This window comes from Desulfocicer niacini (genome assembly GCF_054657595.1).
The window spans coordinates 115344-165885 of record NZ_BAAHYK010000007.1 but is presented as its reverse complement, the minus strand read 5'-3'; the positions used below and the strand labels follow the sequence as shown (position 1 = coordinate 165885).

The 50542-nt window shown below is 48.5% G+C and carries 36 protein-coding genes and 1 pseudogene (1 of these 37 running past the window's edge); 22 read left to right on the top strand and 15 right to left on the bottom strand.

Going from position 1 to position 50542, the window contains the following annotated elements; translation table 11 throughout:
* The first annotated feature begins 1158 nt into the window (after nt 1-1158).
* Entirely contained in the window at nt 1159-3432 is a 2274-nt protein-coding gene (locus ACYQ2M_RS05560; protein ID WP_459915331.1) for a PAS domain-containing hybrid sensor histidine kinase/response regulator, read from the top strand.
* 779 nt (nt 3433-4211) lie between these two features.
* Complete coding sequence (locus ACYQ2M_RS05555) at nt 4212-5027, top strand: hypothetical protein (protein WP_459915330.1); 816 nt, start codon at nt 4212-4214, stop codon at nt 5025-5027.
* Nucleotides 5028-5077: 50 nt separating this feature from the next.
* Here the strand turns inward: ACYQ2M_RS05555 and ACYQ2M_RS05550 are convergent, their stop codons facing one another.
* The 10 genes from ACYQ2M_RS05550 to tpx all read right to left on the bottom strand — a co-directional run bounded on the left by ACYQ2M_RS05550 (nt 5078) and on the right by tpx (nt 15671).
* The gene (locus ACYQ2M_RS05550) at nt 5078-6289 is read right to left on the bottom strand and encodes an RtcB family protein (protein ID WP_459915329.1); all 1212 of its coding nucleotides are present in this window, start codon (nt 6287-6289) and stop codon (nt 5078-5080) included.
* Nucleotides 6290-6545: 256 nt separating this feature from the next.
* Nucleotides 6546-7889 (bottom strand): TRAP transporter large permease, encoded by a 1344-nt coding sequence (locus ACYQ2M_RS05545; RefSeq protein ID WP_459915328.1) that lies wholly within the window; start codon nt 7887-7889, stop codon nt 6546-6548.
* The gene (locus ACYQ2M_RS05540; RefSeq protein WP_459915327.1) at nt 7879-8430 is read right to left on the bottom strand and encodes a TRAP transporter small permease subunit; all 552 of its coding nucleotides are present in this window, start codon (nt 8428-8430) and stop codon (nt 7879-7881) included. The genes ACYQ2M_RS05545 and ACYQ2M_RS05540 overlap by 11 nt, the downstream gene beginning before the upstream one ends.
* A complete protein-coding gene (locus ACYQ2M_RS05535) occupies nt 8431-9516 on the bottom strand; it encodes a TRAP transporter substrate-binding protein (RefSeq protein WP_459915326.1) in 1086 nt (361 codons plus the stop codon). It abuts the gene before it with no gap.
* Between the two features lie 275 nt (nt 9517-9791).
* Nucleotides 9792-10178, bottom strand: coding sequence for an Hsp20/alpha crystallin family protein (locus ACYQ2M_RS05530; RefSeq protein ID WP_459915325.1), 387 nt, complete (start codon nt 10176-10178; stop codon nt 9792-9794).
* 15 nt (nt 10179-10193) lie between these two features.
* Entirely contained in the window at nt 10194-10634 is a 441-nt protein-coding gene (locus tag ACYQ2M_RS05525; RefSeq protein ID WP_459915324.1) for an Hsp20/alpha crystallin family protein, read from the bottom strand.
* A 502-nt stretch (nt 10635-11136) separates the two neighbouring features.
* Nucleotides 11137-11739, bottom strand: coding sequence for a 2-oxoacid:acceptor oxidoreductase family protein (locus ACYQ2M_RS05520; protein WP_459915323.1), 603 nt, complete (start codon nt 11737-11739; stop codon nt 11137-11139).
* Entirely contained in the window at nt 11736-13604 is a 1869-nt protein-coding gene (locus tag ACYQ2M_RS05515) for a thiamine pyrophosphate-dependent enzyme (RefSeq protein WP_459915322.1), read from the bottom strand. Before ACYQ2M_RS05515 ends, ACYQ2M_RS05520 begins: the two co-directional genes overlap by 4 nt.
* Nucleotides 13605-13639: 35 nt before the next feature.
* Nucleotides 13640-14812 carry a peptide-methionine (S)-S-oxide reductase MsrA gene (msrA, locus tag ACYQ2M_RS05510; RefSeq protein WP_459915321.1) on the bottom strand — a complete coding sequence of 391 codons (1173 nt, stop codon included), beginning with the start codon at nt 14810-14812 and terminating at the stop codon, nt 13640-13642.
* 352 nt (nt 14813-15164) lie between these two features.
* A complete protein-coding gene (tpx, locus tag ACYQ2M_RS05505; protein WP_459915320.1) occupies nt 15165-15671 on the bottom strand; it encodes a thiol peroxidase in 507 nt (168 codons plus the stop codon).
* Nucleotides 15672-16063: 392 nt separating this feature from the next.
* On the opposite strand from tpx, the gene ACYQ2M_RS05500 reads away from it, so the two are divergent.
* The 3 genes from ACYQ2M_RS05500 (at nt 16064) to ACYQ2M_RS05490 (ending at nt 18906) form a co-directional block, all read left to right on the top strand.
* Nucleotides 16064-17437, top strand: a complete 1374-nt coding sequence (locus ACYQ2M_RS05500) for a sigma-54 interaction domain-containing protein (RefSeq protein ID WP_459915319.1) — start codon at nt 16064-16066, stop codon at nt 17435-17437.
* An 88-nt stretch (nt 17438-17525) separates the two neighbouring features.
* Complete coding sequence (locus tag ACYQ2M_RS05495) at nt 17526-17948, top strand: helix-turn-helix domain-containing protein (RefSeq protein ID WP_459915318.1); 423 nt, start codon at nt 17526-17528, stop codon at nt 17946-17948.
* Complete coding sequence (locus tag ACYQ2M_RS05490; protein ID WP_459915317.1) at nt 17941-18906, top strand: serine O-acetyltransferase; 966 nt, start codon at nt 17941-17943, stop codon at nt 18904-18906. The genes ACYQ2M_RS05495 and ACYQ2M_RS05490 overlap by 8 nt, the downstream gene beginning before the upstream one ends.
* Nucleotides 18907-19060: 154 nt before the next feature.
* Here the strand turns inward: ACYQ2M_RS05490 and nifS are convergent, their stop codons facing one another.
* Together nifS and nifU are read right to left on the bottom strand one after the other, a co-directional pair.
* Complete coding sequence (gene nifS, locus ACYQ2M_RS05485; protein ID WP_459915316.1) at nt 19061-20227, bottom strand: cysteine desulfurase NifS; 1167 nt, start codon at nt 20225-20227, stop codon at nt 19061-19063.
* A 14-nt stretch (nt 20228-20241) separates the two neighbouring features.
* Nucleotides 20242-20805: a Fe-S cluster assembly protein NifU gene (gene nifU / locus ACYQ2M_RS05480; protein WP_459915315.1), complete on the bottom strand. Its 564-nt coding sequence runs from the start codon at nt 20803-20805 to the stop codon at nt 20242-20244.
* A 420-nt stretch (nt 20806-21225) separates the two neighbouring features.
* Here nifU and ACYQ2M_RS05475 point away from each other — a divergent pair, with 420 nt between their 5' ends.
* From ACYQ2M_RS05475 to ACYQ2M_RS05395, 17 genes and pseudogenes are all read left to right on the top strand, one after another.
* Nucleotides 21226-22767, top strand: a complete 1542-nt coding sequence (locus tag ACYQ2M_RS05475; protein ID WP_459915314.1) for an ABC transporter substrate-binding protein — start codon at nt 21226-21228, stop codon at nt 22765-22767.
* An 86-nt stretch (nt 22768-22853) separates the two neighbouring features.
* A complete protein-coding gene (locus ACYQ2M_RS05470; protein WP_459915313.1) occupies nt 22854-23792 on the top strand; it encodes an ABC transporter permease in 939 nt (312 codons plus the stop codon).
* An 8-nt stretch (nt 23793-23800) separates the two neighbouring features.
* Entirely contained in the window at nt 23801-24820 is a 1020-nt protein-coding gene (locus tag ACYQ2M_RS05465; RefSeq protein WP_459915312.1) for an ABC transporter permease, read from the top strand.
* Nucleotides 24821-24889: 69 nt separating this feature from the next.
* On the top strand, nt 24890-25882 hold the full coding sequence (locus ACYQ2M_RS05460; RefSeq protein WP_459915311.1) for an ABC transporter ATP-binding protein: 993 nt from the start codon (nt 24890-24892) through the stop codon (nt 25880-25882).
* Entirely contained in the window at nt 25866-26936 is a 1071-nt protein-coding gene (locus ACYQ2M_RS05455; protein ID WP_459915310.1) for an ABC transporter ATP-binding protein, read from the top strand. Before ACYQ2M_RS05460 ends, ACYQ2M_RS05455 begins: the two co-directional genes overlap by 17 nt.
* Nucleotides 26933-27655, top strand: a complete 723-nt coding sequence (locus ACYQ2M_RS05450) for a gamma-glutamyl-gamma-aminobutyrate hydrolase family protein (RefSeq protein WP_459915309.1) — start codon at nt 26933-26935, stop codon at nt 27653-27655. Before ACYQ2M_RS05455 ends, ACYQ2M_RS05450 begins: the two co-directional genes overlap by 4 nt.
* Nucleotides 27656-28239: 584 nt before the next feature.
* Nucleotides 28240-29718 carry a [trimethylamine--corrinoid protein] Co-methyltransferase gene (mttB, locus tag ACYQ2M_RS05445; RefSeq protein ID WP_459915308.1) on the top strand — a complete coding sequence of 493 codons (1479 nt, stop codon included), beginning with the start codon at nt 28240-28242 and terminating at the stop codon, nt 29716-29718.
* A gap of 167 nt (nt 29719-29885) precedes the next feature.
* Nucleotides 29886-31811, top strand: coding sequence for a sigma 54-interacting transcriptional regulator (locus ACYQ2M_RS05440; RefSeq protein ID WP_459915307.1), 1926 nt, complete (start codon nt 29886-29888; stop codon nt 31809-31811).
* 412 nt (nt 31812-32223) lie between these two features.
* Nucleotides 32224-33729, top strand: a pseudogene (mttB, locus tag ACYQ2M_RS05435) ([trimethylamine--corrinoid protein] Co-methyltransferase).
* Nucleotides 33730-33845: 116 nt separating this feature from the next.
* Complete coding sequence (locus tag ACYQ2M_RS05430) at nt 33846-35393, top strand: BCCT family transporter (RefSeq protein WP_459915306.1); 1548 nt, start codon at nt 33846-33848, stop codon at nt 35391-35393.
* A gap of 101 nt (nt 35394-35494) precedes the next feature.
* On the top strand, nt 35495-38020 hold the full coding sequence (locus ACYQ2M_RS05425; RefSeq protein ID WP_459915305.1) for a CoA transferase: 2526 nt from the start codon (nt 35495-35497) through the stop codon (nt 38018-38020).
* Nucleotides 38021-38229: 209 nt separating this feature from the next.
* Nucleotides 38230-40218, top strand: coding sequence for an oxidoreductase (locus ACYQ2M_RS05420; protein ID WP_459915304.1), 1989 nt, complete (start codon nt 38230-38232; stop codon nt 40216-40218).
* A 357-nt stretch (nt 40219-40575) separates the two neighbouring features.
* Nucleotides 40576-42732: an HAD family hydrolase gene (locus ACYQ2M_RS05415; protein WP_459915303.1), complete on the top strand. Its 2157-nt coding sequence runs from the start codon at nt 40576-40578 to the stop codon at nt 42730-42732.
* An 8-nt stretch (nt 42733-42740) separates the two neighbouring features.
* On the top strand, nt 42741-43586 hold the full coding sequence (locus ACYQ2M_RS05410; RefSeq protein ID WP_459915302.1) for an HAD-IIB family hydrolase: 846 nt from the start codon (nt 42741-42743) through the stop codon (nt 43584-43586).
* Entirely contained in the window at nt 43583-44479 is an 897-nt protein-coding gene (locus tag ACYQ2M_RS05405) for a carbohydrate kinase family protein (RefSeq protein WP_459915301.1), read from the top strand. The genes ACYQ2M_RS05410 and ACYQ2M_RS05405 overlap by 4 nt, the downstream gene beginning before the upstream one ends.
* Nucleotides 44480-44496: 17 nt before the next feature.
* The gene (locus tag ACYQ2M_RS05400) at nt 44497-46449 is read left to right on the top strand and encodes an alpha-amylase family glycosyl hydrolase (RefSeq protein ID WP_459915300.1); all 1953 of its coding nucleotides are present in this window, start codon (nt 44497-44499) and stop codon (nt 46447-46449) included.
* A 180-nt stretch (nt 46450-46629) separates the two neighbouring features.
* Entirely contained in the window at nt 46630-47988 is a 1359-nt protein-coding gene (locus ACYQ2M_RS05395) for an MATE family efflux transporter (RefSeq protein WP_459915299.1), read from the top strand.
* Between the two features lie 320 nt (nt 47989-48308).
* Here the strand turns inward: ACYQ2M_RS05395 and ACYQ2M_RS05390 are convergent, their stop codons facing one another.
* The 3 genes from ACYQ2M_RS05390 to ACYQ2M_RS05380 all read right to left on the bottom strand — a co-directional run.
* Nucleotides 48309-49571: an acetyl-CoA carboxylase biotin carboxylase subunit gene (locus ACYQ2M_RS05390; protein WP_459915298.1), complete on the bottom strand. Its 1263-nt coding sequence runs from the start codon at nt 49569-49571 to the stop codon at nt 48309-48311.
* Nucleotides 49568-50179, bottom strand: a complete 612-nt coding sequence (locus tag ACYQ2M_RS05385) for a hypothetical protein (protein ID WP_459915297.1) — start codon at nt 50177-50179, stop codon at nt 49568-49570. The genes ACYQ2M_RS05390 and ACYQ2M_RS05385 overlap by 4 nt, the downstream gene beginning before the upstream one ends.
* Before the next feature lie 348 nt (nt 50180-50527).
* A protein-coding gene (locus tag ACYQ2M_RS05380; RefSeq protein ID WP_459915296.1) for a biotin/lipoyl-containing protein crosses the window boundary here: on the bottom strand, nt 50528-50542 show its end. It continues 204 nt past the right edge of the window; the window shows 15 of its 219 coding nt (coding positions 205-219); its start codon lies beyond the right edge, outside the window; the stop codon is at nt 50528-50530.

Genomic DNA, 50542 nt, shown 5'->3' with positions numbered 1-50542 from the left:
GATGAGTCTTCTGATAGCTACTTCAAAATATTATGATGTCCTCCATGTTTTACACTTTCTTATCCCGTTGGGAGTGCTCAATCTTGCCTTAATTGCTATCGGTGCTTACCTGATTATCCGCTCAATAACTCGAATGAGACATTACGATCGTATTATTAATAAAATCAAGCGAAAGCATAGTATAATTGGGAAGTTTGTTAAGTGAATTTATGAAAGAATCCTAACGAATAAGGATAAATTGTGTGAGGAACGAACCACAATCTTATCCATTGGTTGGACAAGCCCTGCCATATGATAAGAAAATATCTTTTGGGGAACGTCGAATAGGTGATGCGCCTTCAATAAAATAATCTTTTTCAAGACACAGAATTGTATTAACCCATAATCAGGCTTTTAAAAAAAGTTTTTTATATCATAAAAATTTCGCCTCCTGTTTTTAAATGAACTGCAGCTTTTGCCATTAAAAAAAATCAACCGGGTGTCCCTGAATTTACCCTATCTCCGGAATCCAGGGATTTGTCATGTTGTGCTGACTTACCCGCGGAGACTATGCCTTATATGCTTGTTTCTGTTCGTCGGCTCATAGTTTTGCACTCGGGCCTTCTTCAGACCTTTCCTCGCGAAAACGCCTTTGCCGTCGGCTAATGTTTGTGCCATGATCTGTTGATCATGGCAGGATTCACACATAGGGAACTTGCACTCCATAAGTTCACACCCATACCGGGCGCACACAAATGTTTACACCGGACCGCAATTCGCTGTTGCAAGTCGCGAGTGCATCGGTCATGGTGAATTCATCATTAATCGACCATCGACGTAGCGGCCGTTGAAACTGGTGATGTGGCTTACGAATAACGCAAGTAAGCGTAAATTTTGTTTATGTTGCGCATATTTTATAAAAGCAATATAGTAAAAACACCATTTCCAAGCCTACCCAATGGACAGGGGGGCGGCTGCCGAAATAAAATACCTTCCAAAAAGCATTAGTAGAGCCATTGCTCAAGCTTAATCATGTTAATCGATTTCGTTATAAATACCTATTGAAATCGAAACATCGCGTTGTCGTTACATCGTGTAATAACAATGCCAGTACGCGTAATATTCAGCAGCCCCATTTTTTATAACAAAATCAATGCTTTATTTCGACAGGAGGGCTCTATGGTAAAAATCAGGACAGCCCAGATATACGAAGATATCATTGAAACAATACGTGACCCCCTTTTGATACTGGATCAAGACCTCAGGGTAGTTTTAGCCAGCCCTTCCTTCTATGAATTTTTCAAGGTAAAAACGGAAGAGACCGTGGGCCAACGCATCTATTACCTGGGCAATAAACAGTGGGATATCCCTAAGCTGCGGGAACTGTTGGAAACCATCCTTCCTGAAAAGACCACCTTTAATAACTATGAGGTTGAACACGTTTTTTCCAGCATCGGCAGGCGCACAATGCTGTTGAATGCCCGGCAGATTAAACGAGCGATGGGCAAGGAGCGGATCATCCTGCTTGCTATCGAAGACATCACCCAGCGTAAGCAATTGGAAGATATGTTAGCAGAATCGTTAGAGCGGTACCGGAAAGTTTTTGACACATTAAAAGACGGGATATTGCTTTTCGAAAAAGACGGATTAACAATTCGTCATGTGAATCCGGCCATCGAGGCGATGCTGGAATATTCCAAAGAGGAACTCATCGGCAATAATTTGGAGAATATCGTTTTTCCGGATGATATTGGTTCGTATCAGGAAATGAAGAAGACATTGAATGATGTCGGCATTCTTCATTACAGAGCTGCGCGGATAAAAAAGAAGACCGGGCAAATTTTTGATACCGATATTTATATGATCGATAAGACAGATTTAGTGCAGTGTGTTCTCGGCAATATATCCAAGCGCAAACAAGTGGAGGCATCCTTACATTCGAGCAATGAGAAATTTCGCTCTATTATGGACAACATCGGTATAGGCGTGGCCTTGATCAGTCCCGCAATGGAGGTACTCGAACTGAACCAAAAGATGCGAGAGTGGTTTCCAGACCTCGATCCACGCATCTCCCCGATTTGCTACCAGGCATTCAACAACCCACCGCGTGATGCGATCTGCGATTACTGCCCGACGTATAGGACATTAAAAGACGGATTCGTTCATGAAAACACGACCATAACGCCAGCGGCGAACGGTCCCCGAAATTACCACATCGTTTCGTCACCCATATTCGACAAAAATGGAGAGGTGACTGCCGCCATCGAAATGGTCAATGACATAACCGAACGGATAGCACTGGAAAAACAGCTTCGCCATTCCCAGCAGCTCGAATCCATAGGGACTTTGGCAGGTGGTATCGCTCATGATTTTAACAACATTTTATCATCCGTGATAGGGTATACAGAATTGGCTCTTGATATAACTGATAAAGGTATAGAGCTGGAAGAATACCTTGAAGAGATACATACGGCTGGAAAACGGGCAAAAGATCTTGTCAAACAGATACTGACGTTTGCCCGACAAGCTGAGGAAGAGGTAAGGCCGATTCAGGTTGATGTAATCGTCAAAGAAGTGCTTAAATTTATTCGCTCATCTCTGCCAACTACCATTGAAATCAAGCAAAACATTGAAAGTGATGCTTTGATCATGGGAAATGCAGCACAGGTTCATCAAATCATGATGAATCTTTGCACCAATGCCGCCCATGCCATGAAAGATGGGACTGGTGTACTGGAAATCAATTTGGAGGAAGTACAGACTGATTTCGGCTTGTTTCCGCCTGCAGTGGATGACTTGCAAATGGGAGATTATCTTAAATTGTCCGTATCAGATACCGGCAGCGGTATTTCACCGAGCGTCATCGGGCAAATTTTTGTTCCGTATTTCACCACCAAAGACATTGGTGAGGGCACAGGGATGGGGCTTTCAATGGTGCATGGCATTGTTGAAAATCATGGCGGAAAAATAACGGTTGATAGTGAATTGGGAAAAGGAACTACTTTTACGATCTATTTGCCGGTAACCAAACCACAAAATACCTTCCACCCATATAAACAAAGTGAGCTGCCTCTCGGGACAGAGCGGATTCTGTTTGTTGACGATGAGCTGCCCATCGCCAAATTGGGCGGTCGGATTTTAGAAGGGTTGGGATATAAGGTGAATGTTCAAACCAGGAGTATGGAGGCATTAGAATTGTTTAAAAACAACCCGAACGATTTTGATCTGGTTATCACGGATATGTCGATGCCGAATATGCCTGGCGATATGCTGGCCGCTCAGCTAATAAAAATCAGACATGATATTCCTGTAATCCTTTGCACCGGATACAGCAAAAAAATCTCAGAACAATTAATAGCAGCAATTGGTATAAAGGCAATTGAAAACAAGCCGGTTTTGAAGGCTGATCTGGCAAAAACCGTCCGAAAAGTACTGGATGAGCCCAAAGGCTAATATTGCGTTTAATTATCCTATGCACAAGTTTCAAGGGAACAGAAAAAATTCAGAATAGCGAATGAATGCTGCACGTTTAGGTATCTAAGAGGTTGCTGCTGTTAATATGCCTTTTTGAATGTCTCGTAAAGATCATTAATTGTTTTACCAATATTGACTTTGGAAAATTGAAGATGGAACATGGATGGTATCGGCAAGGTAAAGACATCACATAATCGGGTACACCACCCCACAAGCGGGTCAGTATAGGGCGGTTCATTTAAATCTGAACATATCTGCGGCCACAACTCGCGGATAGTAGAGAAAGGGTATAACCAGGCGCTGAAAATGAAGCCACTCGCTGACACTCGTAATGCGCCTCCGCTTTAACCTTGTGCGTGAAAACTAAGGGAAAAGGGAAACATAGACATTTCCGACCCACAGTTACGGAAAAATGCGAAGGGTCTGCTAAAGGAAGCATGGTGAGAATTCACCTTCTAAGGAACAATCCAACAACGCCATGATCCGCAACGAGACCGGCCGCAAGCAAATCCAGAAACGACATATCACGCCATCGGAATTGATGACATATGCGTTGGGAAATTGACGATTTTCCCAAAAAATATCCCCATCCGAAAAGAAGGATAATCACAACGGAACAATTTATAAAATAAAAAATTCATAAATACAATCACTTAAGACCACACAACAAATTTTTTAAATATTGCTCTTAAACAACGGTACAAAACCTGCATATTAGAATACAGGTTTAATCACAAAATAAATATTTGGGCAATATCATGAACATTTCTAATACCACATCCACGCAGATCCTTTTCCCCAATTTGTCAGGAAAAAACTCACAGATAGCTGCCGGCGACAGCTTTTTTCCAGACCCATTCCCATTACAGACAGATACCTTTCATATCAAGAGTTCCGCCATGGCCCAGACGGCCCCACCAATGAATGAATTTAATAAGGAAACTTCCACTGACAAACAAGGTGGCATTGAAAAACTTCCGGAGAAGCCAGGTGTCACGCCAAAAACCACGTTCACATTTAGGGATTTTCTTGATGTTATCAATCCATTACAGCATCTCCCCATCGTCGGCAACATCTACCGCGCCATCACCCATGATGAAATAAAGGCACCGGCACGAATTTTGGGTGATGGCCTTTTTGGAGGCATGGTGGGTGCAGCCATAGGGATTGTAAATTCAATTTTTTCAAAGCTAACAGGCAAGGATATCGGGGAACATGTTGCAAGTCTTTTCAAAGAAAATGATACCATTGCCTCACACACTCAAACAGACCAGGACGGAGAAAAAAAAGAGGCGTTGCATGCATCTTCCCCCGAGGGGATCCCAATGGCATCGGTATCACTCACACGCACCTTTCCAGATGCCCTTGTGAAAACAGCAGACAGCCTCCAATCATCTCTGGAGAAAAATATTGGAAATATACACCCCGCAAACAACACAACCGCCCCAGGGCTGAGGTCCATCCCCTTTGAGCAAAGGCTTGCTCTGGCTGATTACCAACGCATTGCTGCACAATTACAGATGTTTAACAATAAAGATGAACCCATGGAATCAACACTGGACCTTTACCATTAAAATTTCAGGACTGTTATCATGTCAGGAAGCACTGGAAAATACAGCAACTGTCATCTCCTGCCCTTTTTTTTTCTACCCTTTCTCCCATGCCGGTCAGGCGGTGCCATTTTAACCAGTTTCGGGTCAAACCGTGCGATGATTTCCACAAGATCCTTTTGTTGATCCATCACCGTCTCAATGGTTTTGTATGCCATGGGCGCTTCGTCAATGCCGGCAGAAATCAGCGTTACCCCTTTTGCGGCAAGCACGGCTGTAATCTCAGGCCAATCAAACTGTTTGATTGCCGCAGTGCGGCTCATGCATCTTCCAGCCCCATGGGCTGCGGAACAAAGAGACGCCTCATTGCCAAGCCCCCGGACGATAAAGGTCGGCGATGCCATGGATCCGGGAATCACTCCTAAAATCCCCTTACCGGCAGGAGTTGCCCCTTTTCGGTGCACGATCACCTCCCGTTTTCCCAGCTGTGTTTCCCATGCAAAGTTGTGATGATTCTCCAGGGATAAAAGAGAAGTTGCCCCCAGATGATTCAGCACGCTTTGGTGGATAATATCATGGTTTGCCGCCGAGTATCTGCCCATAAGTTCCATGGCCAGCCAGTATTCCCGGCCCTCTGAGCTTTTAAGGTCCAGCCAGGCAAGGTTGTTTAAATTTTTGGGAAGTTCCGGGTGAAGTCTCTTGGCAAGTGTACTGTAATGTTTTGCAATATCGGCGCCGGTGCCTCTGCTGCCGCTGTGGGTCATCAATGCCAGATACACCCCTTTTTCAAGACCAAGCGCATCGTTGTCAAGCACCAGGCGTCCAAATTCGGCAAAATGGTTGCCGGAGCCCGAGGTGCCCAGCTGTTTCCAGGCCCTATCCTTTAACGATGCCACCGGGTGGCAGAAGGACCAGTCATCATCCATGACCCCGTGATTTTTGGGCCTTGCAAAGGTTGCGCCCACCCCAAACCGGGTTTCGGTTTCCAGGGCGATTTTAAATTTTCCCCGGTTTTCTTCATACGCGTTAAAAGGAATATCAAGAAGGGTCATCTTTACCCTGCAGGCAATATCCACCCCCACGGCATAGGGGATGACAGCACCTTCAACGGCCAGAACGCCGCCAATGGGAAGCCCATACCCCTGGTGGGCATCGGGCATCAAGGCACCCTTTATGGCGATGGGAAGGGAACAGGCATCGTCCATCTGCTGCACCGCCCCGGCATCAAGATTATCCCCCCAGATTCGGTAGGGAGCCATCTTCTGATTTTTTTTATCATGGGTCATTGGTTGCGCCCTCCCCCAGACATGTCACCAGAAAAAGCGTGATCTTTAAATTTTTCTTTTTATATGAAAAGATCGCCTTCAAGCCTACCTCAGCAGAGCCCCTCCCCCGATGGGCAATAGGAACCGGACAATTGAGCTGTCTACAGTTCCGGTCCGAGACCATTGCCCGTCGGGGCGGCGGCGGTATAATACCATTTGGCTCCGCGTCTACGACCCTATATTTGTTGTATCCGACAGGACAGCTATCCCCTATTTTCTAACTGCCATACACCATCCGGGGAAGCCAGGTAACAAGGACCGGGAAAAAGGCAATGATGGCAAGCCCGATGAGCTGGATAATCACAAAGGGAATAATCCCCTTATAAAGATCCATGGTTGTGATTTCCGGGGGACACACCCCCTTTAAATAAAACAACGACGGGCCAAAGGGCGGGGTCATAAAGGATGTCTGGAGGTTCACGGCAAACATAATTCCGAACCACAGCGGATCATACCCGTAGTCAATAACAATGGGGGCTATGATGGGAATATGGATATAGGTAATTTCAATGAAATCCAGAAAAAATCCCAGCACAAAAATAAAGATCATGACCATGCTCACCAGTTGCCAGCCTGACAAATGCAAGCTGTCAATGAATTCCCGCAGCAAATCATCACCACCAAGGCCCCGGAAAACAAGGGCAAAACAGGTGGCCCCCATGATGATGATAAACACCATGCAGGTCATCTTTATGGTGCCTTGGGCCACCTCATGGAGCAGCTTGAACGAGAGGTTCCCGTTAAAGGCAGTTAAAAGGACCGCCCCAACAGCTCCCATGGCCCCGGATTCCGTTGGGGTGGCAATGCCAGCAAAGATGGTACCCAGCACGGCAAGGATTAAAAATAGCGGCGGCACCAGGGCTTTTAAAAGCTTCAGGATAAAAGCACTGTCAAAATTCGGTCCGTCGTGATGGACTTTAGGAACATGTCCGGAGGCAAAAAAAGTTGAAAAAAATATGAACAGGCAATAAAGCCCTACCAGAAGCAGCCCCGGCATTACGGCACCCATGAACATGTCACCAATGGGCACATCCATCACCGGTCCCAGTAGCAAAAGCACCAGACTTGGGGGGATGATCTGGCCAAGGGTTCCCGAAGCCGCCACCGTTCCCGATGCAAAGGACCGGGAGTAATTGTATTTCAGCATGGTGGGCAGAGACATCAAGCCCATGGTCACCACCGTGGCCCCCACAATACCCGTGGAGGCACCAAGCAAGGCACCCACCGCAATCACAGAGATGGCAAGCCCCCCCCGGACATTTCTAAAAAGCGTCTCCATGGCTTCAAGGAGCTCCCGGGCCAGCCCAGATCGTTCCAGCGCAAGACCCATGAAGATAAACAACGGTACCGCCATGAGCATGGTGTTGCCCATGATGCCCCACATGCGAAGGGGCAACAGGTCAAAAAAGGTGGGGGGCAACCCAATGAGTCCAAACAGAAAAGAGGTTCCCATCATGGTAAAGGTGACGGGAAATCCCACCATCAAGGCAATGGTCAACACCAGAAACAGCCAAGCCGCCAGGTAGTCGGCCATCCAGAAGGGTAAAAATTCAATCAACATTTATTTGGTTCATCCCCACATCTTCCAGGGGATTACCTGAAAGAAATAATGCACTTTTTATCCCAAGCAGCAGGCCCTGAAATAACATTAAAAAATACCCAGCCGGCAGGGCTGCCTTGATAATAAACCGCGCGGGAATCCCCCCGGGATCTATGGAGACTTCTCCTACCTCATAGGCCACCACCACCCAAGGGATGGTGGTTTTCAACACCAGATAACAGGAGGGAATCAAAAAAACAAAAACCCCCACCAGATTTATCAGGGCCTGTCTTTTACCGTCCATGAGGGAATACAGCACATCCACCCGGACATGGGCGTCATGGAGCAGGGTAAATCCCGCTCCCATGAGAAACACAAAGGCGAACAAGTGCCACTCCAGTTCCGCCATGAAGACGAAACTGGTGTTAAACACATAACGCATCACCACATTCCCGGCAATGACCAGTATGAAGGCAAACAATACGGTGGAGACCACCACACTGCCGATCCACTGGTTGATTCCGTCGCAGGCCCTTACAATTTTTTTTATGGTTTCAATCATTTAGGCCATCGTATTCCAATATACCTTTTCCGACATATTTCCCCACACCGCTGTTTTGGCCTGGAAGGCTTTATAATCCTCATGGACCTTCAGGGTAAAGGGGTCTTTCTGGGCCTCGGCCTCAATGACATCTTTGGAAATGGTTTTCATCTTTGCCATGACATCATCGGGATACACCTGAACATTGACACCGTGTTCCTTTACCAGTTTATCCAAGGCGGCGGCACTCTGCGCATCAAAGGCGGCCAGGGTCCGGATATTGATGTTGGCGGCGGCCGTGTCCAGAATACGCTGATAATGAGCCGGCAGCTCATTGTAGGCTTTTTTGTTAAAGAACAGCTCCAGCACCGGTCCGGGCTCATGCCATCCCGGGGTGTAGTAATACTTGGCGACCTTGTAAAGCCCCAGCAGAATATCATGAACCGGACCCACAAACTCAGCGGCATCCACCACGCCCCGCTCCAGGGAGGGGAAAATTTCCGCCGGGGGTACCATCACCGTGGTAACACCAATTTCGGAAAGCACCTTACCGGCAATACTGCCGATTCTCATTTTCAACCCCTTGAAATCCGCCAGGGAATTGATTTTCTTTTTGTACCAGCCCCCCATCTGCACACCGGAATTCCCCACCACCCGGGGGACCAGATCAAACTGATCATAGAGTTCATTCATCAAGGCCTGACCATTGCCCTCATAGAACCAGGCATTGATGGATTGGGCATTCATGCCAAAGGGAATGGAACCAAACCAGTTAAAGGCGTTGGATTTACCAGCCCAGAAATAGGGAGAACCGGAACCCATCTGCACGGTACCCTTGGACACGGCATCAAAGGCACCAAAGGGAGGTACCAGTTCGCCGCCACCATAGAGTTTAATTTTAAAGTTTCCGTCGGTCATTTCTTCCACATTTTTGCAGAACGCCTGAATGCCGTCGAACATGATTTTTACTTTGGGATTCCAGAAAGAGGTGGCCTGCCACCGGATTTTCTTGGGGCCGGCAATTACGGCCGGGGCACCAACAGTCAAGGCTGCTGCAGCTGCTGCCGTGCCAGCACCGGCTTTTTTTAAAAATGATCGTCTCTCCATGGGGACTCCTTACACTTTAAATGTGGACAAATTTATCTTCTATTAAAGCATAAACGAGTACCTTGATCATGCAATTTTGTCAACCGATATTCATTGCATAACAAAGCATGTAAGATTATTTTTAACAATTATTTTAGATAGTTGTAAATTTTTCTTTCAATAGAAACAGCTGGAGAGAAATTACATCAGCAGGAATTGACAGCAGCGGCATGGAGGGCATAGAAAAATTCCCGCATCCAGCCCCCAGGGGAGGCCCGGATGCGGGAAGGTGAATATCAGGCGGCGTTAATCTCGATGCGCCGCGGTTTGGCTGCTTCAGACTTGGGCAGATGCAGTTTGAGGACTCCATCGGTGAGATCAGCACTTACCTTGGCCACATCTATGGTCTGGGGCACTGAAAATGTCCTTGTGTATTCGAGATCTCCAAATTCTTCCCAGGTCACTGCACCGGCTTTTTCCATGTGACGAATACCGGAGAGATATAATTTCCCGTTGTCCATGTTGATGGAAATATCTTCTTTCACAACACCTGGCATATCTGCATGGAGCAGAATTTCGGAGTCATTTTCAAAAATATCCACCAGAGGTCTGACAGATGGAAGTTCGCGGGTTTTTTCCAGTTCTTTATTTTCACTTGTGACAAGGTCTTTATTTTCACTCATGACAATTCTCCTTATTTAATTTACTGTGATCATTTTGGGTTTTGCAGCTTCAGCCTTGGGTAAGGTGAGGTCAAGTACCCCATCTTTCAAAGTTGCTGCCACCTTACTGCTGTCCACATCCGAAGGCAGGGTCATGCTTCTTGAAAAATTAAGGGTGCCGCGTTCCGCCCGGTGAACGGAATAGCCTTCGGGCACATCGGAATTTCGCTTGCCGCTGATCTCAAGATAATTACCCTGAATCTTAATATTCAGGTCATCTTTGGCAAATCCCGGCACCTCTGCACGAATGGTGAAATTCTCCCCTTTATCGTAAAGATTAATCCGGGGAACACCATCGCCAAGTATCCAGCTGGAACCTTGGGGCCTGTTATAATTTGAAGACAGTTTATCAAAATTATCCCGCATGAGATCCATTACACTGAACATCCTGTCAATATCGCTCCATCTTGTAAACATACGTAATCCTCCTTTTTATATTTGATTATGAATGGTCATAAAAACCCGGGGGGGAACATTGGTTTTGGAAATCCTTTAATGTATATGCTCCATTCAATACCAATGAAAACCTGTTCCCGTCGAGCTTGTTTTTTATCCCGACCATTTGAACAAATAATAAGACCATCGAATCTTAAGTCAATATAATTTTAATTATTTTTTATTAAAAATCTGCCTTTATTACTTTTTAATTCTATGTGTCAAAGTAATGAGCAATTCGTATTATTAGGAGGATCAGCCACCTGCGACGGGTGACACATGTGGGAAGGGGTCATGGGGGGCAAATGGGCCGCCGACGGTCCGGGGCCGGAGCGGGTGACCGTTGCGGCGGGCGGCATAATGTCATTATTAATATCAAAAGAAAAAAAAGCGCAGAAGAAATGAACATCTGCGCCTTTTGTTTACTGAAAATTTTCAGGGGTTGATCACAACATCTGCGACTATAGGAAGCGCTCGCCCCTTTTTAAGTGATAACCGTGGAGGTATTCAGGCCGGCATATCTGTCAAACAGGGATAGATTCTTCTCCAATACCAATCCTGACAGCAGATCTTTCAAGGCCATACGGTAATGGTCTATCTCCACCCCGGGAATCAGTCCATGGGCAGCAAGGGTACCTATGATCGCCATATTCTGCATACGCGGATCTTCAATGTCACCTGTCTTTACCTTAAAACAGCGTGCCCCCATGTGTTCACAGATCTTTTCAATCTCGGTGTCCGTCACTGGATCGGCCTGCCCCAGACGTACTGCAAGGGGTTGCCATGCCACATCCAGATAACACAGAACGCCCTTTTTCCTTAAAGCAATGGTGGCTCCCCGCAGGGCCTCGTGGATCTCCATTCCAAGGACGAGATCCGCACTATGGGACATGATAAGGGGAGAAAACGCATCTTCTCCCATGCGAATCCGGGAGATCACCGCCCCACCGCGCTGGGCAAGACCATGGGTATCCACAGCAATGGCACGAATACCGGCACAGTCAATGGCACGAAGCAATGTCTGACTGAGAAGTCCAATGCCCTGCCCTCCCACACCTGCCATATGAATATTAAAGATATCCGTCATTTGTTGTCTCCTTCAATGTCTATGGCTTTTTCCGGACACACCTGCCGACACGAACCGTCTCCGATGCAAAGATCATGGTTGACACTCACACTGCCATCGCCATGGCGCACAAAAGAAGGACATCCGAAGGTCTCCACACACACATGGGAACGACTGCAAAGGGCATTATCAATTTTCACATGGCGGGCAACAAAACCGGGCTTTTTCATCTGAGCCCGGGTAAACTTCAACATGCAGGGGTGTTTTGCGATGACCACACTTAACCCCTCCACGGCCATGGCGGCCTTCACATGATCGGTGAGATTTTTCTGTTGATAGGTGTCACAGGAAAAAACAGTTTCAATGCCCAGCCCCTTTAAAAGAGAGACAATGGGAATGGTGCCGCCGGCATGATCCTGATGCCCGGTCATGGCAGTGGTGCCATTTTCCATGACAATCAGGGTGATGTTGTGATGATTAAAAAGGGTATTCATGATACCGGGCAACCCAGCATGGAAAAAGGTGGAATCCCCGATAAAAGCCACCACCCGTCTGCTGGTGTTGAAAAGTGACAAGCCCGATGCAATGCCCGGGGAGGCCCCCATGCACAGAAGCACCTGTCCCATCTCGTACGGGGGCAGAAATCCAAGGGTATGACACCCGATGTCTGCCACGGTGATACCCTCATCCCCCAGGGCTTTTTTAATGGCATGAAAAGCACTTCGATGGCCGCAACCCGGACACAGCTGAGCCGGACGCGGGGGCACCACCACAGGGGGTTCAAAAAAGGACTCTGCATCCAAGGCATGGTGTTTCACAAGGTCCGGCCACACCCCATGGAGAACCGTCAAAACTTTATCCGGGGTGTACTCTCCAATGAACTCCTCCTCACTGTTTTTACCCCAAATTTTCACCGAAATAGACTGATCAAAGGCAAGGGATTTTATCTCTTTTTCATGGATATCATCCAACTCTTCCAGGATAAGCACCTCGTTGTGCGACTTGAGAAAATCTGCAATTTCTCCGGCATTCATGGGATAGATCATCCCAAGCTTGAGAATATCGGGCACAGCATCTGCGCCCTGGAGCACATCCTGCAAAGATCGACAGGTAAGCCCCTGGGTGATGATTCCGCGGCCCAAGGTATTTTTTCCGGCAATAACGGTATTCAAACCTTGCTCCCCGGCAAATGCCGTGATGCGGGGCATCCTGGCAAGGCAGGTACGCTTCATCTCCAGGGCCAGGGCCGCTATGGGGATATAGGGACCATTGTCAGGGCTGAAATCAATGCGATGTGACTCCCCCGACCCGGTAAACTCCCCAAAGGCCACTGTTTCCCTGGCATGGCATACATGGGTGGTTAAACGAAGCACCACGGCAATGTGCTCCTGTCTTGCCAGGGCCGCCGCCTTGAGATAATAGGCGTAGACTTCCCGGGGGGATGCCGGTTCCAGAACCGGAATACGCGACATTCTAAATATATTGCGGTTGTCCTGCTCGTTCTGGGAAGAGTTGGCACCGGGGTCATCCCCCACAATGACCACCATCCCCCCCGGGATATTCATCAATCCCAGCTGAACAAAACTGTCCAGGGCCACATTAAGGCCCACACTCTTGAAAAACACAGTGGAAAGATTACCGTTCAATGCCGCGCCGAAGGCCACTTCTGTGGCCACCTTTTCATTGACGGAAAACTCAAAATAAAAGGGCCGTTTCTCCTCGGAGATACTGTTGATTGCCGTTGCGATTTCCGGTGTGGGGGACCCGGGGTAGGACGTTACCACCCGGGTGCCCGCCTCCACCATAGCTCTTACAACGGCGGTATTGCCCATGACCATTTCCTTAAAGGGTTTTTTCTGGATAAGCATGTCACCAATTTTTTTCACGATCACCTCCCAAAACTTCAACATCGCGTTGTAAATTATTTGAACAATTCCAGATACTGACCATACCCCTCTTTTTCAAGATCTTTCACGGGGATAAACCGCAGGGCCGCAGAGTTGATGCAGTATCGCAACCCCGTGGGGGGCGGACCATCATCAAACACGTGGCCCAAATGGGAATCAGCCCGGGGGCTTCGCACCTCTGTTCTGGCAGCAAAGAGCAGGCGATTGTCCGTCTTTTCCACCAACGAAATGCCCTGAATGGGACGGATGAAACTGGGCCAGCCGGTACCGGATGCAAACTTGTCCGTGGAACTGAACAACGGCTCTCCGGAGACGATATCTACATAGATCCCCGGGGCCTTGTTGTCCCAATACTCATTGTTAAAGGCCCGTTCTGTTCCCTCTTTCTGGGTGACCTCATACTGCAGAGACGTCAGGCGTTTTTTTAACTGGTCATCCGTTGGTTTCACAAATGGGGAATCCTCCTTTAAGGCAGAAATCGCTGATGTAGAGAGATCTGACCCGGGGGTTTTCCCGGTGTTGATTTTCAATTGGGCTTCAAATTTTTCCAGGGCGCGCTGATCCCAGTTTTTCTTGATAAAAATGTCGCGCCCCGAGCCCCCCCGGTAGAATTTATATCGCAGGGGATTTTTCTTGTAATAATCTTGGTGATAGGTTTCTGCTGGATAAAAGGCCTCCAGAGGCCGTATGGCAGTGGCAACGGGGTCTTTGAAAATCCCCGACCGATCAAGGGCATCCCTGGCATTGTTTGCCAGTTGATGTTGTGTTTCATTCTGGTAAAAAATGGCAGAGCCATACTGCTGGCCCCGATCCACAAAGGAACCGCCGTCATCGGTGGGATCAATCTGCTGCCAGAATATTTTTAAAAGGGTTTCGTAGCTGATTTTTGCAGGATCAAAGGTGATCTGCACCACCTCAAGATGACCGCTGGCGCCGGAAGAAACATCTTCGTAGGTGGGATTTTCCAGATGGCCACCGGCATAGCCCGAGATAACCGAGTGTACGCCATCCATTTTTTCAAAGGGGTGCTCCATGCACCAGAAACATCCTCCGGCAAAGGTGGCCTTTTCCAATGTCTGCTGGGTATCGTTCATGGCACTCACCTCCTGTTCAATAAATGTATTCTGAATCAGGTAAGCCGCGACAATCAAACCAGTCAAAAAGATCATATTATAGATAGTCTTCATGGTGCGCCTCCTGTTTTTTTTTATATGAAAAAGCAGGTACTGGGTATTAGGTGCTGGGTACTGGGTGCTGATAGCAACTGCTTTTTCATTGTTCGTTGTGGCAGGTGTTTACTGCCATGTGGTTTTTATATGAAAAGGCAGCCTTCAAGGCAACCTCAGCAGAGCCGCTTCCCCGATGGGCAATAGGAACCGGACAATCGAGCTGTCTACAGTTCCGGTCCGGGGCCATTGTCCGTCGGGGGAGGGGCGGCATAATGCCACTTTCAATATTCGTTGTTTCCGACAGAACATGTGGGTTATATGAAAAAACAGCAGCCGCCCTGCAACTCTTCAACTCAGGGGGGCGAGAAATTTACAATTTTTCCAGGGCGGCCAGGGCAGCATCATAATCGGGTTCCTGGGCAATCTCCGGAACCTGCTCGGTATAGGCGACCTTTCCATCGGCATCCACAATGACAATGGCCCTGGCAAATAAAGATGCCAGTGGCCCCGTGGTAATTCTAACACCATAATTCTTGCCGAAATCATGATCCCGGAATACAGAAAGGGGGATCACGTTCTTTAAGCCTTCGGCCTCACAGAATCGGCTGTGGGCAAAGGGAAGATCCCTGGAAATACAAAGCACAACGCTGTTATCAGATTCTCCGGCCACCTGGTTAAACCGCCTCAAAGACGCGGCACACACCGGTGTATCAATGCTGGGGAAAATATTGAGAACAACTTTTTTCCCGGCATAATCGCTAAGTTTCACATCCGCAAGATCCGTTCCCACCAAGGTAAACTCGGCAGCTTTTGTTCCTATGGCCGGTAGTGGACCGTTGGTTTCAATGGGATTTCCTTTTAATGTAATCTGTGTCATGGCTGTCTCCTTTTTTATGTGCTTGTTGTATTTTAAAGGCTTGTTTATAACATTGGGTCAGAAAGGGGTTAACTTCTGATACTCAAGTTTATAAAATAAGTCATATCACTTGATGTTCAAGTTTTTTCTCACCGCTTTTGCGCCAAGGCATCGGGCGGGTGGTATCCGTTCGACCCGGTGTAAGCCCGGAACGCCACAGACAAGGCCTGGTTATAACATAGCCCACTCGTCTTGGGCCAACGGGGTCATCGAATAAAACCATACCACAATCTAATTTACATTCAGTGGATATTCTTATGGTAATTGCCATATCAATGTGATACACATCTGTATCTCTTAATAAGCATTATCATGCCGAAAATCATAAGGCAGCAGGAGAAAAGACAAAGAAAATGGAAGATTTCATATTTGATAAAGAAAATCTGATACTGGTTCTGGATCACCTGAAAGACGGCATCATTGCCCATGACATGAATCGCAAAATTCTCTTTTTCAATAAAGCCGCTGAAAATATAACCGGATATTCCAGACAGGAGGCCCTGGGAAATGACTGTCACCAGGTTTTTGATGCCCCTTTCTGCGGAGAAAGATGCTCCTTTTGCAGTACAAAGCTGATTCCGGATCTCAAAAACAAAATTGAATACCCCATAAACATCACCACCAAAGACGGAGAAACCAGACACGTTGAAATGAGCATCAACGGCATCATGGACAAGGGTATCCTGAAAGGGGTAATTGCCTCCTTCCGAGACACCACAGAACACGATGCCCTGGCAGCCAAAGCCGAAGAACTCACGGCCTTTTCCGGCATCATCGGCAAAGACAGGGAAATGCTGCAACTATTCCAGCAAATAAGGGATGTCGCCTCCTATGACTATCCCGTCCACATCTGTGGAGAAACCGGAACCGGAAAAGAGCGGGTGGCCGAGGCACTTCACAATGAAAGCAAACGGGCCGGGGCACTTTTTGTGCCGGTGAACTGCGGAGCCATCCCCGAAGGGCTTGTGGAAAGTGAACTTTTCGGACATGTGAAAGGCGCTTTCTCCGGGGCCGTCAGGGAAAGAAAGGGCCGGTGCGAACTTGCCCACAAAGGCACTCTGTTTCTGGATGAGGTGGCGGAACTGCCCAAACAGATCCAGGTCAAACTGTTGCGATTTCTCCAGGAAGGCACTATAGAAAGGGTGGGCGGAGAAAAAAGCATCCAGGTGGATGTAAGAATCATCAGTGCCACCAACAAAGACCTTGCAAAGGAGGTTGAGCGTGGTAATTTCCGCAAAGATCTTTTCTACAGACTCAGCGTGATCCCCATTGAGCTGCCGCCATTGAGAAATAGACGCAACGATATCCCCCTGCTGATCTCCCATTTTCTGGAACGGGCAAAAAAGGAAAATGACGGTGATATTCCCCAATTTTCCAAGGATGCCGTGCGGGTGATGATGGATTATGCCTGGCCGGGTAATGTACGGGAATTGCAGAATGCCGTACAGTTTGCCATTGTTCGATGCAAACAAAATGAGATCCTGCCCATGGATCTTCCCATGGAGTTAAGAAATATGAACCCGGATGCCTGCTTGGAACCGAATCAACCCGTTTCCAAACCCGGCAAATCATCCAGACTAGATATCGCATCGGTGCAGGAAGCGCTGAAACTCACTGGCGGCAACAAGGCAAAAGCTGCCCGGTACCTCAAAGTTGGTCGGGCTACCCTTTATCGCTTCCTGGACAGATTCCCCCAGGCACTGGACGGAATCAACACCTTTCAATAAACCATTGCATTTCGCCGCCGGAACATATTGCCACATTGTGGTAATTATGCGTTGACAATGACCAACTCATGGCATATAAAGATAAATCATGGAAAGTATTGAGTTCAAGAAAATAAGATCTAAACTGGGCAAAACCCAGAAAGAAATGGCCCAGCTCATTGGCACCTCCATCAAGGCCGTACACAGTTATGAGCAAGGATGGCGGAAAATCCCCCACCATGTCGAACGGCAGATGCTCTTTCTTGTTTTCAGGTCCATCCACGGTGAAACAAAAGAAATTTCCTGCTGGGACAAATTAAACTGCCCGGATAAACGACGAAGCAACTGCCCGGCCTGGGAGTTTAAATCCGGGGATCTGTGCTGGTTTATTAACGGCACCATCTGCAGTGGCCAGGTCCATGAGAACTGGCAGGAAAAAATAATTGAATGCAAAAAATGTCCAATATTCAAAAAACTTTTCCAGGACACCGCCAACCCCTCAGAGCCACAGGATAAGCCTGAAAATGAATGACTTAAAGAAAAATATCATCACCTGCAAAACCGATAATCAACGAATTTTTGAACAGCGCAGAAACCTTCCCGGTGTCATTGACACCATCCTGGAAAGCCTGGATGACGGCAACTGTTTTGCCCACATCGGAGACGAGCCCATTAACTTTGGCACCTCGGTCCAGGTGATGATTGACAAGTTCAGGGAAATTTTGTTTCCCGGCTATTTCTCCCGGGAAAAATTGGATGGGGCCAATCTAAAATACAGCATCGGCCAGACCATTTCCCAGCTCCATGATATCCTTGCCGAACAGATTACCCATGTGCTGCGTCATGATTGTTTACGCTATGGACAGGCCTGCGTTGAGTGCGAAAACAAGGGATATCAGACGGCACTGAAAGTTATTGAAGAGATTCCAGCCCTCAGACGCTGCCTTGCAGATGATGTGGTGGGTGCCTATGAGGGAGATCCGGCTGCCAAAAGCCATGATGAGGTTATTTTCAGTTACCCGGGGCTCTATGCCATCACCGTATATAGAATTGCCAATATTCTGAACCGGTTGGAAATCCCCCAGCTGCCCCGCATCATGTCCGAGCATGCCCACAGCATCACCGGCATTGATATTCACCCCGGGGCCACCATCGGCAGACGGTTTGTCATTGATCATGGCACAGGCATTGTCATCGGCGAAACAAGCATCATCGGCGACAATGTGCGGATTTACCAGAATGTCACCATCGGGGCGCTGTCCCTTCCTCCGGGGGCCGGGGAAAAACTGCGGGGCGCCAAGCGTCATCCCACCATAGGAAATGATGTTATTGTTTATTCCGGGGCCACCATTCTTGGCGGAGAGACCCTCATCGGAGAAAGATCTGTCATTGGAGGCAATGTCTGGCTGACCCGGTCTGTTCCCCCGGACACCAAGGTGTTTATTGAACCCCCGAGGCTGGTCTATAAATATCAGGAAAACCCGGAGTAAGGAGCCAAAAACCTCAGCTCCCCCCCCACTACAGGCAAAAAATCAAAAGAACCTCGGACAAACATTGCAGCCATTTGCCCGAAAGTCAGCTCCCTGTGATGGCCAAAGAGGCCATGTTCAGATAATCCACAGGAATTTTCCAAAATCCACAGAACTACACCTGTGTTTTCTTCCAGAAGGGAGACATATCCCGCAGACGCTTGATAATTCCCGGCATCACCGAAATAATATGATCCATTTCCGCCATGGTATTGTAAGTGGAAAGGGAAAACCGGATGGTGCCGTGGGCCGATTCAAAGGGAACCTTCATGGCCATGAGCACATGGGAGGGGTCCAGGGAACCTGAGGTACAGGCGGATCCGGACGAGGCGCAGATGCCGGTCTGATCCATCAAAAGCAGAATGGATTCGCCTTCCACTGCATCAAACCCGATGCTCAGGGTATTGGGCAGGCGATGTGCTCGTTCACCGTTCACCGAGGATGCCGGAATATTTTCAAGCAGACCCGCTTCCAGATGATCTCGCATGGCTTTCACCCGGGTATCCATTTCTTTCAAATGCGCTCCTGCAAGTTCGCAGGCCTTTCCAATGCCAATGATGGAAGCTGTATTTTCGGTTCCGGCCCGGCGACCGCCTTCCTGGTGCCCGCCTTTAAGAAAGGGGGAAAACTTTATCCCTTTTTTAACATACAAAACCCCGATGCCCTTGGGCGCATGGATCTTATGACCGGACAGAGAAAGCATGTCAATGGGTGCCTGGCTCACATCAATGGGCACCTTACCTGCGGCCTGGACTGCATCGGTGTGGAACAATATTCCCTTTTCCAAGGCCTTTTGGGCAATCTCTTCCACGGGAAAAATCACCCCGGTTTCATTGTTGGCCCACATGAGGGTAACAAGGGCCGTATCCTCTGCCATGCTGCTGTAAAGCAGATCCATATCCAGACGTCCCATACGGTCAACGGGAACAAAAGTGATGCGATACCCCTTTTTCTCCAGGGACTCACACAGACTTTTCACCGCCGGATGTTCCACCGCCGATGTGATAATGTGTTTTTTATCCGGATTGGCAGCAAGAGCCGACAAAATGGCAGCATTATCACTCTCACTGCCACAGCTGGTAAATATGATCTCTTCTGGCTCTGCATGGATAAGATCTGCCACCTTTTGTCTGGCTTCCTTTAATTTCAGCCCCACGTTGCCCCCAAAGGAATGCATGCTGGAGGGATTGCCGTACATCTCTGAAAAATAGGGAAGCATCGCTTCCAATACTTCAGGAGCCACCATTGTGGTGGCATTGTTGTCTGTGTATATTGTCGTCATGGGTTCCTCCCGGTTTATGCTTCCACCTTGGCCGTGGCCACGATTTCCGTGATTTTTTCCACACATTTACCGCAGCCGCCACCGGCCTTGAGGTAACAGGTGACATCCTCTGCGGACTCCAGGCTATTGGCTTTCACCGCCTCAATGATTTCAAGATCAGTAACCCCAAAACACTCACAAACCACATTGCCGGGTTTTTCCTGAATCTGGATGCCGCGATAAGAGTTAATGGCCTTTCTTAATGCATCCTGTCCCATGACAGAGCAATGCATTTTTTCTTTGGGCAGTCCATCCAGATAATCGGCAATGTCGTCATTGGTCAACTTTGCGGCATCATCCAGGGTCAGCCCCTTTACCATCTCCGTCAATGCAGAAGAAGAGGCAACCGCACTGGCACAGCCAAAGGTCATGAATTTTGCGTCGGTGATTCTGCCATTGGCATTGACTTTAAGAAAAAGTTTTAACGCATCCCCACAGGAAAGCGAACCGGTCTCTCCCACAGCGTCGGGACTGTCCATGACACCGGAATTGCGTGGATTGAGAAAATGATCTTTTACTTTATCTGAATATTCCCACATAGTCGTTCCTCCTGATCAAAATAATATTTCAACAAATTCATGGAAATAACTGCTGGGAAACGTCTCATTGTCTGCATAACCCTTATAATTATTTTTAAAGCTGTTTCCAGATTCCATTTATTTGAAATGATTTCGTTGATTCCGGCATTAAACATACTACATTGTAATATCTTGTCAATCCTCTTGTGTACAATTCAGGCAGACCTGAGCAGGTTTCAGGAGAGAATCGTAAAGCTTGGTCACAACATTGCCCTGCACCCATATTTTCCAAAGAAACTGAATCATCAAGTTGATCTTTTCCTTTGAGATGTGTAATTTAAATTTGATGAATTCCTTTTTTGCCCCCGTTTGGGTAAAGAATAAGAACAATTATCAGGCAAAACAGAAAAAACAATGCCTTTCAAACCACGGAGGATCTTAATGAAAAAAATCTTTATAAGCGTTCTGGTACTTTTAAGCTTTACCATGGGTCTATACCCGGAGGCATTTGCCGGAGAAAAAACATTGACCATAGGTATTTCCAAGGAACCTGCCAAACTCAATCCGGTTTTAATCCCAGGTATTTATGGAGAAGCCCTGGCCGGAAATATTTTTGACACCCTTATCTCTTTTAAAGAGAGTGCATCCACCCCGGCTCCAGGCCTGGCCGAAAGCTGGGAAATCAGCGAAGATGGAAAAAAATACACCTTTCATTTAAGAAAAGGGGTTAAATTCCACAATGGTCAGCCCCTTACATCCGCAGATGTAAAATACACCATTGAGGCCACCATGGACCCGGCCAATGCCTCCCCCAGCAAAGAGTTCTTTGCCCCGGTGGATCGGGTGGAAACCGTGGATAATTTCACCATCAACCTGTTTTTAAAAGATGCCTATGCCCCCCTTCTCCTGGCACTTGGCAGCCCAACGTCAGGCATTCTTCCCAAAGAACTGGTCTCCAGGGTGGGTATGGACGAATTTGACAGCCATCCCGTGGGCACCGGCCCCTTCATGTTTGTGGAGTGGCTGCCCGACGAGCGCATTGTGCTCAAAAAAAATCCCAACTATTTCCTGGGCGTTCCCAATCTTGACAGGGTTATTTTCCGCCCTGTTCCCAAACCCGAAGTCATGGCAGCCGAGATTGAGTCTGGCGGCATTGACATCGCCCAACAGATCCTGCCCCAGGATATCAGCCGCCTTGCCAAGGATGACCGCCTCAAGGTGATGACCATCCCCGGCCTTGGTAACTCCTATATTGGTTTTTCATACAAAACAATGCCCTTTGCCGATGTACGGTTCCGCAAGGCCATTTACCACAGTGTTCCCTTTGATGCCGCCATCAAGGGCATCTGGCGGGGTGTGGGAGAAAGAGCTTACTCCTGGATTCCCCCGGGTGTTTTCCCCGAAGATACGGAATACATGAAAAAAAGTGCCCTGGCCTATGATCCCAAACAGGCCAAGGCCTATTTTGATGAACTTAAAAAAGAGGGGATTCTTCAAGAAGGCTTTGAATTTCCCATCTACACATCCCAGAATCCCCACCGGGTAAAAATTGCCACAGCTGTGGCCACAGAGTTGAGAAAATACGGACTCAAGGCTCGGGTGGAATCCTTGGAATGGGGTACACTTTTCCCCATTTTAAAAGCAGATTCCGGTTTTTACATCATGGGATGGGGGTCTGTGCCTGATCCTGATCGATGGACCTACAAAATTTTCCACAGCGGTTCTTCCATGAACTTTTCCATGTATGAACTGCCGGAAATCGACAAGGCCCTGGATCTTGGCAGAACCCTGGTGGGCGCTGACAAACGGGGCGAGCAGTATAAATTTATCATGAGAAAAGCCCTGGCCCAGGATTATATACATATTCCCCTGGTCTTTAAAAGTGTCACCGCCGTTTGCAGCAAGCGGGTAAAGGGTTTTGAACCCTCGGCCCAGGATTATTTCCATCTGGTCACGGAAAAAAGAAATGTCACCGTGGAGTAATCCATGAATCCCCCGCCGGCTCTCCCATCCCCCGGACAGCCGGCGACCCATTACCCAATACCAATTACTTGCTCCATGGACATGTTATGCTGAATTATACCCTGCGACGTCTCATGCTTCTTGGGCCGCTGCTGTTTTTTATATCCGTGATGATCTTTGCTATCCTAAAGCTCACGCCTGGAGATCCTGCCATGGTACTTCTGGGAGACCGGGCAACCAAAGAGGCCCTGGAACTGACCCGGGAAAAGTTTGCCCTGAACAAACCCGTCCATGTCCAGTATATCAAAATGATGACCCATCTGTTCACAGGAGAACTCAAATCCATCTATTACCGGGAAAATGTCATCATGGTGGTACTTAAAAAAATGAAGCCCACCCTGGAACTGGGGGGGGCTGCCATGGTGCTGGCCATATTGGTATCCATCCCGGCGGGAATTATCTCTGCTGTGAAGCGGAACTCCTTTTTTGACTACGCCTCCATGACCACGGCCCTGTTCGGGATCTCCATACCGGTGTTTTTCACGGGAATTCTTTTGATCTACTTTTTTGCAGTAAAGCTTCGCCTGCTGCCGGCATCGGGGTATGGCGGAAGCATGTTTACTGTGGATGGCATGCGCCACTTGATCATGCCCGCCTTTGTGCTGTCCTTTACCCTCATGGCCTCCACCACCCGCATCACCCGGGCTTCCATGCTGGATGTCATCAAGGAAGACTACATCCGTACGGCAAGGGCCAAGGGAGTCCGGGAATTTACGGTGATAATGACCCACGCCTTTAAAAATGCTCTGATGCCCGTCACAACCAACCTTGGCAACCAAATTGCCCGACTTTTTGCCGGGGCAGTTCTCACGGAAACGGTGTTTGCATGGCCCGGGGTGGGACGGCTGGCCGTCAATGCCATTTTCCGGCGGGATGAACCCCTGGTATTCGGGTGTGTGCTCATCCTCTCGTTTATCTATGTGGTGGTGAATCTTCTGGTGGATCTCTTTTACGGGGTTATTAATCCCCAGATCCGTTACGAATAGGAAAAAACATGGTCAGGTTAAAATCTTTTTATCTGTTTATTCTCTCCCTGATTCTCCAGGGAGGACTGTTTCCCATGGCATCCCGGGAGTGGATCTCCTATGGGATTTTCACCTTGATGACACTGGGAGTGGGGCTTTTTACCCTTGCCATGGACAGGAACAGAAAACGTCAAACCACCAGCGCCATGAAGGGAAGCCGGGAACTCATGTGGCTGCGCCTTAAAAAGAATAAAACCGCCATGGGGGCCATGGGGATGCTCATCATCCTTTCATACCTCACCGTGCTTGCCCCTTTCATTACCCCCCAGAGTCCTCTGGACACGGATTGGGGAGCACTTTCCCAGGGAATTTCCACCACCCACTGGCTGGGCACCGATGACATGGGCCGGGATATTTTTGCAAGAACCCTTTTCGGCATCCGGGTGGCCATGGGCATCGGGGTTACGGCTGTGGTGCTAAACACCCTGATCGGCACCTTTCTGGGGCTTTTGGCCGGTTACTACGGGGGCAAGGCCGATACCCTGATCATGCGACTTCTGGAGGTGTGGAACGCCATTCCCTTTATCCTGCTGGCCATTGCCATCATGGCCGCCCTGGGAACGGGCATTGGAAAATTGATTCTAATTGTGAGCCTTTCCAACCTCATGGCCTTCGCAAGGATCATACGGGGTTCGGTGCTCACCGTAAAAGAACATGACTACATTGCCGCAGCCCGGGTCATCGGCATCACAGACACAAGCATTATTCTTCGCCATGTTTTGCCCAACTGCATCTCCCCCATCCTGGTACTGGCAAGCCTGAGCATCGGAGAAACCATTCTTGTCATTGCCGGCCTCTCCTTTCTGGGACTTGGAATTCAACCTCCCATGCCAAGCCTCGGGGGCATGCTGGCCAATGGACAGCAGTTTCTCCATGAAAATTTTCTCATGTCACTGGTGCCCGGAGTGGCAATTTTACTCATTGTTCTATCCTTTAACCTCTTCGGAGATGGGGTCCGGGATGCCCTGGACAGCCGCCTCAATGATTAATTCTTTTTTAATACCCATAAGCCAAGCCTAACCCCATTTTTACTGACCCCATTTTTACGGAAAGAGACTATGATCCCAAGCCCTCTGCTGGAAATTAAAAATCTGGACACTGTTTTTCTAACCGATGACGGTATCATTAAAGGATGTGACAAGGTGAGCCTGGTTGTAAACCCCGGTGAAACCCTTGCCGTGGTGGGGGAATCGGGCTCAGGCAAATCCGTGACTGCCATGTCCGTCCTCAATCTCATCCCTGATCCACCCGGCAGGGTTATTGGTGGAGAAATCCGCTTTCGGGGCCGGAACCTTGTGGGACTTGCCAAGGAAGAGATGCGCAAAATCCGTGGCAATCAGATTGCCATGATTTTCCAGGAACCCATGACATCCTTAAATCCCGCCATGACCGTGGGAGCTCAGATTGCAGAAAGTGTGATACTCCATCGCCACGCGGACAAAAAAGAAGCCCTTGAAAAAGCCCAGGAGATGCTCCATCTTGTGGGCATACCGGCCCCGGCCCAGCGCCTGAAAGAGTACCCCCACCAGATGAGCGGAGGCATGCGCCAGCGGGTCATGATCGCCATTGCCCTTGCCTGCAGCCCCAGCCTTCTCATTGCAGATGAGCCCACCAGTGCCCTTGATGTCACCATCCAATCCCAAATTTTAAAACTGATGAAAAAATTACAGGATCAAATGGGCATGGCCGTGATCCTCATCACCCATGACATGGGGGTGGTTGCGGAAACCGCTGACAAGGTGGCGGTGATGTACTGCGGCAGCATTGTGGAGTATGGCACAAGCCATGATATTTTCTTTAATTCAAAACATCCCTATTTACAGGGACTAAAACAGTCGGTACTCTCCATTGATGATACGGTGGATGAACTGCCGATGATTGCCGGCAATATTCCTGATCCCCTGCATCTCCCAACGGGGTGCCGGTTTGCACCCAGGTGTCCCCGGGCCATGGAGATCTGCAAAAAAGACCGGCCCCAGCCGGTTTATTTCAATGATGAACACCATACCTGCTGCTGGCTTTACGGAGGCGAGCATGAAACCCGATTCTGAAACCTACCCCCGGACACCCTCCCCTGCCCCGGAATATGCCCTTAAAAATACTACGGCGGATACCTCCATGAACACTGAATCTGAAAAAGTGCTCTCCGTCAAGGATCTCAAGGTCTATTTTCCTGTTAAAAAGGGGATTTTCAAAAAAACCGTGGGCTATGTCAAAGCTGTGGACGGCGTCTCATTTGATCTTTTCAAAGGCAGAACACTGGGCCTTGTGGGGGAATCTGGATGCGGCAAAACCACCGTTGCCAAGGCCCTGGTAAAACTGGTTCCGGCCCACCAGGGACAGGTGATCTGTCGGGAACAGGATATATTGACAGCCCCGGCCCCGGAACTCAGAAAGCTGAGAAAAAATATCCAGATGATCTTCCAAGATCCTTTTTCATCCCTGGACCCCAAGATGACCGTGGGCAATATCATAGGGGAAGCCGTAAAATTCCACCGCCCAGGAGAAAATGTCGAAAAATTGGTGCAGGACTGCATGGAGATCACCGGATTGAGAAGAGAGTATGATAAACGCTATCCCCACGAGTTCTCCGGTGGCCAGCGCCAGCGCATCGGCATTGCCCGGGCCCTGGCCACGGAGCCTGCCATTGTCATTGCAGACGAACCGGTGTCAGCCCTGGATGTATCGGTGCAGGCCCGGGTGCTGAACCTGATGAAATCGTTGCAGCAACGCTTGGACATTGCCTATCTTTTCATCACTCACGATCTTTCTGTGGTGAAGCACATCTCCCATAACATTGCCGTGATGTACCTTGGCGGCATTGTGGAAATTTTCAATTCAAAGGATTTAAAGAACGGCACGGTGCACCCCTACACCCAGGCATTGATATCCAGCATTCCTTCGGCCAAGCCTGGACAGAAAAAAAATCAGATTGAACTTACAGGGGAGCTCCCCTCCCCCATGGATGCCCCCCCGGGCTGCCGATTCCATACCCGGTGCCCTTACAACATCACCCGGTGTGAAACCCACCGCCCCTCATTGGAATTGGTAAACCCCGGGCACTTTGTTGCCTGTCACCGCTGGAAGGAAATTAAATTTTCATGAAACCCATCATCGGCATTACCACCTTTTATGACAGAAAACCCCAGAAAGTATACACAGCTGTGAGTGACAGCTACGTCAAATCCGTAATAAAGGCCGGCGGCATCCCCATTCTCCTGCCAGTGGTGGAAGAAGTGGAGCTGGCAGATGAATACCTGGATGCCATTGACGGTTTGCTGCTCTCCGGTGGTGAGGATGTGTGCACCATGCGCTATGGAGAAAACCCCATCAAAGAGGTGGAGATGTTCTGCCCCCAGCGGGATGATTTTGAAATCAATCTATTTATTGAGGCACTGAACCGTGACATGCCGGTACTGGGCATTTGCCGGGGAATCCAGGTGATGAATACAGCCCTGGGGGGCTCTTTATACCAGGATATCTTCGCCCAGATAGACAATGTGCTGGGCCATCTGCCCAAAAAAATGCCCGTTGACACGCTGTTCCACTGCATCAACATCATGGAAGGCTCCCGCCTGGAGGGCATTTTCAACACCCGTAACCTGCGGGTGAACTCCTACCACCACCAAGCAGTTAAACAGGTGGCAGAGGCCTTCACCGCCACGGCATTTTCCACGGACAACATCATTGAGGCCATTGAACACAAAGAAAAACGCTTTGCCGTGGGGGTGCAGTGGCACCCCGAGGATCTCACCATAAAATATCCCCATTTTATAAAACTGTTTGAGGCCCTGGTAAACGCCTCGAACCGGACAAAACCTTAATATTTGATCAAAAAACAACTCAAATAAATCATAATACACTGAAATATAAATAAATTTTTACACAATGTTTTTTTGAACTATTTTTTAATCATTTAACAAATTGAAATCAAAAGTTTTTTTGAGTTTTGAGCCACATAAAACTCAAAAAAGAAGACCGGTTTAAATTGCATACATACCGTGCATTTAAATATAGTCCACTTAACCCCTTATAATAACTACCTATTCTCATCAATTCAAGCATCATGGCATGCTAAATGCATTCTCCACAATTTCATAAAGTGACAACATTCCCTATTCATTCCGGATACACTTCCTGAATGAAACAAGGCAACGTACGTTTATTTTCAGTAAATATTCGGATTGCTACTGTAAACGTTTGGACAGTTTCCCATATGCCCGCATTCGGGGCTGCGCAGCATACTAAATGGTATACGAGCAGGTCAAAATTGTTAAAAATGGGGTGCTGGTCAAATTTTTACTGATTTTATGAAATTGTATAAATACAACAAATGCATCACCCTTTCTACAGCAACAGGTTCGACATACGCACAGGTGATGCACTTTTAATCTTCAAGGAGAAACAAATGGCCGTCAGAAACCAGAAAGCAGGATTCAACAATCTCACCGGATATGGCATCAATGCCTTCACCACCCAGGAACTTGAAGCCATACATGCAGCCACCCTGCAGGTATTCCAGAACACCGGCATAAAGGTGGAGACCCCCGAAGCCCTTGACATTTTTGCCCAGGCAGGAGCATCGGTCAAGCGCATGGACAAGTACGGAATCGTCAAAATCCCAGGTTACATCGTGGAAGAGAGTATCCGGTCCACCCCCAAGGTGGGCATGTTTTATGGCCGCCGCCCCGAAGACGACTATTTTACCGATGACAACCGGGTGGGGTTCACCGCAGGTTTCGGCGAGCATGTTAAAATCATTGACCCTGAAACCCGTCTGGTAAGGCCCACGGTAAAACAGGATCTTGCCAACATCACCCGGGTCCAGGACGCGCTTTCCGTCATCCCGGTCATTGAACGTGCCGCCTGTTCCGGCGACTGCCTTCCCGCAGCCCAACCGCTTCACAACTATGCCGCCATGGTGGAGAACACCAGCAAGCACTGCTTTCTTGGCTTTGGCGGTGGAAGAAATGCCGAAAAAATAATCGAGATTGCCAAGATTGCAGCTGGCGGCGAGGAACAGTTCATGGAACGTCCCACTGTCACCGGCTTTGTCTGCCCCACAAGCCCCCTTACCCTTGTCAATGAGGCCTGCGAGTCCATCATTGCCTGTGCCCGGGGCGGCATCGGCATATCCATCATCCCCATGTCGCTTTCTGGTGCATCTTCCCCTGCAAGCCTAGCCGGCGTAGTGGTTCAGCACAATGTGGAGGTTTTGAGCGCCGTCATTCTGGCCCAGCTGACCCGCAAGGGCACGCCCTGCGTATACTGCGGTTGCTGCACCATCATGGATCTTCGCCTGGCCTGTTCTCCTGTGGGCGTTCCGGAAATGGCCCAACTGAGCGTGGCCTATGCAAAACTTGCCCAGTTTTACAAACTTCCCAGCTGGGTGGGCGGGTGTGCATCGGACAGCAAGCTTCCCGATGCCCAGCAGGGATATGATTTCACCCTGACGGCCCTTCCTGCAGCCCTGGCCGGAGCCAATGTCATCTATGGACTTGGTGCCATTGAATCCATACTGACCTTTGATTATGCTGCCATGATCATGGGCGCAGAGCAGGCGGAACGAATCCAGCAGGTAGTTTCAGGCATCAACGTAAATGATGAGACCATGGCCCTTGATCTTATCCACGAGGTGGGACCAGGCGGCGAATACATGACCAACAAACACACTTTCCAGAACATGAGAAAGATGTCCGCTGGCAAACTGTTCAACCGTCTTAACAGGGATGCATGGGAACAGAAATTAAAGAAAAAACCCATTGCAGAACAGGCCTATGACGCAGCACAAAACATCATGAAGAATCACAAACCCATGCCCCTTCCCGAGGGAGCCATGGCAAAAATAAACGACCTGATCGCAGCCTATGAGGATGAACTGAAATAACAAATTCTGATCAAGCCCTTTATGTGCTATCCGGATAAAATCCATTTTACAGGCAAAGCTATTTTCCTGTAGAATGGATTTTGTTGTTAACACCCAGCACCAAAAACCGCCAGAGACAGTCCGTAACCAGGCACTGCACTGTCCGGCAACAAAGAAGGGGAAAAGTTATGAACGATATACCATCGGAGGGAATACTTGACGGCGTAACTCTCCGCCCCACGGACAACGGCACATCCCTTGAGAACGAAGAACGTCTCCATTATGCCCTGACTGCATCGGAGGAAGGGATCTGGGACTGGAACCTTGCCAACGATACCGGATATTTAAGCCCCCGGTATTATGAGATGCTGGGGTATAAAACAGATGAGTTTCCCGGAGACGGTAAATACTGGGTCAACATGCTCCATCCCGATGATAAGACAATGGCCCTGAAACAGATTGTGGATGTGATCCAGAAAAGGCAATCCAGCTATAACTCTGTTTACCGCCTGAGAGCAAAGGACAATACCTATCGCTGGATTCTCTCCCGCGCCATTGTGGTGCGCTGGGATGATAAAGAGATCCCCCTTCGACTGGTGGGCACTCATCTTGACATCACCGAAGCCCGGGAAAAAGACCAGGCACTGCTCAAATACAAGGAAAACCTGGAACATGAGGTGGAAAAACAGACCCGGGAGATAAAAGCCACCAACCGCCAGCTGGAGACAATTCTCAACTCCTCATCCGAAAGCATCTGGGTATGCGACGGCACAGGCAAAATTCTTTCCATCAACCGGGCAACGGAAAAACTGCTCCACATAAAAAGCAGTGATGTGGTGGGAAAGAATATCAGAGAGTTGAAAAAAAACGATTTTATTGACCGAGCCGCCACCCTGGAGGTGATTAAAACCAGAAAAACCGTCACCATCATGCAGAACGTCAGAAAACCCAAAAAACAGCTGATGGTAACGGGCACACCGGTGTTCAACGACGCAGGAGACATTGATCTGATCATCGTCAATGAACGGGATCTGACCCATCTCAATCAAATGAGAAATGATCTTGAACGTGCCCAGAGCACCACCAGCCGATACCGGGAGGAGCTGACCACTCTTAACTTAAAAGAGTTGAAGGAACAAAATATCATTGCCGAAAGCAAGGAGATGCAGCAGGTGATCACAACGGTGATGAAACTTGCCCGGCGGAAGGTCAGCCCCATTCTCATCATGGGTGAATCCGGCACCGGCAAAGGGCTGCTGGCGAAATACATTCACAGCCAGGCCTTTGAGGTAGACAAACCCTTTGTTCAGCTCAACTGTGCGGCACTGCCGGAAACCCTTCTTGAAGCTGAGCTATTCGGTTATGACAAGGGGGCATTCACAGGCGCAAGGGACCAGGGGAAAATTGGTCTTTTTGAAATGGCGGGCGGCGGCACCCTCTTTCTTGACGAGCTGGGTGAAATGTCCCTTCCCATCCAGGCAAAACTTTTGAAATGCCTTGAAGAAAAGGAGGTGATGCGCCTGGGAGGATTAAAACCGGTTAAAATTGACTGCAATGTCATCACCGCCACCAATATCAATCTTCAGCGCCAGGTGCGTGAAGGAAAATTCCGCCAGGATCTTTTTTTCCGGCTCAACACCTTCACCATCACCCTGCCCCCCCTGCGCAGACGTCCCGAAGACATTTTCGAAATGATCATCTTTTTCCTTAAAAAATACAATGAAAAATATGGACTGCATCGTAAAATATCGTCCAGGGGTATTGAACAGATTCAAAGTTATGCTTTTCCCGGCAATGTGCGAGAATTGAAAAATATTTTAAAGAAAGCAGTTGTAATGGGTGAAAGCGATGTGCTTGAAGATCTTGTAAACCAGAACCCCATCCCCATATCTCAGCCCTCTTCCGTGGAATATAACCTTGCTGACAGCGAGACATTTGACTTCAAGGGCAAACTTCTTGAATGCGAAAAACAGCTGATGCTCAAAGCCCTTGAACGCCATGACACCACACGATCCCTGGCAGATTTTCTAAAGCTCAGCCAATCCTCCGTGGTAAGAAAACTCAAAATCCACGGCCTGAGCAATCGCCTGAAACGCAACAGCCAGAGCCATTAGAACCAGCTGGCTTCGGTCTTGTCCAGTTCAGGATCAGGCCTGATCCCAACCTGGGCCAGCCATCACATCTGGCGGCCCAGCGGGCTCTAATAAAATCGATATCATGATTCATTTTTTGTTCAAAAGAACCACAATACACTGTTTTTAATATAAATATCGAGCGTAAAAGACAAGACCCATATTTTAATCATTTTAACCCACTGAATTATTATATTAAATCAGACAACGATTCAAAAAAAGCTCATATGCAGCGTACCGTTTTTTCCCCGCCATAACGATCTCTGCTTCATACCTCCCAAAAAAACAGAGATAACCTTCCGTTTTAACAATTAAAAATCAATAACATCCATATTCAATCAATCATGGCACAGTTAATGCTAAGTTATAATGTTGATTACAAAAAAAGTGAATCATGGACAAACCATATTCCATAGAAGGAGGAACCGTCGTGAAGCGCAATGTACATGCCGGAAGACAGTTGAGCGGAGGATTCAGTCTCAACATCTTCAGCGATGATGAAGCCTATGACATCCATCTGGCGACACTTGAAGTCCTTGAGAAAACAGGGATTTTCGTGGAGGACAAAGAAGCCCTCAAAGCCTTTGGTGATGCCGGTGCCATCATCGACAAAGAAAAAAAAGTAGTCAAGATTAAGCCGTATATGGTTGAGGATGCCGTCCGGTCTGCCCCATCCAAAATCGTGCTTGCCGGTCGAAAGCCGGAAAATGACTATGTTCTGGAAAACAACCGGGTGGGGTTTACCAATTTTGGTGAAGGCATCAAGATCTTTGACATTGACACCGGAGAGCTCCGAGAAACATTGAAAAAAGATGTTGCCATGACCGCCAGAATGGTGGATGCCATGAGTGAAATCGATGTTTACGAACGTGCCGTGGGTGCCCATGATGTTAACCCGGCCGTGGCCCCGCTGCACAATGCAGAAGCTTTTCTTTCCAACACCACAAAACACTGCTTTCTTGGTCCCATCAGCGGACATCTTGTAAAAAAGCTGGTTCAGATGGCAGCCGCCGTTGTGGGGGGAATGGATAAACTGCGCGAGCGCCCCATCCTGTCTTTCATCACCTGCCCTGTCAGCCCGCTGAAGCTGGTACAGGACACCTGTGAAATCATCATGGAAGGTGCCAGAAGCGGTCTTGCCGTGAACATTCTTTCCATGGCCATGGCCGGTGGATCATCCCCTGTGAACCTGGCAGGAACCCTGGTGAACCACAATGCCGAGATTCTTTCCGGTATCGTCCTGAGCCAGAACACAGTCAAGGGTGCCCCTGTCCTTTACGGCAGCTCCACCACATCCATGGATTTGAGATTCGGAGCCGCCTCTGTGGGATCTCCGGAATGCGCCATGATCAATGCAGCCGTGGCGCGTCTTGGCAATTACTATGGACTGCCCACGTGGGTCGCCGGTGGTTAGGGCGACTCAAAAGTATGCGATGCCCAAAGTGGTCATGAAAAAACGATGACGGGCCTGATGGCAGCGTTGGCAGGTGCCAACCTGATCTACGGTCTTGGTATGATCGAAAGTGGAATGACCTTTGACTATGGGCAGCTGTTGATGGACAACGAAATCGCCAAGATGATCAAGTTCTGCGTGGGCGGTATTCCGGTGAATGATGAAACCCTTTCCGTGGAGGTGACCAAGGAGGTCGGTCCATTCAAGGATTTTCTAACACACAAAAATACCTTTCAGAACATGAGAATTCAGTCTCAGCCCAAACTGATGGATCGAAAAGTTCGCGCCACATGGGAAGCTGCAGGCAGTAAAACCCTCCATGAAAGGGCCATGATAGAGGCCCGGCGGATCATGGAGACCCATAAGCCAGATCCCCTTCCAGACGGTGTAGCAGAAAAACTGCGTGCCATTGTGGAAGAGACAGAAAAAGAGATGGGTATTTCCTGATCATTGCCAAGGGCGGACCGTATTTCATGTCTTGGTCCGCCCATAAAAAAGGTTGAAAAATTCCCAGCTTTGCCGGGAGTTTCTTATAAAAAAATCTATGATTTTTTGGAGAAAAAATGCGCAAACTACTCGAACCTATTTTTGGAGACTATGACGAGAAGATATTTTATCCTGTGGTGGGACTGCTACTGTTCATCCTGGCCGCCATCTTAATCGATTCCGAGGCCACAAAAAAGTTCTTTGATGCGATCAATCACTGGTTAATTTTTAATTTCAGCTGGGGCTTTCTAATTGGTGTGGGAGCCACCGTTTTTTTCGCCATCTGGGTGGGCACCAGCAAGTACGGCAGCATGAAGTTGGGGAAGGATACTGACGAACCGGAATTTACCTTCATCGCATGGGTTTCCATGATGTTCAGTGCCGGATTCGGCCTTTCCACCCTCATGTGGTGCGCCGCAGAACCCCTTTATCACCTCTATCAATCCTCCTGGACCATTGATGCCGGTACAGCTGGCACCCCCGCAGGTGTTCCCCAGGCCATGCTGCTCACCTGGTTTGACTGGGGATTCCATGGCTGGGCACTGTTTGCCATCGGCGGACTTGCCATTGCCTTTCCCGCCTACCGCATGGACAAACCCATGACTCTCGGCATCGGCCTTTTCGGTATTTTAAAGGAAAAATCACTCACCGGGTTCTGGGGAAAACTGGCTGATATTCTCGGCGTCATCAGCACCCTGGGGGGCAACAGCGCGTCCCTGGGATTTGGTGTTCTCTCCATTGCCTACGGTATCAAGCACATCACCGGCATTGAGCTTGGCACCGCCGGTACCTTGGTGGCCATGGCCATGATCATCATCGCCTTTACCCTTTCCGCCGTCAGCGGTGTGGAACGCGGCATCAAGTATTTAAGTCTGATCAACATCTACATCGGCATCGGCATGATCCTTTATCTGTTGATTGTGGGCCCCACCGGATATCTCTTAAACCTCATCACCCAGACCTTCGGACAATATATCACCCAGTTCTGTACCCTTACCTTCTGGACAGATGCGGCCAATTTCAAGGACGGTGTCTGGGAACAGAGAAGCTGGCTCAACTGGTGGGTGGTCTTCTACTGGCTGTGGTGGGTAAGCTATATCCCCTTCTGCAGCGGTTTTATTGCCAGGATCTCCAAGGGACGCACCATCCGTGAATATATCGTTGGTACCACCATAGTTCCAGTTCTCATGACCTTTGTTCTCTTTGGTGTCTGGGGCGGCAATGCAGCCCACCTTGAAGTCACCGGAGCTGCTCCCATTTGGGAAGCCGTACAGAACGATTTCGGCAGTACCATCTACACGGTTCTGGCCCAGTATCCCATGGGTGGGGTTCTTTGCGTGGTGGTATTTTTCAGCATTGTCTGTTTTGGTGTCACCACCAGTGACTCTGCATCCTACTTTATTTCCATGCAGGTATCCCGGGGAAGCCTGAATCCCACCATCGCCATGAGAATCTTCTGGGGTGTTATGCTTGGCAGCCTGGGGCTTATCCTGCTGGCATCGGGAAAACTCAATGCGCTGAAGGCCATGGCCATTGTGGTGGGAGCACCCTTCTTCTTTGTTCTGCTAGGGTATATGGTCTCCATTGTCAAGATGCTCAAAATGGCTGAAAAAGGCGACCTCTAACAAGACAATATGGTCCACCACCACCTGTGGACTCCATAAACCGAGGCCTGATTCTGCTGATATGAGTGGAATCAGGCCTTTTTTAGATAAAAGGAAATCGCATGACTTTACCTTTAAAAAATATCCGCGTCCTTGATTTCGGACAATATGTTGCCGGCCCTGCAACCGCTGCCATACTGGCAGACCAGGGAGCCGAAGTGATTCGCATTGATCCGCCGGGAGGCCCCCTGTGGAAATCCCCTGCCATGGATACCCTGAATCGACGCAAAAAAAGCATTCTTTTAAATCTGAAAACCGAGACCGACCTCAACATCGCAAAGGAACTCATCGCCTCGGCTGATGTTCTTATTGAAAACTTTCGGCCCGGTGTCATGGCAAAGCTTGGCCTGGACTCAAAAACAGCCCATGCAATCAATCCGCGCCTTGTCTATGTTTCCCTTCCCGGTTTTTCCGCCCAAGATACGGAACGAGCCCACATAAAGGCCTGGGAAGGTATCATTGCCGCCGCCAGCGGTCAATTTACTGACATGGGCCTTAACCGTATCCTCATGGGGATCAACACCTCATTTTCTCCCATCACCCTTGCCTCGGGGTATGCGGCCATGCTGGGAGCCACCTCGGTTTCCCTTGCCCTTTACAGCCGGGAGACCTGCGGACACGGAGATACCATTGAAGTGCCCATTGCCGCAGCCCTCATGGAAGGGCTTGTGTACAACTCCATGTACATTGAAGACTGCCCTGGGCGATATTTTTCCCTGAGAGAGCATGAGATAGACCGCAGAAAAAAGGCCGGCGAACCCCTGGACATGGCCTATGACGAACTGCAGGAGTTCATGGATCCCTTTTACCGGAGCTATTTCTGCAAGGACGGCAGACCGGTATATGTGGTGGCCACCTGTCACGTTGACCACTGCCACAAGACCCTGAAAGCCATGGGCCTTTACGAAAAGGTAAAAGAGATGGGCCTGCCAGATCTGGATGACTGGTACCTTCCCACCAGCCAATGGCCGGAAGGGCTGGACTGCGCCCTGGGGCTCTATCCCCTGAGCAAACCATGGGCGGAAAAAGTATCAAAGCTCATGGCGGAAAAATTCCTGGAAAAAACCGCTTATGAGTGGGAAGCCCTTTTCGGGGAAAAAAAAGTCCCTGTATCTGCCCATCGTTACACCAAAGAGTGGCTCAACAGCGAACATGCCCTGGCATCGGGCCTGGTGCATGAGTTCACTGACCCTTCTGTGGGTAAAAGAAAACAGGCAGGCCCCGTGGCCTGGCTATACAGTTCCGCCGAGCTTGCCGCCACCGGAGCCCCGGCCCCGGCCCCGGATGCCCATCGCCAGGAAATTCTTGAAGATCTTACCCGGAGAAAGGCGACATCAACGGCATCACCCGCCGACAACAGACCTTTTACCACCGGCCACAACTGGCTCAAAGGGGTGAAAATCCTGGACATGACCAACGTCATTGCAGGACCCACCGTGGCCAATACCCTGGGTCGTTTCGGGGCAGAAGTCATCAAGATATACCCCATCAAACCCACCTTTGATCCCTGGAACACGGTGCTCATCGGGCTTCAGGTCCACCGGGGCAAACGCAGCATTCTCATAGATATCAAGTCCGACAAGGGACGGGAGGCATTCAATAAAATGGTGGCGTGGGCCGATGTGGTGACCTATAATGGTCCCAACCGTCAGTTGGCCCCCCTGGGTCTTGACATTGAAAGCCTTAACCGGATCAACCCCGAGGTCATTCTCTTTCATCTGGACTGCTGGGGAGGCCCCAAGACCGGCCCGAGAAGCGACTATGTGGGCTATGACGATCTGGTCCAGGCCGCCACCGGCATCATGTCCCGGTTCGGTGGTTCCATCAAAACCCCCGAAGAGCATGCCCACCTTGGCACCATTGACGTTCTCACTGGTTTTTCCGGGGCCTTTGCCGTTGCCACGGCCCTTTACAAACGCAAAACCACCGGTGAAACAGATGTGGCCCGCACCTCCCTTGCCGCCTGCGGCCAGCTGCTCCAGGCACCTTTCACCTATGACTATGAGGGACGTGAACCATTTAACGAACCCAGCGGCCGTCACATAAAGGGAGACGGGCCGCTGTATCGCTGCTATGAAGCCGCCGATGGATGGTTCTTCATGGGAATGCCCTCCCTGGATGCAACTGCACACCACGCCCTTGAATCCATTGAGGGGATGGGTGGTGTTTCCGGCATCGCACCGGAAGCCCTGGAAGATTTTTTAATGGAAAAGTTCAAAACCCGGGAGAAAGCCCACTGGATCAACGCTTTGAATGCCATGGATGTGGGAGCGGTTGAACTGCAGGCCCTGAGTCAGTTGAGAGAAAAATATTCAAGCCATGAGGAGACTGGCTCCCACGGCAGCGGCTCCACCTTTCAGTTCACCCGGTATGACGATCATCCAAGCGGGCATCGTATTGACATCATAGCACCCTGCTCCATCCGCCCGGCATATTCGGCCCTCACCGTTCCACCACCGGCGGAAAAATACGGTAAAGAGACCCGTGAAATTTTAACGGACATGGGCTACGCCCCGGCGGACATTGACCGGATGATAAGTGAAAAAGTAGTATCGGAAAGCTGGAGCGAGCAGTACCTGCCCGATTGATATATACCATATCAACTTTCGGCATTCACCGTTCGTGGTGGGATCAGGCTTGCGTTATTGACAATTTTATTTCAATTTATCTTAAAACACAGGTTGTTGTCAAAATCATAACAACACAAGCCGGCCCCCCTTGGCGCATGTATAAAAACCCCAACTTTGGAATGAAATCCGAAAGTTGAGATACCATCATAGGATTGTTGGAGAGTATTATGAATGACTTTAACGTGTTGTTTCAGCCGCAGATGATCGGCAGGGTAAAACTTAAAAATCGCATTGCCATGGCCCCCATGGGGGTTGAATATATGACCGAAGCCGACGGCACCCTGAACCGCCGTGTGGTGGATTATTACCTGGAGCGGGCCCGTAACGGCGTCGGCATGCTCATCTGTTCTGTATTCAAGGTGGAAAACAAGGTGGAGCACCTGGAAGAGAGCACCCCCATGATCACCGAGGCATCCTTGAACTACCTGGGGGATCTTTGCGATGCTGCCCACAGTTTCGGCACCAGGATTTTCGTGCAGTTGAGCGCAGGATTCGGACGGGTGACATTCCCGAGCATCTTGAGGGGGCCCTGCATGTCTCCCTCAGACAACACCAATTTCTGGGACCCTTCCATTCAATGCAAAGCCCTGACCGTGGAAGAGATCAAATCCATTGTCACGGCCATGGGGGTCACGGCCCGACGTCTTGCCCTGGCCGGGGTGGACGGCATTGAACTGCACGGCCATGAGGGCTACCTGTTTGACGAATTCACCACCCCCCTGTGGAACCGCAGAACCGATGAGTATGGCGGAAGCCTGGAGAACCGCCTGCGATTCCCGGTGGAATGCCTGGAGGAGATCAGAAAAGAAGTCGGACAGAAGCTGGCCGTGGTCTACCGGTTCGGATTAAAGCATTATCTCAAAACCCCCCGCCAGGGTGCCCTTCCCGGCGAACCCTTTGTGGAGGTGGGCCGGGATGTAACCGAGAGTGTTGAAATGGCAAAAAAACTTGAACAGGCAGGTTTTGACGCTCTGCACGTGGATGCCGGATGCTATGAAAGCCATTACTGGCCCCACCCACCCATCTACCAGAAACATGGATGCATGGCGGACATGGCGGCAAAGGCAAAGGCTGCGGTAAACATTCCCGTCATCGGTGTGGGACGGCTGGACAAACCGGAAGTGGCGGCCCGGGCCGTTGCGGAAGGTGCCATGGACATTACCGCCATCGGCAGAGGGCTTCTGGCAGACCCCCAGTGGGCAGACAAGCTCAAATTTGGAGATCCCCAGGATATCCGGCCCTGTGTGGGATGCTATGACGGCTGCTTTGAAGCCTATTCCAAGTTCAGAAACATCTCCTGCGCCCTGAACCCTGCATCGGGACGGGAATCTGCCTATCGTCTCACCCCGACGCTTAAACCGCTTAATGTAATGGTGGTGGGTGGCGGCATCGCCGGCATGGAAGCGGCAAGAGTGGCAAGTATCCGTGGACACCGGGTAACCCTCCATGAAAGGAATAACACCCTGGGCGGAACGGTGAACCAGGCGGCCGTGCCTGATTTTAAAAAGGATCTTCGCCGTCTGCTAAGCTGGTACCAACGACAGATGGAAAAAACCGGGGTGATTGTTCAGCTGAATTCAACCATGACGCAGGAAAACATCGCAACCTTGTCACCGGATGTGGTTCTTGTGGCCACCGGCGCCCATCCCATGGTTCCGCCACTTCCCGGCATGGACCAGGAAATGGTAATCACTGCGGTGGATCTATTAAGGGGCGTAAGACCTGCAGGCGACAATGTGGTGGTCATCGGAGGAGGACTTGCCGGGTGTGAGGTGGCCATCTGGCTGGCAGAAAAGGGTAAAAAAGTAACTGTGGTGGAGATGCTTGACCAGGTCATGGCCGGTGGTGCGTCGGTGCCCACCCAGGTAAAGATGATGACCATGGATCTAATGAACCGCTTCGGGGTTAAAATTCTGACATCCACCCGGCTGGATCATATCACGGAAAATGAAGTGGCATTGATGTCCAAAGATGGGCAGTTAACAAAACTTGCCACGGACACCGTGGCCCTTGCCATCGGCATGACCCCGGAAACCGGCCTTGCCGACGAGCTGGATACCACCCCTTTCCGGGTGTATCGCATGGGGGACTGCCGTTCGCCCAAGAATGTAATGAATGCCGTGTGGGATGCCTATGAGATTGCCCGATTTATATAGCGGGCATCTCCTGGCGGACACAACGAAGTATTAAAATGGCATTATGCCGCCCCCCAACGGTCACCGACGCTCCGGCCCCGGAGCGTCGGTGACCCCTTTGCCCTGCTGGCCTGAAATGCAGGAACTGGGGGAACTCTTTCCTCTTTCATGGTACTGCAAATTTACCTAAAAACAATGGTTGTTCAAGATACCTTAGGAGTATAGTCATATATGCAACATACTATGGCTATATCCGGCGTGGATCACACCTCAGGTCTCTTATAATTTTTCATAGGTTTATTGACAAAAAGCTTTTTCCTATCCTATCTTATATATTGTTTTCATCAGAAAACCAAAAAGTTAGGGGGAAAAGGACGAATGACGAAATCACAAGACGGTCTCTACGTGGCATTGTTAAGCATACACGGATTGATCCGCTGGCATAATCTTGAACTGGGCCGCGATGCCGACACTGGTGGACAAACACTCTATGTCATCGAACTCGCCCAGGCACTTGCCAGACAACCCGGCATAAAAAAAGTTGACCTCATTACCCAGCGCGTTGTCGATGAAAATGTCTCAAGTGATTATGCCCAGCCCATAGAGAAACTTGGAAAAAATCTTCGAATTGTTCGTATTGATGCCGGAACGGAGGCCTACCTTGCCAAAGAAAAACTTTGGGATCATCTCGATTTTTTCACAGACAACCTAACTGATTTCTTCCATGGTCACGAATATCTTCCTGATATTATTCATAGCCACTATGCCGACGCAGGGTATGTCGGTTCCCACTTTGCCAGCCTTCTTGGAATACCGCAAATTCACACAGGTCACTCCCTTGGCCGGGTAAAACGAAGTCGTCTCCTGGCAAGCGGTTTCAAAGCAAAGGAAATTGACTCTCGCTTTAATATGAGCAGACGAATTGAGGCAGAAGAATTGGCTCTGGCTTCTTCGGAAAGGGTAATAACAAGTACTCGCCAAGAAATTGCAGAGCAATACGAGCTGTATGATCACTATCAACCTGATCAGATGCGCGTTATTCCACCGGGAACAGATCTTAACCAGTTCACTCCCTGGAGTGGTGAAGAGATCTTGACACCATTTTTCAATGAGCTAACCAAGCACCTGAAAGCACCCGAAAAACCTATTATCCTTGCCCTTTCCCGACCGGACAAGCGCAAAAACATCACAGCACTAATCGAAGCATTCGGGATATGCCCACGGTTGAAGGAACGCGCAAACCTTATAATAATAGCAGGTAACCGTGATAATATTGATGATTTGGAAGATGGTGCCCAAGAGGTTTTTCAAAATTTATTGGTAGCAATTGATCGTTACGATCTCTATGGAAAAGTGACTTTACCAAAACATCATGAACGAGATCAGGTACCGATGATTTACCGGATTGCGGCTGCCACGGGTGGCGTTTTTGTCAATCCTGCTTTAACAGAACCCTTCGGCTTAACCCTAATTGAAGCCGCTGCCTGTGGGTTACCAATCGTCGCCACCGAGGACGGTGGGCCCCAAGATATCATCGCTAACTGCAATAACGGATTTTTAATTGATCCGCTGGAACCGGAAAGCATTGCTAACGCAATTTTAAAGATCATTGAAGATCAAGAGTTATGGCAGGAATTTTCCAGCCACGGATTACAAGGTGTTAAAGAAAATTATTCATGGGATGCCCATGCAAAGCAATATCTCACTGTCATAGAACCGATTGCGGAACGCTCCGAACTATTACTCCGCGTTCCAGTAAAACCGCGTACAGGCCTCTATCGAGACCGGGCGATTGTCAGCGACTTGGATCAAAACCTGTTAGGACAGAGACAGCCGCTTCAAAAACTCGCTGAGATTCTCAGACAGAATCGCACCATCAGCCACTTTATAATTGCAACGGGAAGACGTCTTGATTCCGCTCTTAAAGTGATGAAAAAGCACAAAATACCGGAACCAGATGTGCTTATTACAAGTAGCGGCAGCGAAATCTATCATGCACCAAAGCTTGCAGCCGATACCGCTTGGGCTAAACACATAGATTATCAATGGTCACCCCGAAAAATAAAGGCGCTTCTGATGGATCTGCCGGGATTAAAGATTCAACCCAACAGTGAACAGAGTCGCTTTAAGATCAGTTACTATATTGACCCGAATGAAATTGATGTTGAGGAGATCAAACAGTTACTGCACAGAGAGGAATTATCCTTTTTTATCCAGATGGCCTTTGGTCAGTTTCTCGACATTCTCCCACTACGCGCCTCTAAAGGTATGGCACTACGCTACGTGGCAGAGCTATTGGATCTTCCGCTTGAATCGGTTTTTGTTGCCGGCGGATCAGGAGCCGATGAAGACATGATGCGTGGTAATACGCTGGCGGCGGTGGTTGCAAATCGCCATCACGAAGAATTATCACAGTTAGATGATATTGAGCGAATCTATTTCTCAAGCCGTCCAAATGCTGCAGGCATCCTTGAAGCTCTCGAATATTACGATTTTTTTTCAACTTCTATAGAGCCCCAAGAAGAAAGGAAATGATATAAATAATGTCCTCCAAATTACTTCTCTGTACAGATATGGACCGGACTATTATACCAAACGGTCACCACCCTGAACACCCCTATGCCCGTGAACAGTTTTGCAGACTCTGCAACTTACCTGAAATCATTTTGGCGTATGTTACCGGGCGACACCTTCAACTCGTGGAAGAGGCCATCGTGAACTACAACCTGCCTGAACCCGATTTCGCAATTACCGACGTAGGCACAAAAATATATCAAAAAAGCTGTGACAACTGGACGCCTATATCACAATGGCAAAAGCAGATCGCAAAAGACTGGCAGGGAAAAACTCACAACCAGCTACAGCAGGCACTCAACGGACTATCCGATCTAAAACGCCAGGAAAACACCAAACAAAACGATTATAAACTCAGTTATTATCTGCCTCTGAAAGCTGACCACATAAAAATCATGCAGCAGGCAGGCCAGATTCTGGCGGAACTGGGGGTTGATGCCAGTCTGATTATGAGCATTGATGAACGAAAACAGGTCGGATTATTAGATATCCTCCCCCAAAACGCAACAAAACTGCATGCCATCAGATTCCTCCTGCAGTACCTCGATTTGGCTCAGGAAGAAAGCATATTTTGCGGTGATAGCGGCAATGATCTCCCGGTACTGGGAAGTCAGATACGCTCGATTCTTGTTGCCAATGCTGACCGGAATATAAAAAAACAGTCCCGTAAACTGGCTAAAAAAAATGGCAGTAAAGGGGCTCTTTATGTGGCTGAAGAAAACGCTTTTACTTTGGGTGGTAATTACTCTGCCGGTGTTTTGCAGGGGATTGCCTTTTATGAACCCGAGATAATAAAAAAACTGAAAATATCATGACAAACCCTTCTGGACTTTACATATTTGGAGAGGTCCTTTTCGACTGTTTCCCAAGCGGGGAAGTGGTTCTCGGCGGGGCTCCGTTTAACGTCGCCTGGCATCTGCAGGCCCTGGGCAATCAGCCCGGTTTCATCTCACGCGTGGGAAAAGACGCATACGGCAGTAAGATTCTTCATGCCATGGAAAAATGGGGTTTGGAGACCACCCTGATTCAGATCGATAACAAACATCCAACGGGAAAGGTTCAGGTGACAATCGAAAACAACGAACCGGATTACGAGATAGTTGCAAATTGCGCCTACGACTTCATCTCCGACGACATGTTGTCTGGGTACATCACCAAAGGTATTTTGTACCATGGAAGTCTATGCCTGCGAAATTCGCTTTCTCGCTCAACATATAGTTCTATTATACGGAATACGCGACTGAAAATTTTCCTGGATGTCAACCTACGTACACCGTGGTGGGAAAAGGACGAAATTTTGTCCTGGCTCCAAAAAGCGCATTGGGCAAAGATGAATCAGGACGAACTGAGACTGCTGACCGGGACAGAAAAAAAGATTGAATTCCAGATGGCTGAACTCCAAACTGCCTGTGGGTTAGAGCAAATAATCGTCACCCGGGGTAAACGGGGCGCCATGGTCAGAACAGCACAAGGAGAGATGCATTCACTTGTGCCCGATAAAATTGAACAGTTAATTGACACGGTAGGCGCAGGTGATGCATTTAGTGCAGTCTATATCCATGGACTTCTTGCAGGTTTACCTGTTGAGCTAAATCTTCGTTATGCCCAGCAGTTTGCGGGCAAGGTAATCGGGTTACGTGGTGCCACAACTGACGATTTGAACTTTTATAATGAATTTACCACCTCGCTTTTACGCGAGCAACATTGATCACCTGAAGGATGAATATGTACGAACAAGTTTCTCACACGCTTTTAAATGATATTCTCAACAGTATCAAACCAGAAATATCTGAGCAGGATCTACGCCATTTCTATACCCGGCTGGGTGCGAATTTTTACGGAATTTATTCTCTTTTCCAAAAACTGTACGGTAATCGAGATGATTTTACAAAACAGGCGCAAAAACTGGTGGAAACCATGGCGACGCAGTATATTAAACGCCCTGATAAACTCCGTCAGCTCGACCTTGCCAGGGAAAAAGATTACAACTGGTTTCTAAGTCAACAGCTTGTGGGAATGGCCCTCTATTGTAAAGGGTTTTCAGGTGACCTGCATAATCTGCAGCAGCGCCTACATTACTTTCAGGAGTTAGGCGTCAACCTTGTTCATGTGATGCCGATTTTGCGCTGTCCTGAGGGAAGCAGTGACGGCGGATATGCAGTCAGTGATTTCCGAGAGATAAACCCAGATGTCGGAACGCTTGAGGATCTTCAGTCACTTGCAAACGAGATGAAAAAACGTGACATCCTCCTGGTGCTTGATGTTGTTGTCAATCACACTTCAAACAAACACTACTGGGCAACGAAAGCCAAAGCAGGAGAAAAGCAATACCAGAACTATTATTATTGCTTTGCAACACGGAATGTCCCAGATATGTTCGAGCAAAGCATGCCCGAAATATTTCCTGAAACAGCCCCTGGAAACTTCACCTGGGATGAAGAGATGAATCGTTGGGTGATGACTGTATTCAACAATTTTCAATGGGATCTCAACTACAGCAATCCAAACGTTTTTATTGAAATGCTCAACATTCTTCTTTTCTGGGCAAACCAGGGGGCTGATATTCTCAGGCTTGATGCAGTGGCCTTTCTGTGGAAAAAAATCGGAAGCACCTGTCAAAATGAGCGTGAAGCCCATCTAATTCTCCAGCTGCTCAAGGATTGCTGTCAAGTCACCGCACCAGGAGTTATTTTTATTGCCGAAGCGATTGTCGCTCCAGTGGAGGTTATAAAATATTTCGGCGAAGATGCGGTTATAGCAAAGGAATGCGAGATTGCGTATAATGCTACATATATGGCACTGCTTTGGGACGCTGTGGCAACAAAAAATGCCCGTTTGCTTAACCAGGGAATAAGGAGTCTGCCGGTTAAACTTGACGGGGCAACCTGGCTTAATTATGTACGCTGTCATGACGATATAGGATTTGGTTTTGATGATCGTGACATCCAGCTTTGCGACTATGAACCCAGTCGGCACAGAAAATATCTGATTGACTATTTCACCGGACAGTATAGTGGTTCTCACGCAAGAGGCCTGCCTTTTGGTCAGAATCCAAAGACAGGCGACTCCCGTATCTCAGGCTCCCTGGCCGCTCTGGCAGGACTTGAACATGCCATTGAAACAGGAGACAACGAAGCCATCAAGGCTTCAATAAAATTGATTCTTTTACTGCATGGTATGATTCTCTCATTCGGTGGAATCCCTCTTCTCTACTACGGTGATGAAATTGGCACATTAAACGATGACTCTTACCTTAAAGATCCTTTTAAAAAAGGAGACTCTCGCTGGGTACACCGACCATCCATAGACTGGGATAAAGCAGAACGGCGCAACACCCCGGGAACCATCGAATTTGAAATTTTCAGTGCCCTGAAACGGATGATCGCTGTCCGTAAGGAAATTGAAGTTTTTGCCGATTTTAATAATCGTGAGCTAATTGAGGTCGATAATCCACATCTCTTTGTTTTCGGACGTTACCATATTCAACAACCAAGCCAGCAGGTACTGGTGGTTGCCAACTTCAGCAATAAACCACAACATCTCAATCTCGAAAATATTGGCAACTGGCGGAATCCATATCGATCACCCATCGATTTGTACAGAGGAGAAAGTCCCGATATCTTTAAAAACAGTCTGGTTATTCCAGAGTACAGTTTTTACTGGTTGTCTGAACGATGATTGTGCGGTGCGAGACTGATGCTTAACCTTCCCTAGGTATGTCTCCGTGGAGAATGATATTGACAGATAAAAGCCGAAAGCCTTTAGTGGCCCTTTTTGTAACCGATCAATTTTAAATAAAAATCACCAAAAGCCCGCTTCGTAAAATAGTGGGCTTTTTTTATCTTGGAGAAACGATCTATGTTGAAGTTCAATAAATCACAGAAACGTTTTTTAGGATTGCTGCTCACCCTGGCGATACCCATTGCATTGCAGAATCTTCTGACCTGCTCCATGAGTGTCATTGACATCCTCATGGTGGGCCAGCTCAATGAAACCGCCATTGCGGCTGTGGGCATTGCCAATCAATTTGTCTTCATGTTTATTGTTATTCAGTACGGCATCCACTCCGGAGTATCTATTTTCACAGCCCAGTACTGGGGGAAAAAAGAAATGAGTCGGATCAAACACCTGTCCGGCATGGGTATTTTGGTTGGACTTGCCGTGGCAGCTCTATTCAGTTATGTGGCCCTAATTTTGCCGAACGACCTCATCTCCCTTTTCTCAAAGGATGAGTCAGTCGTTCGCCTTGGGACGGAATATATTAGGATAGTGGGCGTTTCCTTTGCCTTTTCCGCCGTAATTTTTTCATTCATGTGCAACCTGAGAAGTATGGGTTTTGTTAAGGTACCCATGGTCTGTTCTATGCTGGCCGTCACCCTGAACATCGTTCTCAATTACATCCTTATCTTTGGAAAATTGGGATTCCCTGCCCTCGGAGTCACCGGGGCAGCCATTGCCACCTGTACCTCTAAAATTGTTGAGGGGCTTTTCATGGCCGGTATTATTTATGGCAAAAGTTACCCCCTGGCCGCCACCTTCAAGGAGATGTTCAATTTTGACAGAGTTTTTTTTGGCCGAGTGCTTACGACCTGCTGGCCGGTATTCCTCAATGAGCTGTTCTGGGTAACGGGAATCAGCCTCTACAAACTGGTCTACGCCCGAATCGGAACGGAATCCATTGCCGCCGTAAACATTGTGACTACTATCGAGGAATTTATGTTCATTCCCTTTTTCGGCATCTTCCATGGGGGGGCCATCATGATCGGAAACAGCATTGGCGCAGGGCAGAAAAAAACAGCTCAGGCATATGGGCAGTTCATTTTGATCACCCAGTTTATCATAGCTGTCGGTGCAGGCCTAATCATGATTTCCTCTCGGGAGATTGTTCTCTCTTTTTACAATATTTCCCCGGCCACATACGAAAATGCATATTATCTGATGCTGGTGTCAGGGTTGATTTTCTGGGCAAAGACGACTAATTTTACAACCATTGTCTCGGTTCTCCGGAGCGGGGGAGATACCCAGTTCGGCTTTTTGCTGGACCTCACTGGTGTCTGGTGCATCGGTGTTCCCATGGCTTTCTTTACCGCCTTCTACCTGGGACTGCCGGTTTATTGGGTTATGGCCCTTGTAGCCGTGGAAGAACTGTTCAAGCTGGGCGTGGGGATTCCACGTTTTTTTTCGCAAAAATGGATCCGAAACCTTGTGGCGGTTTGATAAAAAAATACCTTACCGGATTTGATATCAAGTGCTATCAAACCCGGTAAGGCTTTATAAAATAAAAAAACGACTCAACCCCTCTGGAGAACACCATGCGCCATTTTACTATCTTTCCTGCCAATGCAGCCGGAATTCGATGCGGTATGATGATATCATTTCCATGGAAGATACCAAGGTTGAGATGAAGGATCAAGATAAAAACCTGCGGAGAGATTAGTCTCTGCAGAAGGTGCATCTTCTTTCCCGGAAGCATTTCAAGGATACCGCATTATTGGATGGATTATGCAGAGAAATATGAGAATTCAATCGCAGCCCAATCAAAGCCTCTGATAGATGTTCTCATCGTAATTGAACTGGTATTGTTTCATGATATCCTCCAGGGATTCCGTGTTGAAATCGCCTTGGATAAAATGATCACTGTCCAGTATCATTCGGGCCAGAGGAATGGAGGTCTTAGTTCCTTCCACCCTGAAATCGGCAAGACGTTTATTTAATCTCTTAATAGCTCTCTCCCTGGTAGATCCCCATGCCACCACCTTGGCCAGCATGGGGTCATAATAGGGGGAAACATTCATTCCCTCTTCCAGGGCATGTTCAAATCTGGTTTTCACCTTCCGGATAATGGGAAACCTGAGTTTAGAGATGGTACCGGGATGGGGCAAAAAAGAAACCGGGTCTTCAGCATAAATCCGGGCTTCAATGGCATGTCCATCGAACAGAACATCCTCCTGGGTAATATCAAGTCGCTTACCGGAGGCAATATCAAGCTGACATTTCACGATATCCATACCAGTAATCAGTTCGGTCACGGGATGTTCCACCTGGATCCGGGCATTGACTTCCATGAAATAATAATTTCCATCTTCAATAATTTTCTGGTACCGTCTCTGGATGGAACATTCCCGTTCACCCAGAGTGATATAATTGCCGTAATGGTCCCCAAGGAACTGTACCTCAATATGGCGGGCATTTTTCAATCCTTTTTCCACATAACAGTCCGATGAGCCAAAGGCCACCTGCCCCATGCTGCTGGAAGATGTCAAAACCTGTTCAATATCCTCTTCAGCAGCAATAACCTGGATGCCCTTGCCGCCCCCCCCTTTGTCCAATTTCAGAAGCAAAGGCGGCCCGTATTCCCGAAAAACATCTCGAATTTCATCTGCATTTTTTACGATATCTAATGTCCCTGGAACCACCGGGATATGGAGGTCATGACATATATTGCGGCAATAACATTTTGATTCTATGTCATCCAGGGTTTCCACAGAAGGTCCCACAAATGCAACCCCACTCTCCACCACTGCATGGGCAAATCTTCGATTTTCTGACAAAAAACCATATCCCGGATGGACAGCGTCAGCACCGGATCTTTTTACGGCATCCATAATGTTGTCGATATTGAGGTAACTCTTTGGTGGTGGGGTCGGTCCAATGCAAAAAGCTTCATCCGCCTCTCGAACATGGGGAGCATTCTCATCTGCTTTGGAATATACAGCCACGGTCTTAATTCCCATATCCCTTGCTGTTCGGATAATCCTGACGACAATCTCACCGCGATTTGAAATCAATAATTTTTTCATGTGCGGGACTCCTTTATTATCGGAGCACCCACTGGAAAATGCATGCCCACGGTTTCAAGAATCCCTCCCACAGCCATAAAAATACCAAAAAGGCCGGCCACGAAAAAAGCCCATCCGCTGAGATTCAGCATGAACGGTGAGGCAAAACCAAAATAAATCCCAACCAAGGCGGCAATACCCACATCTGCACCGATTACGGAAATGGATGCCGCAGCAGGAGTAAATTTAAGAAAAATTGGCGTAGTCAGAATAAGCACAATACCCAAAACCGCCCACTCATATCCAAGAATTCGAGTATCCAGTTCCCAATTATATATTCCGGAAAAATAGGTCACCCCATAGGTTAAACCGGAACAAAAGGCAAAAAAAGCGCCAAAATAAAGCCAGGTAACGCCGCCAGCGGCATTGCCCAATTTTAGCTGGGTTGAAGCCGCAAACAAATAGGGAATGGTGCAGGAAAAGGAAATACAGGACATAAGCAAGTATGCTTTATCAGAAACAAATCCGCAAAGGGCCGCCCAGGCAATCCAGGTGGCTATTGCATAGGCAATCCAGCCAGCCGGTCCGGCGTCTGCCATATGAATATTTTCGGTCACTTCATTTTCCATGTTTATCCTCATTTTTGTTTCTCAATTCTCGAACTTAATGGTTGGTGTACGGATTAAGGCTTGTTGTATTGCGTTTTCAACGCAAAATTGCTTTATTTCAATAAGGTAACAAAACGAAATAATGCAAACAAGACCCTTCACCAATCAATCAAGTCCGAAAGTTGAGTGAAATTTATTTTAAAAAAATTACAAAAAGAATTCCGGCATGTGAATTAGATGGTGAATGATTAACGTCCCAGTATCTTGAACTTGGATAAACCCACAAGACCCAAAAGAATTCTCTAATGCCCTTGTCCCAATAAAACGAAAATCAGAAATAAAGCACAATAACCTGACATGGCAGTGAAACTATACGTCAAGAAC

Coding starts and splice junctions, on each gene's coding strand:
- ACYQ2M_RS05560 (WP_459915331.1), top strand. CDS start 1,159: ATGGTAAAAATCAGGACAGCCCAGATATACGAAGATATCATTGAAACA.
- ACYQ2M_RS05555 (WP_459915330.1), top strand. CDS start 4,212: ATGAACATTTCTAATACCACATCCACGCAGATCCTTTTCCCCAATTTG.
- ACYQ2M_RS05550 (WP_459915329.1), bottom strand. CDS start 6,289: ATGACCCATGATAAAAAAAATCAGAAGATGGCTCCCTACCGAATCTGG.
- ACYQ2M_RS05545 (WP_459915328.1), bottom strand. CDS start 7,889: ATGTTGATTGAATTTTTACCCTTCTGGATGGCCGACTACCTGGCGGCT.
- ACYQ2M_RS05540 (WP_459915327.1), bottom strand. CDS start 8,430: ATGATTGAAACCATAAAAAAAATTGTAAGGGCCTGCGACGGAATCAAC.
- ACYQ2M_RS05535 (WP_459915326.1), bottom strand. CDS start 9,516: ATGGAGAGACGATCATTTTTAAAAAAAGCCGGTGCTGGCACGGCAGCA.
- ACYQ2M_RS05530 (WP_459915325.1), bottom strand. CDS start 10,178: ATGAGTGAAAATAAAGACCTTGTCACAAGTGAAAATAAAGAACTGGAA.
- ACYQ2M_RS05525 (WP_459915324.1), bottom strand. CDS start 10,634: ATGTTTACAAGATGGAGCGATATTGACAGGATGTTCAGTGTAATGGAT.
- ACYQ2M_RS05520 (WP_459915323.1), bottom strand. CDS start 11,739: ATGACGGATATCTTTAATATTCATATGGCAGGTGTGGGAGGGCAGGGC.
- msrA (WP_459915321.1), bottom strand. CDS start 14,812: ATGAAGACTATCTATAATATGATCTTTTTGACTGGTTTGATTGTCGCG.
- tpx (WP_459915320.1), bottom strand. CDS start 15,671: ATGACACAGATTACATTAAAAGGAAATCCCATTGAAACCAACGGTCCA.
- ACYQ2M_RS05500 (WP_459915319.1), top strand. CDS start 16,064: ATGGAAGATTTCATATTTGATAAAGAAAATCTGATACTGGTTCTGGAT.
- ACYQ2M_RS05495 (WP_459915318.1), top strand. CDS start 17,526: ATGGAAAGTATTGAGTTCAAGAAAATAAGATCTAAACTGGGCAAAACC.
- ACYQ2M_RS05490 (WP_459915317.1), top strand. CDS start 17,941: ATGAATGACTTAAAGAAAAATATCATCACCTGCAAAACCGATAATCAA.
- nifS (WP_459915316.1), bottom strand. CDS start 20,227: ATGACGACAATATACACAGACAACAATGCCACCACAATGGTGGCTCCT.
- nifU (WP_459915315.1), bottom strand. CDS start 20,805: ATGTGGGAATATTCAGATAAAGTAAAAGATCATTTTCTCAATCCACGC.
- ACYQ2M_RS05475 (WP_459915314.1), top strand. CDS start 21,226: ATGAAAAAAATCTTTATAAGCGTTCTGGTACTTTTAAGCTTTACCATG.
- ACYQ2M_RS05470 (WP_459915313.1), top strand. CDS start 22,854: ATGCTGAATTATACCCTGCGACGTCTCATGCTTCTTGGGCCGCTGCTG.
- ACYQ2M_RS05465 (WP_459915312.1), top strand. CDS start 23,801: ATGGTCAGGTTAAAATCTTTTTATCTGTTTATTCTCTCCCTGATTCTC.
- ACYQ2M_RS05460 (WP_459915311.1), top strand. CDS start 24,890: ATGATCCCAAGCCCTCTGCTGGAAATTAAAAATCTGGACACTGTTTTT.
- ACYQ2M_RS05455 (WP_459915310.1), top strand. CDS start 25,866: ATGAAACCCGATTCTGAAACCTACCCCCGGACACCCTCCCCTGCCCCG.
- ACYQ2M_RS05450 (WP_459915309.1), top strand. CDS start 26,933: ATGAAACCCATCATCGGCATTACCACCTTTTATGACAGAAAACCCCAG.
- mttB (WP_459915308.1), top strand. CDS start 28,240: ATGGCCGTCAGAAACCAGAAAGCAGGATTCAACAATCTCACCGGATAT.
- ACYQ2M_RS05440 (WP_459915307.1), top strand. CDS start 29,886: ATGAACGATATACCATCGGAGGGAATACTTGACGGCGTAACTCTCCGC.
- ACYQ2M_RS05430 (WP_459915306.1), top strand. CDS start 33,846: ATGCGCAAACTACTCGAACCTATTTTTGGAGACTATGACGAGAAGATA.
- ACYQ2M_RS05425 (WP_459915305.1), top strand. CDS start 35,495: ATGACTTTACCTTTAAAAAATATCCGCGTCCTTGATTTCGGACAATAT.
- ACYQ2M_RS05420 (WP_459915304.1), top strand. CDS start 38,230: ATGAATGACTTTAACGTGTTGTTTCAGCCGCAGATGATCGGCAGGGTA.
- ACYQ2M_RS05415 (WP_459915303.1), top strand. CDS start 40,576: ATGACGAAATCACAAGACGGTCTCTACGTGGCATTGTTAAGCATACAC.
- ACYQ2M_RS05410 (WP_459915302.1), top strand. CDS start 42,741: ATGTCCTCCAAATTACTTCTCTGTACAGATATGGACCGGACTATTATA.
- ACYQ2M_RS05405 (WP_459915301.1), top strand. CDS start 43,583: ATGACAAACCCTTCTGGACTTTACATATTTGGAGAGGTCCTTTTCGAC.
- ACYQ2M_RS05400 (WP_459915300.1), top strand. CDS start 44,497: ATGTACGAACAAGTTTCTCACACGCTTTTAAATGATATTCTCAACAGT.
- ACYQ2M_RS05395 (WP_459915299.1), top strand. CDS start 46,630: ATGTTGAAGTTCAATAAATCACAGAAACGTTTTTTAGGATTGCTGCTC.
- ACYQ2M_RS05390 (WP_459915298.1), bottom strand. CDS start 49,571: ATGAAAAAATTATTGATTTCAAATCGCGGTGAGATTGTCGTCAGGATT.
- ACYQ2M_RS05385 (WP_459915297.1), bottom strand. CDS start 50,179: ATGGAAAATGAAGTGACCGAAAATATTCATATGGCAGACGCCGGACCG.